At 38.3% G+C, this 53901-nt stretch carries 87 protein-coding genes, 1 tRNA gene and 2 pseudogenes; all 90 read left to right on the top strand.

Going from position 1 to position 53901, the window contains the following annotated elements; genetic code table 11:
• Positions 1-93 precede the first annotated feature (93 nt).
• The 90 genes and pseudogenes from DWY63_RS11605 (at position 94) to DWY63_RS11165 (ending at position 53791) form a co-directional block, all read left to right on the top strand.
• Positions 94-321, top strand: coding sequence for a hypothetical protein (locus DWY63_RS11605; RefSeq protein WP_117802200.1), 228 nt, complete (start codon positions 94-96; stop codon positions 319-321).
• A gap of 170 nt (positions 322-491) precedes the next feature.
• On the top strand, positions 492-1043 hold the full coding sequence (locus tag DWY63_RS11600) for a leucine-rich repeat domain-containing protein (RefSeq protein ID WP_158568359.1): 552 nt from the start codon (positions 492-494) through the stop codon (positions 1041-1043).
• Between the two features lie 75 nt (positions 1044-1118).
• Positions 1119-2042: an AAA family ATPase gene (locus DWY63_RS11595; RefSeq protein ID WP_117802198.1), complete on the top strand. Its 924-nt coding sequence runs from the start codon at positions 1119-1121 to the stop codon at positions 2040-2042.
• Positions 2043-2222: 180 nt separating this feature from the next.
• Complete coding sequence (locus tag DWY63_RS11590) at positions 2223-2642, top strand: hypothetical protein (RefSeq protein ID WP_117802197.1); 420 nt, start codon at positions 2223-2225, stop codon at positions 2640-2642.
• A 158-nt stretch (positions 2643-2800) separates the two neighbouring features.
• Positions 2801-2989: a hypothetical protein gene (locus tag DWY63_RS11585; protein WP_117802196.1), complete on the top strand. Its 189-nt coding sequence runs from the start codon at positions 2801-2803 to the stop codon at positions 2987-2989.
• Positions 2986-3384 (top strand): hypothetical protein, encoded by a 399-nt coding sequence (locus DWY63_RS11580; protein ID WP_117802195.1) that lies wholly within the window; start codon positions 2986-2988, stop codon positions 3382-3384. Before DWY63_RS11585 ends, DWY63_RS11580 begins: the two co-directional genes overlap by 4 nt.
• Before the next feature lie 395 nt (positions 3385-3779).
• Positions 3780-5021, top strand: a complete 1242-nt coding sequence (gene iscB, locus DWY63_RS11575) for an RNA-guided endonuclease IscB (RefSeq protein WP_117802194.1) — start codon at positions 3780-3782, stop codon at positions 5019-5021.
• A 55-nt stretch (positions 5022-5076) separates the two neighbouring features.
• The gene (locus DWY63_RS11570) at positions 5077-5850 is read left to right on the top strand and encodes a hypothetical protein (RefSeq protein ID WP_117802193.1); all 774 of its coding nucleotides are present in this window, start codon (positions 5077-5079) and stop codon (positions 5848-5850) included.
• Between the two features lie 143 nt (positions 5851-5993).
• Positions 5994-6066: transfer RNA gene (locus tag DWY63_RS11565), tRNA-Gln, on the top strand.
• 335 nt (positions 6067-6401) lie between these two features.
• A complete protein-coding gene (locus DWY63_RS11560; protein ID WP_117802192.1) occupies positions 6402-7211 on the top strand; it encodes a radical SAM protein in 810 nt (269 codons plus the stop codon).
• A gap of 6 nt (positions 7212-7217) precedes the next feature.
• Positions 7218-7469, top strand: a complete 252-nt coding sequence (locus DWY63_RS11555; protein ID WP_117802191.1) for a hypothetical protein — start codon at positions 7218-7220, stop codon at positions 7467-7469.
• A gap of 194 nt (positions 7470-7663) precedes the next feature.
• The gene (locus DWY63_RS11550) at positions 7664-7843 is read left to right on the top strand and encodes a hypothetical protein (protein WP_117802190.1); all 180 of its coding nucleotides are present in this window, start codon (positions 7664-7666) and stop codon (positions 7841-7843) included.
• Between the two features lie 22 nt (positions 7844-7865).
• Positions 7866-8183, top strand: a complete 318-nt coding sequence (locus tag DWY63_RS11545; RefSeq protein ID WP_117802189.1) for a hypothetical protein — start codon at positions 7866-7868, stop codon at positions 8181-8183.
• Positions 8184-8508: 325 nt separating this feature from the next.
• Positions 8509-8679 carry a hypothetical protein gene (locus DWY63_RS18010; RefSeq protein ID WP_158568358.1) on the top strand — a complete coding sequence of 57 codons (171 nt, stop codon included), beginning with the start codon at positions 8509-8511 and terminating at the stop codon, positions 8677-8679.
• A 59-nt stretch (positions 8680-8738) separates the two neighbouring features.
• Positions 8739-8903, top strand: a complete 165-nt coding sequence (locus tag DWY63_RS18005; RefSeq protein WP_158568357.1) for a hypothetical protein — start codon at positions 8739-8741, stop codon at positions 8901-8903.
• Between the two features lies 1 nt (position 8904).
• Complete coding sequence (locus DWY63_RS11540; protein ID WP_117802188.1) at positions 8905-9150, top strand: hypothetical protein; 246 nt, start codon at positions 8905-8907, stop codon at positions 9148-9150.
• Positions 9151-9172: 22 nt separating this feature from the next.
• The gene (locus DWY63_RS11535) at positions 9173-9457 is read left to right on the top strand and encodes a hypothetical protein (protein WP_117802187.1); all 285 of its coding nucleotides are present in this window, start codon (positions 9173-9175) and stop codon (positions 9455-9457) included.
• Positions 9458-9629: 172 nt separating this feature from the next.
• The gene (locus DWY63_RS11530; protein WP_117802186.1) at positions 9630-10175 is read left to right on the top strand and encodes an ImmA/IrrE family metallo-endopeptidase; all 546 of its coding nucleotides are present in this window, start codon (positions 9630-9632) and stop codon (positions 10173-10175) included.
• A 311-nt stretch (positions 10176-10486) separates the two neighbouring features.
• The gene (locus DWY63_RS11525; protein ID WP_117802185.1) at positions 10487-11707 is read left to right on the top strand and encodes a hypothetical protein; all 1221 of its coding nucleotides are present in this window, start codon (positions 10487-10489) and stop codon (positions 11705-11707) included.
• A 9-nt stretch (positions 11708-11716) separates the two neighbouring features.
• A complete protein-coding gene (locus DWY63_RS11520) occupies positions 11717-11986 on the top strand; it encodes a hypothetical protein (RefSeq protein ID WP_147343068.1) in 270 nt (89 codons plus the stop codon).
• 15 nt (positions 11987-12001) lie between these two features.
• The gene (locus tag DWY63_RS17875) at positions 12002-12241 is read left to right on the top strand and encodes a hypothetical protein (protein WP_147343067.1); all 240 of its coding nucleotides are present in this window, start codon (positions 12002-12004) and stop codon (positions 12239-12241) included.
• Between the two features lie 457 nt (positions 12242-12698).
• Positions 12699-13310 carry a hypothetical protein gene (locus DWY63_RS11505; RefSeq protein ID WP_117802181.1) on the top strand — a complete coding sequence of 204 codons (612 nt, stop codon included), beginning with the start codon at positions 12699-12701 and terminating at the stop codon, positions 13308-13310.
• Between the two features lie 41 nt (positions 13311-13351).
• A complete protein-coding gene (locus DWY63_RS11500; protein WP_117802180.1) occupies positions 13352-13603 on the top strand; it encodes a hypothetical protein in 252 nt (83 codons plus the stop codon).
• 59 nt (positions 13604-13662) lie between these two features.
• Complete coding sequence (locus tag DWY63_RS11495; RefSeq protein WP_117802179.1) at positions 13663-13851, top strand: hypothetical protein; 189 nt, start codon at positions 13663-13665, stop codon at positions 13849-13851.
• A 244-nt stretch (positions 13852-14095) separates the two neighbouring features.
• The gene (locus DWY63_RS11490) at positions 14096-14356 is read left to right on the top strand and encodes a helix-turn-helix domain-containing protein (protein ID WP_199607225.1); all 261 of its coding nucleotides are present in this window, start codon (positions 14096-14098) and stop codon (positions 14354-14356) included.
• The gene (locus DWY63_RS11485; protein ID WP_117802177.1) at positions 14350-14697 is read left to right on the top strand and encodes an ASCH domain-containing protein; all 348 of its coding nucleotides are present in this window, start codon (positions 14350-14352) and stop codon (positions 14695-14697) included. Before DWY63_RS11490 ends, DWY63_RS11485 begins: the two co-directional genes overlap by 7 nt.
• A pseudogene (locus DWY63_RS11480) lies at positions 14694-14909 on the top strand (single-stranded DNA-binding protein); the annotation flags it as partial. The gene DWY63_RS11485 and the pseudogene DWY63_RS11480, both read left to right, overlap by 4 nt.
• A gap of 39 nt (positions 14910-14948) precedes the next feature.
• The gene (locus DWY63_RS11475; RefSeq protein ID WP_117802176.1) at positions 14949-15296 is read left to right on the top strand and encodes a hypothetical protein; all 348 of its coding nucleotides are present in this window, start codon (positions 14949-14951) and stop codon (positions 15294-15296) included.
• 166 nt (positions 15297-15462) lie between these two features.
• A complete protein-coding gene (locus tag DWY63_RS11470; RefSeq protein WP_117802175.1) occupies positions 15463-16137 on the top strand; it encodes a hypothetical protein in 675 nt (224 codons plus the stop codon).
• A gap of 4 nt (positions 16138-16141) precedes the next feature.
• On the top strand, positions 16142-16378 hold the full coding sequence (locus DWY63_RS11465) for a hypothetical protein (protein WP_117802174.1): 237 nt from the start codon (positions 16142-16144) through the stop codon (positions 16376-16378).
• 232 nt (positions 16379-16610) lie between these two features.
• Complete coding sequence (locus DWY63_RS11460) at positions 16611-17405, top strand: hypothetical protein (RefSeq protein WP_117802173.1); 795 nt, start codon at positions 16611-16613, stop codon at positions 17403-17405.
• Positions 17406-17408: 3 nt separating this feature from the next.
• Positions 17409-17618 carry a hypothetical protein gene (locus tag DWY63_RS11455; RefSeq protein WP_117802172.1) on the top strand — a complete coding sequence of 70 codons (210 nt, stop codon included), beginning with the start codon at positions 17409-17411 and terminating at the stop codon, positions 17616-17618.
• 199 nt (positions 17619-17817) lie between these two features.
• The gene (locus DWY63_RS11450; protein ID WP_117802171.1) at positions 17818-18234 is read left to right on the top strand and encodes a hypothetical protein; all 417 of its coding nucleotides are present in this window, start codon (positions 17818-17820) and stop codon (positions 18232-18234) included.
• Positions 18235-18263: 29 nt separating this feature from the next.
• Positions 18264-18443: a hypothetical protein gene (locus tag DWY63_RS11445; protein ID WP_117802170.1), complete on the top strand. Its 180-nt coding sequence runs from the start codon at positions 18264-18266 to the stop codon at positions 18441-18443.
• 21 nt (positions 18444-18464) lie between these two features.
• Entirely contained in the window at positions 18465-18656 is a 192-nt protein-coding gene (locus tag DWY63_RS11440; RefSeq protein ID WP_117802169.1) for a hypothetical protein, read from the top strand.
• A gap of 236 nt (positions 18657-18892) precedes the next feature.
• Positions 18893-19171, top strand: coding sequence for a DUF5983 family protein (locus DWY63_RS11435; RefSeq protein ID WP_117802168.1), 279 nt, complete (start codon positions 18893-18895; stop codon positions 19169-19171).
• Positions 19172-19262: 91 nt separating this feature from the next.
• Complete coding sequence (locus DWY63_RS11430) at positions 19263-19739, top strand: JAB domain-containing protein (protein ID WP_117802167.1); 477 nt, start codon at positions 19263-19265, stop codon at positions 19737-19739.
• 26 nt (positions 19740-19765) lie between these two features.
• Positions 19766-19942 (top strand): hypothetical protein, encoded by a 177-nt coding sequence (locus tag DWY63_RS18000; protein ID WP_158568356.1) that lies wholly within the window; start codon positions 19766-19768, stop codon positions 19940-19942.
• A 208-nt stretch (positions 19943-20150) separates the two neighbouring features.
• A pseudogene (locus tag DWY63_RS18915) lies at positions 20151-20336 on the top strand (IS110 family transposase); the annotation flags it as partial.
• Positions 20337-20805: 469 nt separating this feature from the next.
• Complete coding sequence (locus DWY63_RS17995; RefSeq protein ID WP_158568355.1) at positions 20806-20982, top strand: hypothetical protein; 177 nt, start codon at positions 20806-20808, stop codon at positions 20980-20982.
• A gap of 206 nt (positions 20983-21188) precedes the next feature.
• Entirely contained in the window at positions 21189-21482 is a 294-nt protein-coding gene (locus tag DWY63_RS11415; protein WP_117802165.1) for a hypothetical protein, read from the top strand.
• The gene (locus DWY63_RS11410; RefSeq protein WP_117802164.1) at positions 21479-21667 is read left to right on the top strand and encodes a hypothetical protein; all 189 of its coding nucleotides are present in this window, start codon (positions 21479-21481) and stop codon (positions 21665-21667) included. The genes DWY63_RS11415 and DWY63_RS11410 overlap by 4 nt, the downstream gene beginning before the upstream one ends.
• Before the next feature lie 27 nt (positions 21668-21694).
• On the top strand, positions 21695-21916 hold the full coding sequence (locus DWY63_RS11405; protein WP_117802163.1) for a hypothetical protein: 222 nt from the start codon (positions 21695-21697) through the stop codon (positions 21914-21916).
• Between the two features lie 318 nt (positions 21917-22234).
• Positions 22235-22693 carry an ATP-binding cassette domain-containing protein gene (locus tag DWY63_RS11400; protein WP_117802162.1) on the top strand — a complete coding sequence of 153 codons (459 nt, stop codon included), beginning with the start codon at positions 22235-22237 and terminating at the stop codon, positions 22691-22693.
• Positions 22694-22865: 172 nt separating this feature from the next.
• The gene (recG, locus tag DWY63_RS11395; protein ID WP_158568354.1) at positions 22866-24809 is read left to right on the top strand and encodes an ATP-dependent DNA helicase RecG; all 1944 of its coding nucleotides are present in this window, start codon (positions 22866-22868) and stop codon (positions 24807-24809) included.
• Positions 24810-24813: 4 nt separating this feature from the next.
• On the top strand, positions 24814-25623 hold the full coding sequence (locus DWY63_RS11390) for a DNA adenine methylase (protein WP_117802160.1): 810 nt from the start codon (positions 24814-24816) through the stop codon (positions 25621-25623).
• A gap of 384 nt (positions 25624-26007) precedes the next feature.
• On the top strand, positions 26008-28398 hold the full coding sequence (gene secA, locus DWY63_RS11385) for a preprotein translocase subunit SecA (protein ID WP_243001884.1): 2391 nt from the start codon (positions 26008-26010) through the stop codon (positions 28396-28398).
• Positions 28399-29916: 1518 nt separating this feature from the next.
• Positions 29917-30537: a hypothetical protein gene (locus DWY63_RS11365; protein WP_117802155.1), complete on the top strand. Its 621-nt coding sequence runs from the start codon at positions 29917-29919 to the stop codon at positions 30535-30537.
• Positions 30538-30551: 14 nt separating this feature from the next.
• On the top strand, positions 30552-30851 hold the full coding sequence (locus tag DWY63_RS11360; RefSeq protein WP_117802154.1) for a hypothetical protein: 300 nt from the start codon (positions 30552-30554) through the stop codon (positions 30849-30851).
• A 31-nt stretch (positions 30852-30882) separates the two neighbouring features.
• Positions 30883-31251: a DUF3846 domain-containing protein gene (locus tag DWY63_RS11355; protein WP_117802153.1), complete on the top strand. Its 369-nt coding sequence runs from the start codon at positions 30883-30885 to the stop codon at positions 31249-31251.
• A 9-nt stretch (positions 31252-31260) separates the two neighbouring features.
• Positions 31261-31596 (top strand): hypothetical protein, encoded by a 336-nt coding sequence (locus DWY63_RS11350; protein WP_117802152.1) that lies wholly within the window; start codon positions 31261-31263, stop codon positions 31594-31596.
• A gap of 117 nt (positions 31597-31713) precedes the next feature.
• Positions 31714-32637, top strand: a complete 924-nt coding sequence (locus tag DWY63_RS11345; protein ID WP_117802151.1) for a hypothetical protein — start codon at positions 31714-31716, stop codon at positions 32635-32637.
• A 26-nt stretch (positions 32638-32663) separates the two neighbouring features.
• Positions 32664-32906 (top strand): hypothetical protein, encoded by a 243-nt coding sequence (locus DWY63_RS11340; RefSeq protein WP_117802150.1) that lies wholly within the window; start codon positions 32664-32666, stop codon positions 32904-32906.
• A gap of 33 nt (positions 32907-32939) precedes the next feature.
• Complete coding sequence (locus DWY63_RS11335; protein ID WP_117802149.1) at positions 32940-33122, top strand: hypothetical protein; 183 nt, start codon at positions 32940-32942, stop codon at positions 33120-33122.
• A gap of 107 nt (positions 33123-33229) precedes the next feature.
• On the top strand, positions 33230-33661 hold the full coding sequence (locus DWY63_RS11330; RefSeq protein ID WP_117802148.1) for a hypothetical protein: 432 nt from the start codon (positions 33230-33232) through the stop codon (positions 33659-33661).
• A gap of 43 nt (positions 33662-33704) precedes the next feature.
• A complete protein-coding gene (locus DWY63_RS11325) occupies positions 33705-34001 on the top strand; it encodes a hypothetical protein (protein ID WP_117802147.1) in 297 nt (98 codons plus the stop codon).
• 44 nt (positions 34002-34045) lie between these two features.
• Positions 34046-34354, top strand: a complete 309-nt coding sequence (locus tag DWY63_RS11320; protein WP_117802146.1) for a hypothetical protein — start codon at positions 34046-34048, stop codon at positions 34352-34354.
• Entirely contained in the window at positions 34354-34611 is a 258-nt protein-coding gene (locus tag DWY63_RS11315; RefSeq protein WP_117802145.1) for a hypothetical protein, read from the top strand. Before DWY63_RS11320 ends, DWY63_RS11315 begins: the two co-directional genes overlap by 1 nt.
• 38 nt (positions 34612-34649) lie before the next feature.
• On the top strand, positions 34650-34841 hold the full coding sequence (locus DWY63_RS11310) for a hypothetical protein (protein ID WP_117802144.1): 192 nt from the start codon (positions 34650-34652) through the stop codon (positions 34839-34841).
• Positions 34842-34853: 12 nt separating this feature from the next.
• Positions 34854-35177 carry a hypothetical protein gene (locus DWY63_RS11305; RefSeq protein WP_117802143.1) on the top strand — a complete coding sequence of 108 codons (324 nt, stop codon included), beginning with the start codon at positions 34854-34856 and terminating at the stop codon, positions 35175-35177.
• Between the two features lie 29 nt (positions 35178-35206).
• A complete protein-coding gene (locus DWY63_RS17990) occupies positions 35207-35365 on the top strand; it encodes a hypothetical protein (RefSeq protein WP_158568353.1) in 159 nt (52 codons plus the stop codon).
• 42 nt (positions 35366-35407) lie between these two features.
• A complete protein-coding gene (locus DWY63_RS17870) occupies positions 35408-35701 on the top strand; it encodes a hypothetical protein (protein ID WP_147343066.1) in 294 nt (97 codons plus the stop codon).
• A gap of 22 nt (positions 35702-35723) precedes the next feature.
• A complete protein-coding gene (locus DWY63_RS11300) occupies positions 35724-35933 on the top strand; it encodes a hypothetical protein (RefSeq protein ID WP_117802142.1) in 210 nt (69 codons plus the stop codon).
• A 41-nt stretch (positions 35934-35974) separates the two neighbouring features.
• Entirely contained in the window at positions 35975-36265 is a 291-nt protein-coding gene (locus DWY63_RS11295; protein ID WP_117802141.1) for a hypothetical protein, read from the top strand.
• A 29-nt stretch (positions 36266-36294) separates the two neighbouring features.
• Positions 36295-36660 (top strand): hypothetical protein, encoded by a 366-nt coding sequence (locus DWY63_RS11290; RefSeq protein WP_117802140.1) that lies wholly within the window; start codon positions 36295-36297, stop codon positions 36658-36660.
• A 150-nt stretch (positions 36661-36810) separates the two neighbouring features.
• Positions 36811-37254, top strand: coding sequence for a hypothetical protein (locus tag DWY63_RS11285; RefSeq protein WP_117802139.1), 444 nt, complete (start codon positions 36811-36813; stop codon positions 37252-37254).
• Between the two features lie 24 nt (positions 37255-37278).
• Complete coding sequence (locus DWY63_RS11280) at positions 37279-37557, top strand: hypothetical protein (protein WP_117802138.1); 279 nt, start codon at positions 37279-37281, stop codon at positions 37555-37557.
• 37 nt (positions 37558-37594) lie between these two features.
• On the top strand, positions 37595-37804 hold the full coding sequence (locus DWY63_RS11275) for a hypothetical protein (protein WP_117802137.1): 210 nt from the start codon (positions 37595-37597) through the stop codon (positions 37802-37804).
• A gap of 87 nt (positions 37805-37891) precedes the next feature.
• Positions 37892-38314, top strand: coding sequence for a hypothetical protein (locus tag DWY63_RS11270; protein ID WP_117802136.1), 423 nt, complete (start codon positions 37892-37894; stop codon positions 38312-38314).
• Entirely contained in the window at positions 38311-39252 is a 942-nt protein-coding gene (locus DWY63_RS11265) for a DUF1848 domain-containing protein (protein ID WP_117802135.1), read from the top strand. Before DWY63_RS11270 ends, DWY63_RS11265 begins: the two co-directional genes overlap by 4 nt.
• A gap of 232 nt (positions 39253-39484) precedes the next feature.
• On the top strand, positions 39485-39769 hold the full coding sequence (locus DWY63_RS11260; protein ID WP_117802134.1) for a hypothetical protein: 285 nt from the start codon (positions 39485-39487) through the stop codon (positions 39767-39769).
• A 258-nt stretch (positions 39770-40027) separates the two neighbouring features.
• Entirely contained in the window at positions 40028-40495 is a 468-nt protein-coding gene (locus DWY63_RS11255; protein ID WP_117802133.1) for a hypothetical protein, read from the top strand.
• Positions 40492-40992 carry a hypothetical protein gene (locus DWY63_RS11250; RefSeq protein ID WP_117802132.1) on the top strand — a complete coding sequence of 167 codons (501 nt, stop codon included), beginning with the start codon at positions 40492-40494 and terminating at the stop codon, positions 40990-40992. Before DWY63_RS11255 ends, DWY63_RS11250 begins: the two co-directional genes overlap by 4 nt.
• A 329-nt stretch (positions 40993-41321) precedes the next feature.
• A complete protein-coding gene (locus tag DWY63_RS11245) occupies positions 41322-42206 on the top strand; it encodes a DUF5688 family protein (RefSeq protein WP_117802131.1) in 885 nt (294 codons plus the stop codon).
• A 524-nt stretch (positions 42207-42730) separates the two neighbouring features.
• A complete protein-coding gene (locus DWY63_RS11240; protein WP_117802130.1) occupies positions 42731-44191 on the top strand; it encodes a DNA cytosine methyltransferase in 1461 nt (486 codons plus the stop codon).
• A gap of 37 nt (positions 44192-44228) precedes the next feature.
• Positions 44229-44423 (top strand): hypothetical protein, encoded by a 195-nt coding sequence (locus tag DWY63_RS11235; protein ID WP_117802129.1) that lies wholly within the window; start codon positions 44229-44231, stop codon positions 44421-44423.
• A 177-nt stretch (positions 44424-44600) separates the two neighbouring features.
• Positions 44601-46130: a DNA cytosine methyltransferase gene (locus DWY63_RS11230; protein WP_117802128.1), complete on the top strand. Its 1530-nt coding sequence runs from the start codon at positions 44601-44603 to the stop codon at positions 46128-46130.
• A gap of 32 nt (positions 46131-46162) precedes the next feature.
• Positions 46163-46465: a hypothetical protein gene (locus DWY63_RS11225; RefSeq protein ID WP_117802127.1), complete on the top strand. Its 303-nt coding sequence runs from the start codon at positions 46163-46165 to the stop codon at positions 46463-46465.
• 11 nt (positions 46466-46476) lie between these two features.
• Positions 46477-47139 carry a hypothetical protein gene (locus DWY63_RS11220; protein WP_117802126.1) on the top strand — a complete coding sequence of 221 codons (663 nt, stop codon included), beginning with the start codon at positions 46477-46479 and terminating at the stop codon, positions 47137-47139.
• Positions 47140-47249: 110 nt separating this feature from the next.
• Positions 47250-47570: a hypothetical protein gene (locus DWY63_RS11215; RefSeq protein ID WP_117802125.1), complete on the top strand. Its 321-nt coding sequence runs from the start codon at positions 47250-47252 to the stop codon at positions 47568-47570.
• Positions 47571-47625: 55 nt separating this feature from the next.
• On the top strand, positions 47626-48504 hold the full coding sequence (locus DWY63_RS11210) for a hypothetical protein (protein ID WP_117802124.1): 879 nt from the start codon (positions 47626-47628) through the stop codon (positions 48502-48504).
• A gap of 21 nt (positions 48505-48525) precedes the next feature.
• Positions 48526-48741, top strand: coding sequence for a hypothetical protein (locus tag DWY63_RS11205; RefSeq protein ID WP_117802123.1), 216 nt, complete (start codon positions 48526-48528; stop codon positions 48739-48741).
• Between the two features lie 200 nt (positions 48742-48941).
• Entirely contained in the window at positions 48942-49241 is a 300-nt protein-coding gene (locus tag DWY63_RS11200) for a hypothetical protein (RefSeq protein WP_117802122.1), read from the top strand.
• A 57-nt stretch (positions 49242-49298) separates the two neighbouring features.
• A complete protein-coding gene (locus tag DWY63_RS11195) occupies positions 49299-49676 on the top strand; it encodes a hypothetical protein (RefSeq protein ID WP_117802121.1) in 378 nt (125 codons plus the stop codon).
• A 160-nt stretch (positions 49677-49836) separates the two neighbouring features.
• Complete coding sequence (locus DWY63_RS11190) at positions 49837-50106, top strand: hypothetical protein (protein WP_117802120.1); 270 nt, start codon at positions 49837-49839, stop codon at positions 50104-50106.
• Positions 50103-50492, top strand: coding sequence for a hypothetical protein (locus DWY63_RS11185; RefSeq protein ID WP_117802119.1), 390 nt, complete (start codon positions 50103-50105; stop codon positions 50490-50492). Before DWY63_RS11190 ends, DWY63_RS11185 begins: the two co-directional genes overlap by 4 nt.
• A gap of 134 nt (positions 50493-50626) precedes the next feature.
• On the top strand, positions 50627-52135 hold the full coding sequence (locus tag DWY63_RS11180; protein WP_117802118.1) for a phosphodiester glycosidase family protein: 1509 nt from the start codon (positions 50627-50629) through the stop codon (positions 52133-52135).
• 159 nt (positions 52136-52294) lie between these two features.
• Positions 52295-53110, top strand: coding sequence for a hypothetical protein (locus DWY63_RS11175; protein ID WP_117802117.1), 816 nt, complete (start codon positions 52295-52297; stop codon positions 53108-53110).
• Between the two features lie 81 nt (positions 53111-53191).
• A complete protein-coding gene (locus DWY63_RS17985; RefSeq protein WP_158568351.1) occupies positions 53192-53347 on the top strand; it encodes a hypothetical protein in 156 nt (51 codons plus the stop codon).
• A 114-nt stretch (positions 53348-53461) separates the two neighbouring features.
• On the top strand, positions 53462-53791 hold the full coding sequence (locus tag DWY63_RS11165) for an SLOG family protein (protein WP_117802115.1): 330 nt from the start codon (positions 53462-53464) through the stop codon (positions 53789-53791).
• Positions 53792-53901: the final 110 nt, after the last annotated feature.

The following is a 53901-nucleotide window of genomic DNA, read 5'->3' as shown; positions in this document are numbered from 1 at the left end:
AGAGGGTTGATACTGTTTTTTTGTACGTGAAATACGATTTAACATTTTTTTCTAATACTATATGTGAAAAGATTTTATAAGGAGGGAAGAATTGTGCAAAGCATAACAATTGAGAATTCTTTGTATGTAGGTTCACAAAACGCCAGATTCTTCGTAAATGATGCCGTACGTCTGCAGCTTTCTGATGGTACAAGCATTTCTGGAATTATTTCGAATCTGAACAATTTCATTGTTGTGGTCGAAGATGAAAATGGAACCGAAACCTCAATCTATATTGGGGATATTGTGGGTTGCGCTTCGGAAGTGTCTAAAAAGAAGTAACGCCGCATACATCAAAAAATATTCAGAGAAAGGATTTGGGTATGAAAAAGGGAAAAATTGTGTTAGGATTATGTGGATTTTGCCTCCTTTTGAGCAGTTGCGGCAGCTCCCAAAATGCAACAGTAGGCAATAACACTGATCCGAACAACCATTCGGTATCTACAACTTCAATGAGCAGGGAAACGTCCGATATCCAGTATCTTAAAAAGGATCTGGAGAATGGAACAGTATCTATCTGGTATTTTGAGACATCAACCCCGCAGGATACCATCGCCATTCCGGAAGAAATTAACGGAAAGACAGTCAGTCAGATTGGTGAGCGGCTTTTTGAAGGAAATGAAGAAGTAAAGACGGTTATTTTACCGAAAACGGTTCGGGCAATTGGCAACAGCGCATTTAACTTTGCAACAACACTGGAAAAAGTTGAAATCTCAGGTCCAGTGGAGATATTAGAAAACAGCAGCTTCTATGGCTGCGATTCCTTGCAAGAGCTGAATTTCCCGGACGGATTAAAAAAGATTGGGGATCACGCAATCACAGCGTGTAGCTCTTTGACAGATCTTTATCTCCCGGGAACCGTAGAGGAAATTGATGAGGACAATTTTGCATTGTGCGGAGAGCCATTAAAGATTCACGTTCCGGCGGGATCGGAAACGGAAGCACGGTTACAGGAAATCATGAAAGGCAATGACGATTTGAATATACAAATTGTAGAAGAATAACCGTTTATCTTGGCGATAAGTTTGGAAATCTTTTACGTGAAATTGTCGAGAAAAATATAGAAAGGATTTATTGAAATGTCTGGTTTGGATAAAAATATGCTACTCGTAATCGAATGTTTGGCTAAAAACAGAATTCAAGATGCGAAAAAAGCAGCAATAGCATGTTGTGCGAATGACACAACGAAAAAAAATCAACGGCAGATTAATTACTGCAAAAACCTGCTGAACATCGGCAGCTTAGAGTTGACTACCTTGCCGGCTAATTTGCAAGGGCTTATCCATATTCAGGATGTGTCTGATTTTCCCGAAAATCGTTATTATGTAGGCACTGTTCAACGGCAGTTATACGATAAGATTTATGCGGGAACTCAGGTTGCATACAGATTAGCGGACTATGCTATTTCATACCGTAACGGCAGTTTGATTTACGGATTACCGGGAACTGGAAAGACGGAATTTGCAAAGTATGTTGCATATAAACTGCAAATTCCCTATATATACCTTAACTTTTCCAATTTAATTGAATCCTATCTTGGAAAAACTGCTAAGAATTTGCAGACGGTATTTCAATATTGCCAAAACGTCCCTTGTGTATTGATGCTGGATGAAATTGATTGTATCGGTCTTGAGCGCGGTCATGATACGGGAGCAGATGGGGAGCTTGGCCGAACAACGATTTCCTTAATGCAATGCTTAGATACACTTGCCGTAGGGCAAGTGGTAATTGCAGCAACAAATCGCTCAGACAGACTGGATAAGGCTCTGCTTCGAAGATTCCGTAATAAGGTGGAGTTTACCCCGTATGGACCGGATGAAGAGTTGCAGATGATCCAAAAGTTCATTAAAGATATTGATGCCTTAGAACTGGATACTGATCTGCAGAACTATGCAAAAGGGAACCATTCACAGGCGGAAACCGTAGATTACCTTACGGAAAAGCTTGGGTCACTCCTGCTTCAGGATATTTTGGAAGCAGAGAAGAAACGTGCTAATCAATAGGGGGGATTTTAGAATTAATACAAGAAATAATAAAACAGCAATGACTTTTGGGGGCAATCGTGATATGATACATATTGAGCTGTAACAGTACGAAACACCACGAAACACTACAAAACGAACTGTAACGGGAGAATATGATACAGACTAAATTGTTGAAGAAAGATAAACGAGGAAAAACGTATGGAGAATTTTGATCAGAAACCTATTTTCCGGTGCCTGATTTGCAATGGACACTTTGGAACTTTGGAGGAAAATGAATATGGACTTTGGGGACATATCATAGATCCAGAAGAAGCCGAACAGGCTGCCCGCGCCGCGGAGCAGAATGGTATGCAATCTGGTTCGAATACTGAGATGAGTCCTTTTTACTATGGCGGCACTACATTTTCAGAATGTTTTCGGGATTTTTTGGATACCGTTGAGGACTATAATTTTGTGCATGATCATCTGGATGACCCTTACGATGAGGACGACTATGATGATTATGATGAGGAGGAAGAAGATTTCTTCCCGGAGATCGTGGATCTGACAGCGGAAGAAATCGAAACTATGTTTGAACATGTTTTAGAAAGTTTCCGAAAAAAATATCCTGAAGAATAAGTTCTCCTTTTAAAAGAAAATAAATATTCGCAAAGCGTGGAATTTTAACAGAATTCCGCGCTTTTTTCGTACGTGAGAAATTTTTGAAAGTGGATTTACAATTCTATATAAGAGAGTGTAAATCAGCTCTCTAACGTTTGAAAAGGAGATGGAAGGTTATGGCACTTACACTTGGTGGAATTATTGGAGCTTGTGGACTTTTTTTCGGATTTTTGAGCTTGGTCTTGATGTGTCCAGGTCATCCAAGAGATCCGGAAGAGGATATGGAGCAGATGCGGTATCTTAGTGAGCAGATGCGGAAGAGGGCTGCCAGGAAAAAAAAGCAAAAAAACGGTATTTCAAGATGAGCAGTGAAAGAGTAATGCAAGAAATATGTACAGTAACAGCATTAGGCGAAAACGCGCTAACCAGTATATCCTATGCCAAAGTGGCATTGCAGATGGCGGAAACGCAAAATGGTTGCCACAAGATTGGTTTGGGATATTCTGGTAATAACGTACAATGTCATCTATGGATTAACACGGAGACATATTTGGCAAATGCTGAAGAATCAGTAACAAAGTTCTTCAGGTATCTCAAATGCTGTTTTTTACCTGAAATCGTGAAAGTGGGTACGAAATCATATTCTCGAAAGGAATGTCTGCAAGCTTTTTCAAAGGATACAGCAGAGCTAAGTAATTTAGAAATCCTGAGTACGAACATTTCAGAACTTTTGCAAATACTAATATCTCTTGGCGGATAGTTTCTTCATATAAAAAGAGGGATCTGAAAGCCTTGATTTTAGCGGGCTGAAGATTCCGAGAGATTATAAAATGTATAGGGACTAATTGTTAAGTAACCAAAAACATAGAAATATGCATTCAAATATAGATAAGAGTGGACACATGAAGTCTCTTATCTATAGCTTAACAATAGGTCTCAAGCCTAAGTGACTGCTACTGTCGAAAGACATGTTGCAGATAGGAACTATGTTAAGCAGTAAGGTAAAGACACACCTTTAGATGTAATCTTCAGTCTGAAGCTCTGTGAGTGCAAACCAGGAAACAATGCTAATGTCCTGCATTGATAACAGGGAACCACAGATCCTCTGCTTGACTTTGGCACGAAGAGAAATTCTCCGTAAGGAAGGTGTCAGAAATGACAAGTTATGCTTTTGTATTAGATGCGAATGGGAAACAATTAGCACCGGCAAAAGAACAAAAAGCATGGTTTCTTATCCGCAAGAAACGAGCAGCATTGGTTAGTAAATATCCAATGGTAATACAATTGAAGAAAGAAATTCCAGAAAATGAAATCTGTAAAGATGAGATTCGTTGTGGAATCGATGATGGTGGGCTTCATGTGGGTATTGCTCTGGTTCAGAAATGTAAAACGAAAAATAAAGTTGTTTTCAAAGGAACCATTGAGCAGCGCAATGATGTAAAGCATCTTATGGAAGTCAGGAGAAGCTATAGACACTATCATCGTTATCACAAAAGATATAGGCCGGCAAGATTCGACAATCGTAAATCGTCTAAAAGAAAAAAACGAATTGCTCCAAGTATCTTACAGAAACGACAAGCTATAATAAGAGTGATCCATTGGCTTAATAAGTGGATAAATATAACAAATTATTGGTTAGAAGATGTTTCTATTGATATTCGAGCATTGACAGATGGGTATAAACCTTATCGTTGGCAATATCAAAAATCTAATAGACTGGATGAAAATATCCGTAAAGCAGCTATTCTAAGAGATGGCGGCAAGTGTATGGAATGCGGAAAATTGAATTGCAGGTTAGAAGTTCATCATATTAAACCAAGAAGACGAAATGGTTCTGACACGTTAGATAATCTAATTACATTATGTAAAAGCTGCCATCAGAAAACGGAAGGCCAGGAAGAATTATATATGGATAGATATTTCTCTCTATTAAAATCTTCTGATCATAAAAACCTGAATTATGCACAACATGTAATGATTGGTAAAGAGTGGCTTAGAAAACAATTGTCCAGTTTGGGAGTATTATATCTGACAAACGGCGGAGATACAGCCAATAAACGCATTGACTGGAATATTGAGAAATCACACGCCAATGATGCTGTCTGTATTACGAATTTGCAGCCTGACACCTATGATATGAAAGAATGGACAGTGAAACCCATGCGTAGACAAAGCAAAGCGAAAACCGACAATGTTTTAGGAATTAAGCATAGAGATTTGGTTGAGTATACATTAAAAAATGGCGAAACTCACAGAGGATATGTAACAGCACTATACCCGGAACAAAAAGCGGTTAATTTTCAAAGCCCAACAAAACATTGTAAAAAAGTTAATGCGAGGAAGTGCAAATTACTATGGAAATATTCAAAAATCTATTGGTTTGAGAATGCGAGCTAAACACGTTTGTCTATACTTAGACGTAATTAGTTATATTATTTCAAGGAGGTTTTTTATGTTATTAACAATCAAAACGCCGTATACCTGTATGGAATTTCAGGTTACATCCATGCAGGCACGACAACTTATCGACGAAGCATATCAGATGGCTGTTTCAACTCTGAATGAGGAGGATTCAAATAACCCGTTATTTTGTCTCCCGTTTGATCTTCCGGACGTTTCGGAATTCGATGAAGCCCCAGACAATTCAGAATTCGTTATCGGTCCGGCAGCGAGTAAAAACATTGAAGCTTTACCAGCAGTAGAGGATCTTTTCCAGCAGGATGTACCTTTTAGCTCTGAGATTGAATATCCCGATCCACTTTCAGAGGACCCTGCTCCGGTGGAACCTATTTCAGATCCAGATTCGCTTACCTATCCATTATCAGATGTTTTGAAAAAATTCCAACCGGAAACCGCAAAAGAAAAAGCTCCGGCAGCATCAGAAGAAGGAATTGAAGCTGCTACAAAGTCAGATGAAGATACAAAAACTGCTCCCGTTTTTTATAAGGGCATGTTGCTCATCCGGTGTCCAAAATGCGGGAATACCTGGGGTGCATGTTACCATGAAGCGATAAAGCAATGCCATTGCAAGTGTGGGAATGCAATTCCGCTGAAAGATTTGAAAAAGGTCTTCTTAAAATGTACTTGCGGAATGGCATATAAATACATGACAAATATTGAAGAGGAGCAGTTCCGTTTTCCGTGTTATGGATGCAAAAAAGAAATCCAGCTCTTCCGGGACAAGGACGCTTATTATACCGCTGGAAGAGAAGACACTGCGGAGTGATGTTAAAAATAACAGCTTCAAATCGCCAAAAGCAATCATAAACAAATATAAAAGGCTCAACTTTTTTTCGTACGTGAAAACGAATCTAAAAATTTTTTATAATACTATGTAAAGAAGAACTTGTTGAGCCTTCTATCCATTACTGGGGTATGGCCAAGCGGTAAGGCACAGCACTTTGACTGCTGAACTGTGTCGGTTCGAATCCGACTGCCCCAGCTTTTCTCTCGCATCATAAATAGTCGCAATTTCGACTACTTTAGTCTTGGCTGATACTACAATATATGATGCAGAGAATACGTTTGATTCTGTCACAAATTCAGCATTAAGCAGAAGGAAATGTAGTATTTTCATATTAAATTCCAATCAATCAGTGTATGTTGGCGTATTTTTTGCAACATAACAGCCTTTTACGCAAGACTGCAGAACAAATATGCTGGCATAAATGCTGATACAAATGCGTTGCCATATAATATGGATGAAATTTATTTATCGAAAATGGTAATGGAATTGACTACATAGTCTTGACACATACAATAAAAAGGAGGCGACTTATGATTATTGATGTTACCTATGCATGCAATATGGGCTGTTCCCATTGCATGTCAGATTGTACTCCGGATGGGCTGCGTATGCCCATACAGACCTTTCGAAATTCCTTAAACTTCCTGCAGACCTATAAGATCCCAACATGGAATTTTTCCGGTGGAGAAATGTTTGAGCATCCGCAGATCATGGAAATTCTGGATGTTTTAGAGTTCAAATGGACCCAGCTGGCATTTAGATGTCCCATATGTTTTATCACGAATGGGCGTAAATTAGCCCGGGACAGAGAAGTATATGCAAGGTTGACGCAGTTTATCAAAAGATATGGGAATCGTTTGGTACTGATTCAGGTTACAGATGATCCGCGCTTCTATCCAGATCCACTGTCTAAACAGGAAAAATATTGGTTGAATAAGCTGGGAGCCATCATTGAGGCGGTCCCGGGAAACCCGCAGAATCCGCAGAAGTGCTTATACCCGCAAGGCCGCGCCCTTCAGAATTTTCCAAATGCTGACTGGAATGTTATAGGCCCTAAGTGTGCAAATTGCAGGCTTCTTACTTTGCAGAATGTAAACTCCATTTCTCAGATGGTAACCTGCCTGCTCCAGCACGGTAAGGTTTGCACGCCGGTGATTGCTCCGAATGGCGGTATCAAACTGGGTGAATCGGCATTATGTCCTGAAGTGTCTAACATATATAAAAGTGAAGCGGCAATCATTCAGGACATTAGACAATGCACTTGCCAGAAATGCGAAATTGCATGGGATAACTTAAAGAAAGTTCATCCTACTGCGTACTATCTTTGTGGAGGAAAATAGGATAATATGGGAAGTAAAATGGACATTTTTTCAAAGGTTTCAGATGACAAAATGCTGAAAATCTATCATGATATGCTGGAAAGCAACATGATTGGTTCGAAAAGTACAATGATTAGGGCATATGCTAAAGAATTAGCAAGCGTGTATCCTTTCGAGACGAATGCACAGGCAATTGATTTGGCTGAAAAGCTGTTTTTTGAAGAGACAGCCAAAAGATTTTATGGTAGCATGGTGTCAGATAGGGAAAGACATATTTAGATTCCGGAAAGTATAGGAGCTGCAATGGGAAAGGCAAAAAGAAAAATGCGGCCGCAGCCGCCTTGGTGGTGGACGCTTGACAATGATAATTGCTGGTTCTGCAAAAACCGGAATAATTGCGGCGGATGTAAATTGTTAAAGCAACAAAGATCAGAATCCAGAGAAAAGCGTAGAAAAAAGTACAAGGAGAATCGATGAATTTAAGTAAAAAGTTGGAAAAGGCTATTGATATTGCTGGTCGTATAATGAGTGCCGTCCTAAGTTCCGGCATCGACAGTGACGAAGACGGATCTATTTCAGAGGCAATAGAAGAGTTATCACTCTTAAAAAACAAATGTTCAAAAGCAAAAGGACATGCTAAAAACGAAATATAATAATTTCAAGGAGGAATTGCACATGTATTTGGTAAAAACAACTAACGGTGATAAAATTTTAAATTCTGCAGATGCAGTAAAAAGCATAAAGAAAGAGGATATTGAAAAAATATATTTCTTAACGGAAGTTAATTACGATTCTGTGATTTCCAATGCTGATATAAGAGACTGTATCTATTCCTATTTGAAGGGTAAACAACTGTCTAAAGAAACCGTCGTGGACTATGTGGCCAGCGTATTAGACGTTAAGAAAAACGAAGTTTCAAAAGTAATTACTGCAATGAAGCGGGAAAAGATTATCTACGTTGAGAGAGATTATGGCAGCATAGGCATTGACTAAATTTGCCTTCTAAAGGAAGTGATTTTCATCAAAAAGTGCGATAAAGTAAGAATTATTCAATGGTATATAGCGGATCGTATCTATACGGAGAAAAGTTTTAAAGAGATCTATGATCTGAAGCAGCTTGAGGAAATCGTCAGAACAGAAAAGAATATATGGGGACTACGTTCAAGATGTAATCAGTGCATTTCTTCCGATACAGACTATTCTAAAAGATGTTTGGGTTGCATCGAATCTTACACCGGCGGACGCTCCGAAAAATCCGTAGATAACTACAAATTTTGCTATAGCTATTGGAAAAGATTTGCAGAGAGAGGTGAATCTAATGAATAATAAACATGCATCAATAGAGCTGATTGATGAGATGGCGAAAGTCAAAGACGACTTCAAAATTTTGCCTAAAGACATAATTGAAAGTATGCTGGAAGATATGACTGCCGAAGAAAAGGACATGTTGCTGCGGCTGTATATCTTTGGAACAAATATTGATCAGTAAACCAGAGGCAATTCTTACGTTAAATGAGGGTGATCTAAATTAAACGAGCGATAATTTTTATGGAAGTTATTTGTGACCAGTGCGGCGGGGTTGTATCGAGATATTACAACACCAGCAAAGATGTGAGTACCCTAAAGAAAATGGTCAAAAATTGGGCATATGACGAAAAATATGGCAATCTTTGCCCGGAGTGTCTGAAAAAGTTAAGAAAGGAAGCACAGTAAAATGGAAAAGCTGAAATTATATACCGTCACAAAGCCTAGTTCTGATGGTACTTTCGTGACTGGAGACATTATCTGGCTTTCTGCGAATGGAGATCTGAATAGCTGCAAAGGAAAGGGTTGGCTCTCAAAGGCAGAATGGGACGCTTCTGGAACCAATGACTTTGAAGTCGAGCCTTGCAAGACACACTATTTAGATGTCTCACGATGGAGCGAAACGGTCAGAGAAGTAGAAAACATTTCTAAATAAGATTACAAATGGAGATAGACAAATGGAAAGGAATAAATTGTATACGGTTACAAAAGCCAGTTCTGATAATGTAATTAGACTTGGAGATTTGATTTGGTTATCTGAAGATGACGTTTTACATAGCATTATGTATATGGGAACATGTTTAAGGAAAAATTGGGATATTCCTGGTCAAAATGATTTCCAAGTAGAACCTTGTGAAAAGTTTTATCTTGGTGAGTACGATGGTTTACCTATGCCCATTAGAAATAAAAATTATATTGTGACTGATGAAAAAATAATAGAGAAAGCGCAAAAGCTATACTGATTAATGAAATGAAAGACGTAAAGAAATATTTTCAGTTTTTACCATCGGACATAATTGAAAATATTTTCAGTTTTTACCATCGGACATAATTGAAAATATTTTAAAAGATTTAACCTTGACTAAAAAAGAGGTATTGCTGGAATTGTATATACACGAAAAGGAAAAAGCAAAAATGACGGATTATATAAGAAATATGATCAATTCTTTGGCCGAAGATATTTTAGATATATATAAAATCGGTTTCCGAGTTGATGATATAAACGATTTGGTTCAGAAACTGGGCGGATCTATCCAAATGAAAAAAGATTTTTCCTATGCTTCACTCGAAAAAAATGGAGATGGTTTTAAAATAATTGTATCTTCATATCAAGATGAACAGAGAAAACGTTTTGCTATCGCGCAAGAATTAGGGCATCTTTTTCTGCATATGGGGTACAAAACAAATGCTGAAATTTGGGAAAAACAAGCTGATAAAGTTCCGTTTCAAGAAAAAGATCCAGAAAAGGTGCGGCAGGCAAATGAGTTTGCAGCTGCTCTTTTAATGCCGCGATATATTTTTTTCCTTACTTTGGAAGCAGCGTCGGACATTGCAGAATCTGGAAAAAGAACTATTCATATGCAGGCAGTGGCGGACTTCTTCAATGTGTCGCTGAGTGCGGCATATACTCGAGCAAAGATTTTGGGATTATCTGAAAGAGCTTATTATGAGATGTCGTAAAACCTCTGGCTTTAGCATGGTGATATAAGATATAACCATCGAATTTACGCAGTAATGAAACCGGAAAACTCAACAATAATAGAAGGGCAAGCAGGACTAACGCAAAAAGAAATCAAATTCAGAATAAAAATGGGCAGGAACGGCATCTCAACGATTATAATAGAATTCCACAAACGATCCGCAATTTTATGCGGGTCGTTTTGTTTTTTACCCTTTCTATAATTCTATATTTATCAGATCAATATAACGAAAGGAGCATACGAAAAAATAACGATCTGAAATATCAATTTGTCAATGAAAGGATAATAATCATGAGAGAAGTAGTTACTGAAAAAATTTTTAGTGGAGAAGAGGATCTTATTCAGATCTCCACAGAAGATCGGCTTTGGGATCTTGTTGAGAAGATGAAACGACTTGAAAAGTATATTCCATGTGTCATCAATGATGTCGCTGTAATTGGAATAGACAAGGAGCAGGAGCTGTTTTTGCAGGAGCAGTGTAGCAATATTGCTGTCAATCTGCATGGTTCCCCCCTGAAAGTCGGCAGCATCGACCCATATAAGCCTGAAAATGCTATCTGTATTCAAAAAGACGGCATGTTCCTTGCATATCCGGGTGAATACGGATATGAAATCCGTCCATTAATCTCTGTGGGATACATTTCTATCCTGAAACGACTTGAGATGGACTGCGGAGCAATGATGCGGTTTGATATCAAAGGTGGTGACCGTTTACCACTGCCAGTGCGTGAGAAAGGACAGATTTTGACAAGGGTAGCCCAGTTGAACTCGAAACTGTGCTATGTCATTACGCTGGATGGCTGCGTTCCCGGTGTCGTATCGGATCAGTACGTTCCATTGCCTTATATTGATCTTCTGAAAGCAATGAAAAAGGTTGTAACGAAAGAACATCCGGATCTGGAGTTTCACTCTGGAACGCTGTCTTTCGAATACCTGATTGCCAACTATTGGCTGAATGATCCGGTTATGGAGCAGTCATTAGCATTAACCATGAAAAATGCCGGATGTGACGTAAAATCCATAAGAGCTGGCATTCGTTTTTCTTCCTCGGACCTTGGGCTTTCCAGTGTATTCCTCAGTATGTTTCTGGAAATCAATGGCATCTCAATGCCGCTTGGTACGGGAATTCAGATGGAACACAAAGGAGATAAAGCCTCTGTTGAAGTCTTTGAGGAGAAATGCGGAGAACTCGGATCGGTTCTGCAGGCGAATGAAGACCGGATTGAAGAATTAGGCAATATGGACGTAAAAGACGTTCCAGGCGTTGTTGCGACCCTGGTTAAGAAAAATGCTTTTCTGCCGAAGAAAGCGGCGGAGAAAGTCTTAGAAGATCTGCGGCTGCAGATGACTTCCGGAACAGGAATTGATGTTTATCTGGCACTCAACCAGATTATTCAGGTGCATTCTACCATGCAAAAGGTAAGTGATGAACGTTTTCTCGCTATGTCAGAAGGCGTAGCAAAACTGATTCACACAGATTTTTCAAAGGTAACTGTACTTGAGGAAGAATAGGTGAATGTTATGAAAAAGAACAAATTGGCAGGAAAATTTTCACTCCTGCATCGCTTGAATACCGACACAGTGATTATCGGACTGCTCCCAGGCATCAATGTAAACGAATTAACCTCAACCGATTTACGATATCTGGCCGCCTTTTATCTTGGTGGCGCAGTATATCGAAATAGTATGGTTACAGGTAAAATTTTCAAGGATTACTGCGGACCATCTAAATATCCGATCGGGAACTATGCGAAAGTCTTGCAAGTCACTGCGAAAAAATATAGTCATTAAAAAGGAGATTTAGCTATGGCAAAGCCAGAATACGCTATTCGTGAAGTGAGTTTAGCAGAAGTGATACTTTTTCTTCTAAGTGCAATCATCCTTGCGGCTTATCACTTTGACTACAGAGTGGCTACATACATAATCTTTCTGGATTTTTTCAGTCGTTCAAGATTATCGTGGCATTACGCCAGCTTATGGAAACGAAAAGGCATCAGAAAATGTTTGGCAGCTTACCGGATGCCTATTATTATGATTCGCTCTTAATGCGAAAATATAACTGGATCTGGACCAATATTCTCATATCTCTTTTAGCGATTGCCGCTGCACCGTGTTTATTTTCTGCAGGTTTTCAGACAATGGTAAAAAGATTTTTGAGACTGCTGTTTTTCTTTCTGGAAAGACTGGATAGAATTTGATTTATGAAAATGGGGAAAATGAGCCTGCTCCAAGCAGGCTCTATCCTGATTGGAGGACAAAATGTCAGATTTAACGCATTTATTTACTATTGGGCAGCCTGTTCGATGCCGGCTGGATGAAAAGTTTTACAATTCCAGCAGGCTCACATATCGAGGAACAGTTAAGGAGACATATCCGGATCATATTATCGTGGATATTCCCGAGATTTCGAAACATTGCTGGTTCGAAAATGACTTCAATATGGACTGCGTGTATCCGGAATATAATTTTCAAGAATAACAAATATGATGAAAGGAAGTACCATATGGACTTAGAAAGAGTATTATACAAAAAAATGACCAAAGATGAGCTGATTGATAAGCTCATCGCTTATAAAAATATCGAATGCCATGATCGGGCAATTGCACATGAATTTCTTTGCATGCAAAAAGAAGATCCGTCACGAATGAATTTCGTTACGCATCGACTCACGGATATTGCTGATCCGAAGAGGGTAGCAGAAGAAATCCGCCGCGTAAAAGCTGAAAGAACGGCCTCTGCGCAACAGCCTATAAAGGACGAGCTTACCGACACGATCCCTGTTTATGTTACTCTCTATAAAAATATTCGGTTCAAAAAGCGTTTTGATGTTACCCTGGATCAGTTAGAGAGACTTAAAGAAGAGGATTCGGCAGAGAGCAAAGAGGTCCCTATTACACTCCTGGATGAAACACTGAATCTTATGGATGCGACGTTAGATGCACTTAACGCCACCAACGAAGCTGATCTGGGTTATGAACTCGAATATTCTTTTTCGTATGGTGATCCAGAACAGCCCTTAGATGGTTCTGAAACTGAGGAAGAGGTTCCGGTTGCAGAAGCAGATGATTCAGATGTAAACAGTGAGATGGAGTCCGTGCTGTTTGATTGGCATTAATCACTCTATGTTGTATTAGAAAGAAAGGAAAAAATATTAATATGGAAAATGATATTAAAACAATCCCTGTTCGCATTACTGTAGAAAAAACCATACGGTTTGAAAGATGTCTCGATGTTACTCCAGAACAACTGGAAGAAATTAGGGCTGGAGAAAGTCCATTAGTAAATTCACTGCTGGAGCATTTTGATCTGGAAGTGAAAGAATCTCTAGCGAAAGAATCTCTGGATCAGGAATTGGATTATTCTGTGGTAAACAGAGATACAGAACAGGTTTTGGTTGATTGGGAGTAATTATTTTCATGCGGCCCAAAATTTAGTAATGCAAAATATTAAAAGAAAGAGGTATAAAGATGTCTAATTCTAACAGAATCACAAGAGAATCCATAGATTCCATTATTGAGGAAATTATGGGAATTTCCGATTGCGATTGGCTTTCAGAAGATTCAAAGCCAAGAGAAATTGAAAGAATTTTAGTCGATGCCGGAATTGTTGAAGTAATTGAGGCGCCTGTTGAAGGTTCTGGAAAGTCCGCTGACTGAAATTTGAAAAGTACATATAATAATTTTTTACGAAAGGAGTTTTACCCAGAACGGATGTAAGAAGTGTTTATTGAAACATACGAATTTGCTGGATAAATCAAGGGAGGACTGACGCATGGTGGTGAATGCAAAATGTAATCTCTGTAAAGAACCTACGAAATACGTGGCAGGGTTCTTCGATGGACCAAGGGGCAGGCACGGATGCCTGTTTGATTGCAAAAATGAGCAGTGCGAGGTTTATCAAGTGAAGAGATTTACAGAGTCAGAGGCAGTCAAGGAAAGAATAAAGATTCAGAACTTGAACAGTCAGAAGGGAATGTATGCAGGCTATATTGCAGCACTGAGGAAAGATGCCAAAATAACAATGATGAAAATGTCGCAGATTGCTGGATGTAGTCCGGCAGAGTACAGTTCCTACGAACGCGAGAAGAAAGAGTTCGATCCGGAAATATACCGGAAATGTGAAAAATATCTGAAAGAGAAGGAAGGTGGAGAGCGATGCTGACGCTGCCAATAAAAAAGAAGTGGTTTGATATGATCGCCTCCGGAGAAAAGAAAGAGGAGTACAGAGAAATCAAGCCGTATTACGACAGCAGGTTTATGAATGCGTTCGGTTTTCTCCTGGTTGGAGGTCAGATGGTATATGGAGATGCAGCACCGAAAGAAATCCGGAAGCCGTGGCCGGTACCAATAGTATTTAGAAATGGCTATTCCGAAGAGTCTCCGGAAATCATCTGCAAATGCACATTACATTTTGGAAAAGGCAAGCCGGAATGGGGAGCTGAGCCGGGAAAGTTATACTACGTGTTAAAAATACAGGAAATCGAGAAAGGAGCAGGACAATGAACAAAGTAATTTTAATGGGTCGCCTCACACGTGATCCGGAAGTTAGATATACTCAGGGAGAGCAGGCTATGGCAGTAGCGAGATACACCCTGGCAGTTGACAGAAGAGGAAAAAACCAGGAAAACTCAGCAGACTTCATCCAGTGCGTTGCATTCGGCAAGGCGGGAGAGTTCGCTGAGAGATACCTGCATAAAGGGACGAAAACCATAATGCCGCAGAAATTCGATTTAAAAATACAATAGGAGGATTTAATGCGAGAAATTGATATTATCAAAGAAGATATTCGGTGCTGTGATGATTTTGATGTGTATCCAAACGATTCCATCAACATCACATATGAACTGTGGTTTGATGTGGACAAATATTTCGGAACACATACTCGTGAATCATCTAGTTGGATCAATTTCTATACTTTCTATCATAAGGACGGAAGGATCACAGCAATGTACGAAATAGACTACGATGACCACATGGAATCTTTTGATTGGGAATTGACAGCGGAAGAGGAATTCTTTTTCCGCAACATGATGAACAGATATTGTAACAAATTATATGGTTGCTCCGTACCGGCGTTATGGAGCGAGCGTGAAACAACATAAGTATTACCATGGATAAGGGACCAATTTGGTCCCTTATTTTATTTTCTGCAATATTCCATATTCTATCTCTATCAGAACCATTATTCAAGAAAGGAGTGTAACAATACCACGTTCTGAAAAACCATATGTCACTACTGGAAAATATTCATTTTAAAAGGAGACGGATATGAAAACATTATATTTTGAGGCTGCTGGCTGTTATATTCTGCACAACGATGTTGAGAGCGGAAGAATCAGAACTGCTTTTACAAACAGAGACGGAAAAAAGGTGTACATTGAATTGATATGTGGCTGCAAAAGTTTAGCAATAAAAAAAGAGGATAAATCTGGAAAAGATATGCGGGAAAAATGGATTATAAAATCCGAATATGGATATATGTTTTGTGATTCCTGCCATTATATCACAGATGATCCCAAAATCAATGATTGTATGGAATCCCGTCTGCCGTGTGAGCGGAATTTGTATATTGAAAAGGTGAAATATACCAAAGAAAATATTCTGAACTTTGTAAATACCTATTGCAATGCTGATTTTGAAGAGGTTGTCGTGTTACATAATCTTGCCGGATATCGTGTATTCTCTGACTGTCAGAAAAAAGGCACTTCTGCAGCATATCGTTATGGGGATGAATTCCCGTATGATGCCGAATTGACCCTGAAACGCAGAAAAAAAGTAGAAGAGATGAAGAAAGAGTTTTGCGAATTGTTTCACCAGCAACGCGATAATACCAGCTACTGGGTTGATGATCTCGGACAGTTAAATGTCAAAATCAACACCTATCAGACAGCATTGGATGCGGCAAACTGGACCAAGGGCAGACATTTCATTGTGGAGGTATAAAAAAATGAAAAAACGTAAAATAACCTATTGCTATTTGATGGAACGTAAATCTGACGGAAAGAAGTTTGTTACTTTTGGAAATTTCAGGGAAGCATGGAATAAACCTGCCAGCCTGTACGATTTTGTAACGAAAATGTATCCCTATCCACAAGAAACACCGTTCGGTTTGTGCGCACACATCTCAAACGGTTTACGTTGTGATCGGGAGCTTTTCAAAGTAATTCAGCAGGCCGCTCTTTGATCAAACAGATTGGAAAGGATTAAAATCATGATGACGAAAGAAGAATTTAGCCGAACAAACTGGAAAATGTCATATGAGCAATACCAAAAATGCTATTGCCCGGAATGCAGTAAAAAAGGTTGCCAGCACAGAAATGCTTACAGAAGAGTTCCATCGATTGATGGCGGCCTCACTCTCTGCCCTAAGCTGAGATCTGACAAATAATAAGATTTTCGAAAGAAATGAGGTAAATATGGGAATTAAATATCATCAGTATGGATGCGGCAATGATTATGGGGATGATCATTACCTTACAGATAATTGGAATCCAGATTATGACTATGGATCACAATACGTTGAAGTTTACTTCAATATCAATACTCCGTCATATATGCATGACAAAGATCCTTCCGCCTTTGGATTTGCATCGGATGAAGCGCGAGATGAGTGGTATGCTGCAGCAAGCAAAGTGATCGCATCCTTTGACATTCTGGAGGACAGCGGGTATAATGTTGAAAACAGCGCTGAAAAACGTGCTTACTTATATCCCCATCCACAGCAAATTAGTGGAGTCATTCTTAAAAATGATGTCAGGAAAGTAGCAGAAGCGATTGAACGTATGTCACCGTCTTCCATTCGCTGGGTGGATTTGTATGATACCGTATATGTGATTTCTGACGAAGCATATGAGAAGTATCTTATATTTAAGGATGAATCCCTTAAAAAAGATCTGTTTGAGGTTTGCCAAACACTGAGGATCACACGATTCTATGATGCAATCGAAATCAGCAGATCGCTTGCGATGAAGTATCGTTTGAAAAGACTGGGAATAAATGATGGCAGAAATTACGGATCTGGTCAAACAATAGACCATATCATGCGATTAATGCAGAAGATGTCTGAAGATGGGCTGCTCGTTATGACTTCTCCTAGTGGTGAAGAAACGTACGTCCGCAGCCTGAATAAAACAGAGCTTAAAAAGTGGATTCGTTCCCATATGATGCTGATCGAACAATACCGCTTTTTGTGGAGCAACCGGAAAGGATAACATATGAAAGATTGTGAAATTGCAAATATTCTGTATAATTTGAGTACAGATATGGACGCTGATGACTATGCTGACATCTATGATATAGAGGTTCAAGAGATTGAAAAAAGTATCTATAAGCTGAAAGAAAGCCATGATATTCTGTATCCTGTCTTAGTTTCGATCGCAGAAACGCATAAGGATATGTTCGATTTTTGTAAAGACCAAAATTAATCAAACACATATTATTTGATAAACCGCGCCGAATATTGGCGCGGTTTTCTTTATCCCAACGATTTAAAGATTACAAAACAGAAATATTATTTTAGCTCTCTTTGCTAATTCTATACACATCAGGACAATCTATAAGAAAGGAGAAGAAAAATACACGTTCTGAAATACATTATGTCAAAGAAAGGATATTAAAAGTAGCATGAATTTCACATCGACATCCGAAATCAAAGCACGGGTATATGAGCTGTATCTTACTGAAGATCAGGAACTTAACTCCAATTTTTTTGATTTTCATGTAAGAAATTTAAGATCTACATTGCTTAAAACATATGCGGAAATTCAAAAAGCAATCAATGGAGATGCCGTGGTACTCTTGAAAAACAGCATAGAAACCAGGCATGGTTCAGAGATTCAGGTAAATGGAATTCTGAGTTCATGGAAAGAAATTGGGGAAATTTACGCTGAAAATCGTAATGGACTTTATGACGGAAATTATAAGGAATTTCTGGAAGAATACAATGGTAAGGAAAATCTTACGGGATTATATCGGCTAATGGACCCAGTGTACACAGATTCTAAGTCCATTACTGGTGTTAAGCTGGATTTTATTTGGTAATACAGGATCATTGACCTGGAGGAAATTTTATGGCAAAAGTAATTAATATTAAATGGGAAACTGATGGATATGAAATCGATCTGCCAAACGAAGTCACTATTCCGGATTGCTTCATGGATTCGGATGCAGGTCCGGATGTAGATGCTATATCAGATTGGCTTTCTGATATGAGCGGCTGGCTTCATGACGGATTTGAGATTGTCGAATAAGGAAAATGGAGGAAACACAATATGGGAGCGTTTTCATGGCTGCGAGCCGAACGAACGACACAACGAAAAAATATTGCCGTTGGTGATATTTATAAAATTTTGATTCCTCAAGAATTTGGCGGCGGATTCATAAGGGATGAATATTGCGGTTCAGGAATCGTGTTTGGAGATGACTGGGATCATATGGCCGATTTATATGGAATTTTGGCCTAGCTGAAGACTATTATGTTTTTTCTGAGATCAGACCGATTTCAGTTGACGAATATTTAGCTTCTACAAAAACCTCTGTTGGATTAGCTATCAATCCTGACAAAACCATAAGCGATTTAAAAACTGAACTTTTAGAATGTGGCCTTTCACCGGAAGAACTTGATTGGCTTGAGCCTTAATTACAAATTTTCGGCAGCCATTCAAGTAACTCAAAATTTTCAGCAGAAGAGGACAATTATATGATCAAAAAATATTTGGAGTTATGCACAAGCCATCTTACGGAAGAAACTGTGAATAGTTTAAATACAGTCCAGCCTCCGTATAGTTATCAATACCCCTATGGCGTTTTTATTATCGTTCCGGATAGAAGCAGCGAAGAGGAGTTCGCGGATTTTTTCCAAGCCCTCCCAAATGATCTGCAAATTGTGCTGAAGTACGCGTACGAACATGATATCGAGTTGATCCTTTTGGATTCCGATGCGTGTGAAACAAGTGAGCTTCCTACATATGAGTGGTAATAGCAGACGCTGTGCGTAATCAAGCAAAATCAATTTATAAATTCTCGTGCTGGCAACAGCACGAGAAAATCAGATATTGGAGAAATAGCGGATGAAACGAATACAAGAATATCAGATGCTGCTTAATGCATCAAAAATTCCATACTTAGAAAAGAAAAAATCGTATTTATGTGAAAGCAATTGTAATTCGCCGGAAAACGTCGCAGAAATCATGGAGAAATGTTTTCAAATGAGCAATTTGCCAGAAGAACATGTATATGCTATTGCTCTAAACACGAGAAGTAGTATTATTGGTGTTTTTGAGATTAGCAGAGGTACTATTGCTGCAAGCTTGCTTTCAGCCAGAGAAATTTTGATTCGAATGCTTATCGTTGGAGCAACCCATTTTCTTATTTGCCACAATCATCCAAGCGGACACTTGCAACCATCAAAATATGATGTCGATAGTACGAAGAATATCGTAAACGCCGGAAGGACAATAGGGATTCTGTTAGTGGACCATCTTATTATTGGCGATGGACGATATGTGAGCCTGCTGGAAGAGTATGGAAAGGAACTATTTGGATAAAAATTTTCAAAAGGAGCGATATAATTATGTGGACCATAATGTGGACTGAAAATTCCCAGGACAGGTGGGATAGACTTGAGACAAAAGAAGAAGTAATGCAGCTATTGGACAGCTTAGATAAGAATTCGGGTGTATCTAAAGGCGATGTATGGATTTTTCCACCGCAAGCAGATGACCTCGCGCTTACAGGTAATGATTTTTAAACACTGAAAGGAAGGAATTTTTATGTTTGAAGTAATATACGATAGGATAAAACATGGAACGATTTCCGTGTTTCCAATGATACGTGGAGAGATCTCGGAAAGCGTATATATTGATAAGCTCCAAGAGACATTTCCTAGTCTAAGTGACAGTGATTGCTCAGAAATCCTTCAGCAGCATGCGTGTAAAATCGAAGAAATCATTTTTGTGTATTGGGATGTATACGGAAAGCCGGATGCCAAGAGCGGAATGCTAATTCTTAAAGCAGCACCACTCCCTGAAGATATCCTGACGTTAGGTATCGATGGAGTGAACCAAATCTGGCGTGATGCGAAGTTAAGAGCAGTTGGAAAGGCGAGGGCGAAGATCCTGATAGAAAATAGTATTGGAAATCGTAATATGAATGATTTAGAGCAAGGAAAATATGATGGATATAGAGATATATTTGATTTATTAGATGAGGTGAAACAAATGAAATTTAAGAAAGGTGATAAAGTATTTCACAAAAATTTAAAATTGTTTGGAATATTTGTAGATTATGCATGGGAAAACCCAAATGAGGAGGCAGATGTTGATTTTGAAATGGAAGATGGTTATATTGAACAGCGACATGTTTCAATAAATCAATTACAGAAGTATCCAAGTAACGAAGAGATTGGAAAGAGATTGGAAGGTATAACAGTGGACGAATTAAGAATTAAAATTGAGCAGCTTATTGAGGATTTAGAAAATGAAACGGTAAATCGCAATATGAATGATATGGAAGAAGGTAGATATAAAACTTTGTGTGAGGTATTGGATTTAATTGACGATTGAATATCTTTAATAAGCATATTGCTTCGGAAAAATATGAGGAGGCAACGAAATGAAAATACCATTACCCTGCAAATTTGGTGAGTTATCTGATTGCGACGGAAAATTGTTACCTCTTTGTGGCGTTCATTGGTTTGACTGGATGTCCGGAAGACAATATACATATTTTTTTGAAACAGGGGATCAATGGCATCCCTACACTTTTTATGAAACCCGTCAGGAACAGTAGCCTTTTTCTATGGAAATACCAGATGATCTTCTTTCTAACGATTTTAACGTGTATACAGATAAGGGGCCTTATATGGTCCCTTATTTTGTTTGGGGGAATATTTTCTTATACTAACAATATCAGATCAAATAATCAGGAAGGGAGGAGCAAAAAAGGATCTGAAATTCATTTTGTCTTTCAAAAAATTATAAAAGGAGCCAGAATATATGGAAACGTCCAATTATACAACTTATGACAAACCCTATCCTACAATCGGAGACTTAATTAAGGGCAAAGATTATGATTGTATTTCGTATAGGATTGCCTATCCCGGATGCGATGAGGAACATGGTACTTTTGCCGGCTATTTTTCAGCTAAAAACGGGGAAATCATTCCTTTGGATGGGGATATTTACGAACTTAATGAAGAAGTAATTGAGTCTGAAGAATGGACTATGCCGGAAGAAGAAATTCAAAACGGACTAACTATTGTGGTGATTGGAGGATTAATTAGAAAATGACCTATAAAGAAGCAAGCCGAGATGTTGTCATTTCTGGTGGACATGTTTACGATATTGGATTTTACGATGGAGACGAACGACAGTTCGTTGCGTTTGGTTCTCGGGATCTTGAACAATTATGGAATGATTTCTGTGACAAAAATAATCTTGAAAGGGATTGCATTGACTATATCGAACTGGTATAAAAACAGAAGAATGAAATGGAGGATATAATGTATACCTATCAGTTTAATTACAGCAGTAGCGTTGATGGATTTGGTACTATTCAGTTTTGCAGCTACACAAAAAAAGAAGCCACAGATTTGTTTGAATCGTGGCAGGCAGAAAACGGATACAATATTCCTGAATATACCGTACAGACCGTGTATAACAGGGCTGATGCGGAAGAATATGGGGCGGAATACTTCGTAAAACAACGTAATTATCCAGAATAATGAAATAAGGGGTTGCAACATCGGCAAATATTTGCTCTGTTACAGCCCCTTATTTCCACGTTTTTCTCGGTTCAAGTGAAGATACTTGGAGTCTTCTAGTGAACTCTAATAACTTCATTTTTATTATAGGATATTTTCTCTTAGACTACAAGTGTGAAATAAGGATTTTAGAAATTTTTAGAAACATTTCATAAATGTGATGTTATCATTTAGAAAAACATTGGATTTATGTTATACAAATAGAATATATTATAAAATCGTTATTATATATAAAAGTTTTACGCCAAACCAACAAAAACCATCCCTTAAAAATAGATAATGTCAATATTGCAAACCCTAAAGTATAATGACCTTTTTTCTGTAGTTTCTCAAAAACCTTTCTTATTTATTGGAACGATTATAGAAAATATTGATTTAACCGGAAATGCAGAACAAAATAAATTAAAAGATACCTTGGTTCAAAGTAAAGTGGCCGAATATTTAGAGCATTTTCCTGAAAAAGAACATACCAAAGTAGGAAACGATGGAGCAACACTTTCTGGTGGAGAAAAGCAAAAGATAGCTATTGCACGAGCATTATTAAAGAATGCTCCTATTGTAATTCTGGATGAAGCAACAACTGGTTTTGACACTGAATCACGTACATACTTGCATGAGATGATAACAAGCCAGATGAAAGAAAAAACCGTATTATTAATCACTCATCATTATGAAGAACTGGATGGATTCGATAAAATTTATCGTTTGGAAAATGGATATTTGTTTTATAAGAAATAATCATATAAATAAACTAAAAAAGCCAAAAAGAATGTCTTCAATACAGTTTGTAGGATATTCTTTTTTTATGTGTTTTTTTCCTACGTGAATCTGTTTCTCACTATTTTTCTTAATACTATCTATATAGCCTTCTATAAAATAGGCTAAATTTCCGGGAAAGGAGCAGAAGTTGGTGAATTTATCCGGTGTTGGTGAAAAAACAGAACGAAAATTAAAAAAGATAGGAATTTTAAAAGCAGAAGATTTTTTACAATATTATCCGAACCATTATGAATACTTTCCTTATCTTACCTATATTAAGGATCTTGCCCATTTGGAAGAAGGTACCGTTGTGAGCATTTGGGTACAGCTAAAGGTCAATGTGATGCGTTCCGGCAAAGTTACCCGTATCTGGGGGGAAGATTCCAGCGGAGACATCAATATCTCTTGGTTTCATCCGCCTTATACCGTTCGTCAGTTAAAAAGAGGGAGTAAGGCTGTATTACGCGGTCCAATTTCTTTTTTTCGTGATAAACCCTGTATGTTCCAGCCTTCTTTATATTCACCGGAAGAATATAAGGAATTATTAGGAAAAATGCTTCCTGTATATCCGTCTACATCTGGTATTTCGCAGAGATTACTTCGAAGCTGCGTCCGGGAAGCCCTTGAAATGGAGATTTCAGAGACATTGCCTGAAACAGTGCTTCAAAAATACAACTTATATTCCAGAGCAGATGCTTTAAGAGAAATCCATTTTCCAAAAAACGAATTTACGCAAAAGCAAGCTGTATACCGTTTGAAATTTGAAGAATTTTATCAGTTCAAGAAAGAGTTGGCGGAAAACTATGCTGCAGAAGAGCCAAACGCATGTCCGATGAAAAAATCAAGCCTGCTTAATAACGTTGTCATAAAGGGACTGCCCTACACATTGACGAATGCGCAGCAACAGGCATGGAAAAAGCTGGAAACAGAGCTGTGCGGAAAATATCGGGTAAACCAGCTGATTCAGGGAGATGTTGGCGCTGGTAAGACCATTGTTGGCTTTTTAGCTATGTTATTAGCAGTTGATAATGGCTATCAGGCTGTTTTAATGGCTCCAACAGAGGTTTTGGCAGAACAGCATTATGAAGATATGATGGGTTTCCTGAAAAATTATAATCTGCCTTATGCATGTGTCTTAGTTACAGGAACAACGAAACAGAAAAAAGCGATTTATCGAAGAATTGCGGATGGCACAGCTAATCTGATTATCGGAACCCATGCTGTAATTTCAGAGTCAGTCGCATATCAAAAGCTGGGAATTGTTATTATTGATGAACAGCACCGATTTGGTGTTTCACAGAGGACATCTTTACAGAATAAGGGGAAGAGGCCGCACGTTGTTACAATGAGTGCAACTCCAATTCCCCGTTCTCTTGGACTTATTTTATACGGAGATATGGATATTTCTATCATTAACGAGCGACCGGCTAATCGACTGCCTTTAAAAAATTGTGTAATCTCACGGAGTGATCGTTCCAAGGCATGGCGGATGATTTACCGCCAGATCCAGCAAGGAAGGCAGGCATATATTATATGTCCAATGGTAGAGCAGAACCCGCTGTTTCCAGTTGCTGATGTCCAGAGTTACGCCGAATTTCTTCGGAAGGAATATCCTCCAGATATTCAGATCGGCATCTTACACGGAAAGCTTTCTGCTAAGGAAAAAGCTTCCATTATGGAAAAATTCCAGAAGAATGAAATCCAGCTGTTGATAGCAACTACCGTTGTTGAGGTAGGCGTTAATGTTCCAAACGCTTCCGTGATCATGATTGAAGATGCAGATCGTTTCGGTATGGCACAGCTCCATCAGCTTCGCGGTCGGGTAGGCCGCGGAAAATGGCAAAGCTATTGCATTTTTGTGAATGGAAACAATGATCCTTGCGAACGCCTTGACATCATGAAAAGCACAAATGACGGGTTTGTTATTGCAGAAAAAGACATGGAACTGCGAGGGGTCGGGCTGCTTCTTGGCGAACGTCAGTCAGGAAAAACAAGTTTTGTCTTGGTGGATGTATATCATGATACGGAAATTCTGCGTTTGGCTGCAGAAGCAGTAGAAGAGAGTAACAAAAAAAGCAGCAGGAGGTCTAAATAAAACGATGAAATCTATTCTTCAGTATCCGGGAAGTAAATGGCGGATTGCAAAACAGATTGTTTCTCTTTTACCGCCGCACCATACATATTTGGAGCCTTATTTCGGAAGTGGAGCTGTTTTGTTTAATAAAAGCAGATCCGACATAGAAACTATCAACGATCTGGATGAAAATGTGGTAAATTTCTTTCAATGGTTAAAAAATGACCCAGAAAAGCTTGCTCATGAGCTGTGGTATATTCCTTATTCACATTCTGTTTATAACAATGCAGTACAAAATAAGGCTCAAAATTCTTTGGAACAGGCTGTGAATTATTGTATTATGCTTAATATGGGGCATGGATTCCGCACAGGCGGCCCCGTATCCGGCTGGAAGTCTGATATACATGGACGCGAAAGAGCCTATGCAGCCAAGAATTGGGCATCGTTGCCGTCCAGACTTGAAGAGGCGGCAGCCCGTTTACGCGGCGTACAAATCGAATGTATGCCGGCACTGGAGCTGATTCAAAAATACAGATATAAAGATGTCCTTCTTTATCTGGACCCGCCTTATGTTCTTTCCTCCCGTGCTGGTGGTCTGCAATATGCCAAAGAAATGTCAGATGCAGACCATGAGAAGTTGTTGGAAGTTATATTAGATCATCCGGGACCTGTAGTTCTTTCCGGGTATGATTCGGATTTATACCGCAATATGCTAAAAGATTGGCATCGTATCGAGTTGGAAGGCAGAACACAGAGTCATGCACGGCAGACAGAGGTCATATGGACAAACTATATTCCGCCGCAAGCAGAACAGTTGACGTTTGAGTTAGACTGAAAAGATATGAAGGTTCCTGACGTTTGGCAAAACACTCAATAACACGGACGTATTTTTACATTGACTTTTTCCTTTGCAACGAATATCATAATAATAACTCCTCTAACACGTTTAGAAGGAGAATCCGGTTTTCGCATTGCGATTACCGGTTTTTTATGCTTTCTTCATGTTTCGACCACATATTGGACACAACTATTATGTATAGTTATAGTTGTCCACAAGAAAAACAAACATTTTCTTTTTCATACCTTCCGGAGAGATTCCCTTATCTCTCCGGCTCCTTTTTTGTCTAAAAATTCTTGTACGTCAAAATCCATTCAATAAAATCTTTACAATACTTCAAGTAGAAGCTAAAATAAAAAACATTGAATGGAGAATATATATATGAAATTTTTTAAAACCCACAGCGATCATGAATTAAAAAGAATTAAAAAGACCGTAAAGCAGATTCTGGAGCTGCAGCCAGAATACGCACAGTTGTCGGATGAACAGTTAAAATCTAAAACAGAAGAATTTAAACAACGTCTGAAAGAAGAATCTCTGAATGATCTTCTGCCTGAAGCCTACGCAGCTATCCGGGAAGCGGATAAGCGGGTTCTGGGGATGGAACCATTTCCTGTTCAGATCATGGGCGGAATTATTATGTCCCAAGGACGAGTAGCCGAAATGTGTACTGGCGAAGGTAAGACACTTGTATGCACTCTTCCTGCTTATTTGAACGCATTAACCGGAAAAGGTGTGCATGTCGTGACGGTCAATGATTATCTGGCAAAACGAGATTCCGATCAGATGGGACAGGTGTATGAATGGATGGGACTGTCCTGTGGCTGTATTACGCAGGATATGGAAGCTCCTGATCGAAAGGTTCAGTATGCCAAAGATATTACCTATATCACAAATAATGAGCTGGGCTTTGACTATTTACGGGATAATATGGCTGTACGCAAATCTCAGATGGTTCAGCGCGGACTGCATTTTTGTATTATTGATGAGGTGGATTCGGTTCTGATTGATGAGGCACGTACTCCGCTGATCATTTCCGGTACAAAATTCTGCTCCAAAGGCAAATATCTTGCATTTGATCGTTTTGCAAAGATGCTTGAGCGTGGCGAGACAACGGAATTAAATAAAATTGATTATATTTCCGGAGAAATGGGAACAGATTCCGGAGATTATGTAGCAGATGAGAAAGATAACAATTTGTTCCTGACAGAAGCCGGAGTTGCCAAAATTGAAGAAATGTTCCATATTGGGAATCTTTCGGACCCAGAAAATCTCAGCATCCAGCACGGAATGGTGAATGCGCTGCGTGCCAATGCATTAATGCATAAAGACAAAGATTACGTAGTGCGTGATGATGAAGTCTTATTGGTTGATACCTTCACCGGACGTATTATGCCCGGCCGCCGCTTTTCAGACGGTCTGCATCAGGCGTTGGAAGCCAAGGAAGGGGTATCCATCCGACCGGAAAATAAGACGCTGGCAACGATCAGTTTCCAGAACTTTTTCAATAAATATGAGAGAAAATGCGGAATGACAGGAACCGGACAGACAGAAGAGCAGGAATTCCGTGATATTTATGGAATGGATGTTATCCATATTCCTACCAACCGCCCAATCATCCGAAAAGATCTTAATGATTCTGTATACAAAACCAAGGCGGAAAAATATGCTGCTATCGTAAAAAGAGTACGAAAAATCCACAAAAAAGGCCAGCCGATCTTAGTTGGAACCGAAACAATTGAAGTTTCCGAGATTTTGTCTGAGATGCTCCTGAAAAAAGGCATTGCTCATAATGTGCTGAATGCGAAAAATCCAGAAATGGAAGCTGCAATCGTGGCAAAAGCGGGACAATTTGGGGCAGTAACGATTGCTACCAATATGGCTGGCCGCGGTACTGACATAAAGCTGGACAGCAGATCCAAAGAAGCCGGCGGCCTGTATGTGATTGGCACAGAACGCTCTGAGAGCCGAAGAGTAGATAATCAGCTAAGAGGCCGTTCTGGACGACAGGGAGATCCGGGTGTTTCAAAATTTTTTATTTCTCTGGAAGATGACCTGCTGCGTTTATTTGGTTCCGAAAAATATATTTCCATCTTTGAGAACCTTGGAATTAAGGATGGCATGCCGATCGAACACCGTATGCTGTCCCGTTCCGTCGAAAAAGCGCAGAAAAAGGTAGAGGAGAACCATTTTGCTTCTCGAAAAAGTCTTCTTGAGTACGATCAGGTCAACAATGATCAGCGGGAGATTATATACAGAGAACGCCTGAAAGTCTTAAATGGCGAGGATATCCATTCCGATATTTTGTATATGATCGATTCCATTATTGATCGAAAAGTAATCGAATCCTATGAAGGAAATGAAATCTCGGCAAAATTGCTCAATGACAACTTATTACCAATCATTCCGCTGCCGACAATCGGCGATGCTGATACCAAGGAAGATGATTTTGTTAAAAGTCTGCATACGAGTGCCAAGGTATTATATCAGAAAAAAGAAGCTTTGATGGAGCAGGCATACCCGAATGAGCATATGATGAGGGAAATCGAACGAACGCTGTTGCTCAAAACGGTTGATAAATACTGGCAGCAGCAGATCGATGATATGGATCAACTCCGGCAAGGTATTCATATGGTTAGTTATGGGCAGAAAGATCCCAAATTAGAGTATCGTTTACAGGGATTTTCCATGTTTAATGCCATGAATGATAACATTCAGGAGGATACCGTTCAGCTTTTATACCAGGTTGCGCCTGTCATCCATGATAATTGATATACCCAAAGAGGTCCGAAAGGATCTCTTTTTTTTGCCCAATTTTATTTTTTTTTACAATACTATATATGAGAAAAAAATATCCAAAGCTGGGAGGCAACCTATGAAGAGAATCGTGTTAGCAATTACCCTATATATTTCTTGTATGGTGGTAGACTATCTTGTCCATTATCTGAACAACAGAAAAAAGTCATCAAGCCCAACAACCACTCAAAACTCTGAAAGCTATGTTGTAAGTTGTCCGGCATCTGTTAAATATGTATATATGACCATATTCGCTTTGGAAATCATACTGTTTGGTGTGTTTCTTTTTTTAAAGTAACTTCAAATTCCAATATCACAGCAGGACATTTTCGATTTGCGCTTATTTTTGCCGGGATCGGATTGTTTGTTGTAATCTGGACCTCCAGTTGGAAATTGGAGGTAAACAAGACTGAATTAAAAATTCATAAATTATTTCATAGAACCCAATCGGTATCTGTTTTTGATATAAAGAATGTAAGAATAGGGGAAAAGCAGGACGTTACCTTATATGACATGGATGACAAGAAAGTCCTTACCGTTGATGCATTATCTGATAACTATAATCGTTTTTTAAAAACCCTGGAATTTTATGGTAAGTATCCGGCTGCATGTAAATAGTGAACAAGGAGGTACATCATTTTGAGTCAATTTCGAAACTTCTAAAATAGATATTTATCAGGAATTTGGAAAATTATGGAACTTTTTATCAAAGCTGTTTGAAACATTTTTTCATGATTTTTCAACATGTGTTATCAAAATTATAGATTACATATATCCCCGATGGAACGCCTTTATATGGAATAGAACAGGAGAAGCTTGGCCTAAAGATTTATTTTCATTCTTTGTCGGCTGTGCTTTTTGCCTTGGCCTGATATTGCTCCTGCATTTTCTTCACTCAAAACATAAGGCACGGCATAAATTCGATAAAGCGTCTCAAAAGCCTAAGATTACATTCAAAATTCCGTTCTTGCCAATAAGTTCGATTATGACCGTGAAGAAATTCGAACGGCGGCGGGTTCACTGCACAGACTTTTCGGGTGTATATGTTTTGCATAATTGCAAAAACAAGAAAAACTATGTAGGACAGAGCCAGCGGGTGATGAAACGGGTAAATGATCATTTAACCGGACATGGCTGCCGAGATGTATATAGAGATTATAAGAATGGAGATAAATTCTACATTCATACGATTCCATTTAAAGGGAGTGGGTATCGTTCCCTGAATGCTCTCGAGCGCGATAATATAGCCAAATATTCTGGATATACACGCGGTTACAACAAAACTAAAGGAAATATTGGATAGCAGAGGCAGGAGAATATTCTTTTGCTTCTGCTCTTTCTGTGTCCGCCGCACACATGTTCTGATTTTCTGCTTTTCTGATCCGATTGTTTTCCTGCCCATTCACAATACTTATCATATCAGGCAAATTCATACGAAAGGAGAACTAAATAAGGAAATGTCTGAAAAACAATATGTCAATGGAGGTATTATTTATGGCCAGGAAAAAAGAATTTAAAGATGTTCGGCAGTTATTGGTCGAAAATCTCGAAAAAGCTTATGAACGCTGGGATTTGCTGTATAAGAATGGCGGCAGTGATCCCTTCTGGTGTGACGGGACTAACCTGAACTTGGTACGAAATCATATTTTGTACTATAGAGAACAGTGTGAAGAAGTTTTAGAGCCAAAAGACTATCCGGAAGCGTATCATAAAGAGCTTCCGCCAGTGGTCCCAGATGATTACATGGCAAAAAAAGGTGAAATTATGCAAGATGCCCAGAATCTTTACCTTACCCTTACAGATGCTGCTGGGAATGAGAACGATCCCGATGTAAAAAGCGCACTTGAAAAGGAACTCTGTGCTTTAAAAGTTTCTTTTAACTCGGGATCAAGAGAACTGGTTGCATTGCGTAATATTCTGCGCAGAAATGAGTATTTCCCAATTCTAAAACAGCATCCTGTTACGGATAAGATAGAGAAGACCATTACCGTTACAGGTCGCTGCTCCAGCCGTGAAAAGGCGGTCATAACAGCACCGAATGAGACGCAGAAACCTTTTTTTGAAAGCAAGGAAACACTTCCCGTGGGACAACTTTCTATTTTTGATTATATGTAAGGAGATTTTTTAAAATGGATTATCAAAAGAACACAGAACACATTGGCAGCAGTGATATCGGCATCTTAATTCTTTCCGGTTTTGAACGTGGAAAAGGATTTCAGTTTAAAAAACTTTTTTTCGGGGAAGATGGAACTTATTCAGCTTATATTGTCAATGGACAAACACACATTCCAGATCACTATGAACTCATCTGCGAATTCAACACATGGATGCGCATCTATGATGATGATCATTTTGTTCGAAAATTCTCTGCAGATGCAATTCGGGTATATCGTTCCGGGGATCGTGGATGCATTATTCAGCTGATTTAATTAAAGAAAGGAATGTAATGTGAGAGGATATTTGATTGATGTTATTGAAGGAAAAACGCACTCTGTAGATGTATTTGATCTGGAGGATTATCAAAAATTCATTCACTGCCAGACGATAGATATTGTATCTCGTACTATCGGTGACCGAGAGTATGAGATCATTTGCGATGATGAGGGTCTTTCCAAGCGTCCTGCACTGGTATCTGCTGTAAATAATGATGGCCAGCCAATGCTGGTGGGAAATCTCATTGTCATGGGAAATTCAGGCGGAGATGAAGATGTGCATGAAATCTCATTTGATGAAATTCAGCATCTGAAAAAGCATTTTATGCATGTTGTTACAAAAGGATCAGGTCCAATACACCATTATACGTTGCTTTGTGATGTAGAATTTATTTGAGGATATGAAATGACAATACTTCAGCGCGAACATTCTCCTGATGGAATACTTATTCACTTAGAGGATTGGTCCTGCGAATATAAGGCAGCAAAAAATGCAACGATCGCTTTATATCCCGTTGCACAAAATAATATTTGCAATAATGGCCGAACATATCCCAAAAAGGGAAAGTTGTTCCGCGTCAGCTTTGACTTTGAGAGCGCAGCAGAAGCGCAAAGTGCATTTTTCAGTATTATATCCGGGAAGAAAAATATTTTGGACTATCTCAATAAGTATTCATCGGAAACAATACGCAAAGAAGATTTCTTGAAAGCATTGAAAAAAGAGATAAAACCGGGGGCATAAGCTCCCGGCTTTTGTTTTTGGAAGAATTTTCTATTCTATCTGTATCAGAACAAATTATCAAAGAAAGGAGTAACTAAATATACGTTCTGAAAAACATTGTATCGAAAGGAAAATTATATGAAAATTTACAGAAATGGAAAAGAAATTGTCTTAACAGACGAAGAAATCATGGAGGCTCATGCTGAACATATCAAGAGTTTCATGAGAAACGAATTAATCACAGTCTATGGATTACCAGATGAAGAAGCAGAAGACTACGCTGAACTGGCGTATTCGCATTATACAAGTGGAAATGGCTATACCGAATACGATTGCATTGAATGGGCGGTTACCATTTATGATTTACCGAATTTAGAGCTTGAAGATTCCTATCTGCTCCTCTGGCCCAAAGGGACAAAAAAGTTCTTTTCGAGCTTAGATGATGCGGTTTTTGCGGCAGCCACCAAAGTGAGTTTCCCTTTCCCAGCTTATGAGCAGATTTGGATTCTTGCTTCTAACGACAAGGGAAAAGTAGTTCCTGTTAAAAAGTACAGATCTTCAGATTTGTTACTGGAAGATTTATGGAAATCTTTAACGGATGTCCCATTTGATCCGGATTCTGAAGACCGTCTTGTACTTGCTGAACCATGGTTTAACTTTCCTGCTGGAACTGATCAGGAAGAAATCTGGGCATGGTTTGATGAAAGATACAGCGGCGGAGTGGCAAAGCTCATGTTTCCGTCACTTTTCAATCCTTCCCAAAAGGAACCTTCCAAAACAGCTTCTTTATTGGATGCCGTTGAGAAGAAAGTTTTTTCAATGCATTCGACGAATCCGGATGCCTTTACCGATCCTGATACCATCTTGGCAGATTTATTTAGTAAGGTAGATATGCAGCTCACCGAAACATCTGAGGAACTTTTCAATATTTATCGGCGTTCAGGCGATAAACAGGCCGTAAAAGATCTGTTTCTATTCTTTACAGATATTTCTTTTGATGAATATCTGCAGAAATGCATTGAGGAAACGGCATCTCTGGCTGTAGCAGATCTTAAATCTTAAAAACGATTTCAAAGGAGAATAAGAGAATGAACGTAATTGACTTCCATGTTACCAAGATCTTATCCGAAAAATACGGAAAGGTATATGAACTGTATGGAATGACGCTGGAAAAAGCACAGTCTCATCCTAAAAGCTTATGGAGAGAATATCTGCTTAGTGACGGCGTACTGCAGGAGTACGAGTTTTGGGATTACGGCGGAACTCGTACAGAAAAGCGTGTCAGCACACTTGCAGATGCTTATTATCCCGGCTATGTTGGTCAGCACTAAAAGACTTTATAGTTTAATAGAGAAAGGATATCTATGAGCAAAAGAACGAATATTCCAGACAATAAGAGCATCCTGCAGCGAATGGAAGCGGAGCTGGCTCAATCCAGCGGAACAGAGTATCTGCTTACGGATGGCTGTGTTATTTCTGCTGATGTAGAAGCAGTTCGAAAATGGTTCCATGAATACAAATTAGTTTTTGAATCCTCAGAAGAATGACATAGACAAAATGTGATCAAAGCATGCCGAAAGGCAAGATGTCCGGCAGGTGGAGTGAATCTCTATGTCCTGCCGGATGTAAAATAAAACAGATAGGAGAAAATTATATGTTAATTTATGGCGTAAAAATTTCAGACATCAAAAAATATAATGAACAGAAGGCTGAAAGATTCTTCGAAATTCTTCAGAAAACGAATGCAAGCAATATTGCCGAAAAGTATTTTCTTGATAAAACAAAAAATGACGGTACCTTCGGCAATTTTCTTTCCAATTTTGATGATGGCTGCGGGAACTATGGAGCAGCCGCTTGCCTGAAAGAAATTATTGAAAATATTGAAGGCATTAATATCTCATGCGATACCGTAGATGGCGTGCAATACCTTGGATTATCCGTAGATACTCCATGGTATTACAATGAAAAGACAAGAAATATGGGTCAGAAAAAATACGAAGCGATCCTAATGAAATATATTTCTTGTGTCACGGACGAGAAATTAGAAATCAAATATTGGGCAGCAAACGACGATTGCGATTGGTGATTCTATAACCAATCGCGGACAGCATTTTTGAGGAGAAAATAATATGGTGAGAAAAATCAATAACAGATTATATAAAATCAATACATATGCTTCTGAAATGATTGTTGAAGTAGATGACAATTATGACGAAGAAGTACAAAAATTAAAGAAAGAGATTCAGCTTGATAGTCTCGGATGTAAATTAAATTTGCTTGTATATCTGGCAGAATTATCTGTACAGGGATATGCCATTTCAAGTGTAACAGAATTTAATTCAAACGGGACAAAACCTAGAGTTGCCTATGCTAATGACAAGAATTTCAAAAAGATCGTGAAATATTATTCCACAAAGGAAGCATAGGAAGCGGCGATTTTACTATTTTGACAAGAAAAGAGGATAATATTGTGGCAAAGAAATTAATTAAAGAAATTAGGCCATATGTAAAACTTTATAGAGATACTAATAATGGGATTGCTTGGATTGAAGATGGTTCCACTGGTCTTGGCATCAGTGTGCATCCCAACCTTGACAAAAGTGGTTCTGTGACCGGAATGAAAAAACTGGGATACTGGGATAAGTCAGATAGAATTGTGCTGAGTCATGGATGGAAATATAACATTGATAGATTTGTTTGCGATAAGAAAAACGATCTGGAGATGATTGTTGCGGATGAATGCATGTGTCGGGCCTGCCTGAAGAGAAGAGGTGCATAATGGAAACATTCTTTTTTCATCAGGATATCATTATCATTACAGCAAATGCCGCCGGCGAAAAATATTTAATCAAAGCAAAATCTATTCAGGATATTTTAGATGATTGGAATGGGGACTGTGAATTCGTTCCGTCAAACGATGCGTGTGTATTTTATACTGAGTGGAATGGGCGACCAATTAACCCTGCCGGGTATACTGATTTCGGTACACTAATCGAATATCTGAAAGGTTTGCAGAAACGAGAAAGCGGCGTTTAAAAAGAGAAGCCTATTATTAATTTCTGGAGGAATCTAGCATGAAAGAACTAATCAAAGCGGAAGAAGAAAAAACATTGTTTATCGGAAGACATGGTAATGAATGTATATATGTCGTAAGAGCTGTATCAAGAGAAGCAGCCATGCATCTCCTGAATGAAGTTACTGGTTTTGAGGGAGACGCCTGGGATCTTGATGTTGCAGATAATGAGAATGGAAAAATTATAGAATAGGGAGAAGATTTTATGTCAAAATTTACGGTTATGTATAAATCAACAAATTCTATGTATCTGAATGTAGAAGCTGACTCCTTAGAAGAAGCAAAAGAAACTGCGGAGAACACAGATGGCGGAGAATTTATAAATGCCGGATCAGGCGATTGGGAGTATGACTACACTGAGGATGAAAATGGAAATGTAATTGATACTGGAAATAACGATTTTTTACGCGAACAGCTTAAAGAATTACAAGCAGATTTGCTTGATATGTCTGATAAAGAGCTTGTTGAATGTAGAAGTTTACTGTTAGAACGGATTAATTGGTGTATGACGGCAATTCTTGAAAGCTGATGTAAACGATGAATTTGGAGGAAATTAAAATGAATGAAGAGCTGAAAAAATTTGCAGAAAAGTATAATTGGGAACTAGAAGTATGGCATGGGGAATATAGAGGAGTTTTATGTGGTGTACAAAACACAAACCCAGGGGAAGAACCACTCCCACTATATAGATTTCCAGGCGGAGTTTCTTTAGCATAGTGAGATAAAACAAGAGTTTCAACGGAAGGTTGTGAGAATAACATGACAGAAGAACAATATAATTTTAAACAAAAAATCAAAAAAGATTTAAACTATGATGTGGATTTTAATTCTTACCATATTACAAGAGGTCGCGGATGGTCAAAAGAAGACGGCTCTTGTGGATCTTGCATTGATGCTACTCCTACTGATAACAAAGGAATTTCTAATAAAGTAACGCTATTGCTTTGTTATCCGTTGAGAAAATACAACAGGAAAAAATATAGGTTGATTGAAATAGAAGATATAAGGTCAGGTAGTATATTTATAGAAATTGAAGAAGTAATGAAACGATGATTTCAGAAAATGGAGGAAAATCATGTTATACAATGTAAGTTTTATGCTCAACGGAGTTGATTGCGCAAATCTTGTTGATGCCGATGCTGATATGGAGACGGTAAAAGAATATTTTATTCATGAGCATCTGAATGGAGATAAAAATCGGTTTGTTGGAATTTCCGAAAATAACGAATCTTACAAACCAGGAAAACCTGTGCATAAAATGCCGAATAACTGGAAACGAAAATAAATTTAGAAATGTAGGTGATAGTATAAAAAGGAGCAGAAATCATGAGAGAATACAGAACTGAAAGTTATAAGAAAAAGCTCGCTGGCAATAAATTCTTTAGTTCAGATAGCGATCTAAAAAAATATGATGGTATGAGAGTTGAAAAGGTAATAAAGGAACTCACGGAAAAAGATTATGATAGGGAGCTGTTGGACGATACGGATAGAAATGAAGATGGTAAACGGAGATATGAAATAAATTGTATGTATGAAGTAAAACTTCAAAATGGCGAAATTATTAACGCATATGAAGATGAAATTAACCCAAATTATTGTGGCGATTATGAAGCATGATGAAGTCATAATTTCAGAAAGGAAAAACTATGCGAGAAAAAAATGTGCGAGAAATCAATCTTACAAAAGAAAATATTTGCTTCGCTAATAAGATTAGCGTTGAAGATAATGTGATTGCTGCCGAGTGTACCCTGTTGTTTGATGTTGATAAGTATTTTGGAACAACTATCAAAAAGGATAATACTTGGATTAGCTTTGATGTATGCTGGACTCCTAATGAATCAGTCCATGCTGAATACCGTCTGCGTTCCTTTGATGACTGCTGCAAACGTCTTGTTGATTGGCGTTTAACGGAGGAAGAGCAGGAAATCATCTTAGATAAAATGGAAGAATATTGTATGCAAGAAACCGGAAAGACTTTACAAGAATTATGGGACTCATACGAGGTCGAATAAAAAAAACCATGGCAATACAGAATGGTCGGGAATTCCCGGCCATTTTGTTTGTCCGCGCTTTTTACATTCTAAGAATATCAGATCAATTTAAAGAAAGGAGCATAATAATACATCGATCTGAAATTCAATTTGTCAAGGAGATGAAAAATCATGAAATACCGATGTTACGATTGGTATGGGACCGAAAAGGCAAATAACCTTTCCTCTTTAAAAGATGCCGTAAAAGAAGCATTGAGATTAGGTTGTGAAGTCTACGATGAAAACGGAGAAATCATATTTTCACAATGGGATGGATGGAACGGGGATTATCCTGATATTAAAAAGAAGGCTTTTCCTGTTGCAGATATGGAAATGGTTAAAAAAGCCCAAAATTTTCTAAAAAAAACCAGTACCTATGAAGATTGGTGTTCTTTCAAGAATAACCAATTTCATAAATGGATAGGTAAGGCAGAATGGCTGCATAGTGATCGATGGAGCGCTGCTTATGACTGGGTGTATGATGGAAAATTTGCCGATGTGGATATTCCAAATGATATTATTAATTGCCTCGTTGAAGAATGGGAGAAGTCAATGGGATTGAAAGTTGGCATATAAAAAAATTTGGAAATGGAGTAACATATGGATTACCAAAAACTTTTTTTGCAAAGATGGAAAGAGCTGGAAAATGAAATTGAGCTTGAAAAAGAAGATGGAGAAACAAGTTTTTTGGAAAAAGACATCTTTTTCAAATTCTTCACTTCACCTGAACTATTAGTTGGATATTATGTTTGGAGAGAAAGCGGAAACCTAGGGTATGCATATGAGCTGTTTATGGACGAATATGATGACTGGGTTGATGACTGCAAAGATATTGCGTTTAAAGCAAAAGCTGTTTTCGAAGAGCATATAAAACAATGATCATGTAAAAGGATGGTACGTCAATTGAAAAAATGTTATGGTATATGTTGGAATTGTGGCAGGCCATTTACACAGAGCAGAACTGACCAACTATTCTGCTCTGCCAAGTGTAGAAATAAATATCGCTACACACCTGTTCCACGTTGCAAAAACTGTACTGCTCCTGATTGTGCTATCAGAGATGAACAAAGAGCATATGCCCCTAAAGCTTGCCCTGAACGGAATCACTAGGAGCTACGGAGCATAAAAATTTTTATGGTCCCGGGTAATATTATCGCTTGCTTTTATTACTTATGAAAAGTATTAAAAATAACATTGGAATAGGAGATCAGCTATGACAGAGAAAGGGATTGAAGTTGTGATGAATGCATTGGCAGGAACCCCAACAGTGGTAACGGCCGATTTTGCCAATGAGATAAATCAGTTTATTGATAAGTTGGCGACTTTTTTAAATGCATGTGGTGAAAAGCCGATTTATATTTTATGTAACGACATAAATTTAAGCAAAGCATATAATGGTGGAAGAGAATTTTTTGATGCATTAGAATCAAAAATTAGTAATCCAAAGATAGTTAGGAGAATGCATTTTAATAACAACAATAAAGACAGACATTTTGAATATGGGGATGAATATAAAAGGAATTGTCTTATTTTTGATGACATTCCGGATGAAATAAGAAAGGCATATAATCCATTTGACAGTTGTGCTAGTGCACAGATACTCATAAAAAAAGAGCAGAAAGAAGTGATTAGATGATTTTGAGTGTAAGTAGAAGAACAGATATTCCGAATTATTATTCTGAATGGTTTTTTAATAGATTAAAAGAGGGATTTTTATATGTTCGTAATCCAATGAATTTTCATCAAATAAGTGAAATTAAAATATCGCCAGATGTGGTAGACTGTATTGTGTTTTGGACTAAAAATCCATTGCCGATGATGGAGAGATTAGACGAACTAGAAGCGTATAATTATTATTTTCAGTTCACACTTACAGGGTACGGAAATGATGTGGAGAGAAATTTGCCAAATAAAAAAACATCAGTCATTCCTATTTTTCAAGAATTATCAAATAGAATAGGTAAAGAAAAGGTGGTTTGGAGATATGATCCTATTTTTTTTAGTAATAGGTATAATGCCAAATATCATTTAAAAGCATTTAGAAGTATTGCAGAGGCATTAAGTGGATATACGGAAAAATGTGTAATCAGTTTTTTGGATATTTATCCTAAGAATAAGAAAAATATGGATAATTTGTTAAGTTATGATTTGAGCGATAGTGAATTACGGGGATTTGCAAAAGAATTAAGCAATATAGCAAAAGAAAATCATATCAAAATTGGAAGTTGTGCTGAAAAAATTGATTTGGATGAATATGGAATAATTCATAATTCCTGTATTGATAAGGAATTAATTGAAAAAATTATAGGTTGCAAATTAAAGATAAATAAAGACAAAAATCAGCGTATTGAATGTGGCTGTGTAGAAAGTGTTGAGGTAGGTACATATAATACATGTAAAAACGGATGTGTATATTGTTATGCGAATTATAGTGCAAAAAGTGTGGGATCTAATTTCCAAAAGTATGATCCTTTGTCACCACTTTTATGTGGTCATATAGAAAAAGATGATAAGATTAGTACTAGAAAGGTTGTGTCGTTAAAGGAAACACAGATAAGCATTTTTGACATTTGAATTTTTAGATAATATTTAAGTTGCGAGGGAAATAAAAATAGAAATTGTGATGGCTCTATTTTGGCTCTAATAATTTGGCATGAGAAAAATATCAGATAAAATCCAGAGAATACGAATACAAAATGGCACAAATGTGTACTGAAAACTACCTGGATTATCTAATCCACACCCGAAGTAGAACGGATCTTAAGAGAAAAAATACAAATTGAAAAGGAAAACGGAGGAAACTGCCATGAAAGCAGAAGTAAGAGCAAAATACATTACTAAATGGGATGACGGAAGGACGATTCTTGAGTCACCGTGCAAGGTAAATCTTATTACACACGAAATTTTGCATATTGGACGACGAAAAATCATCTGCAGCCCCTACCCAAATCGTGTTCTGGATGATTATGTAGAACACTTGGATGCTGAATATGTCCGTTTTGCAGACGGAACCTGCTGCAATGTTGTCGATTACCAGTCTACGTGGTCTTTCAAGGAACAATGTGGTATTGCACCGTTTTATAGGTCCTAAAAGGATATGGAAGGGTAAATGTTATGCTTAAAAATCTAAATTTGTTTCGTACAAAAAAGCAGTTAGAGAAACAGCGTTATAAAACGATACTCGTAGGAGAAAAAATCACAATGACATCGTATTCCCGCGAAGGATTCATATTTTTAAAGAGCCGTGAAAAAGCAAATAAATCCAATGGTTAATTCGATCGGTTAATACAATATTGGGAAATGTGTTAATCCAAAAGTGACAATTCAAAAAGAAAAGTGAGGAACGAAAATGAACATTCAAAGTATTTCGAAGGAAAACGCTAATGCAAACGTAACTTTAAGTGCATCAGAACTTGTTCTCATTTGCAATATGTTTCATGAGCAGCTTGCCAAAGAGAAAAGTAACGCCAAGTTTTTAGAATTATATGGTGATCTGATGTTGGCCAGAGATTTGTGTCAGTATGGACATGTTGACAACTTTTGTCTGGGCGGCATTGTAAAATGCCGTAACAGCATCGGAAATGGGGTAAATGGGGTATTGTCCGACGAAGATATTGATAAATTCAATAACTTTTTGGAAGATATGCCGACTGCATTAGATAACGCCGAATGGTTAAATGACTATGTGAGTGAAATCGAAAAAATTGCTGCTCAATTGACGATGAGCCAATCCGACGGTTACTCACATATTTTACGAATCTGCGATGCTATGAAAAGGGAGCTTACCGTATCTGCCGAAATGGAGGATGACTTATGATGCTACAAACCCTTAAAGGTTATAAAGTTGTATATAATATAAAGGGATACGACATAATAGCTGGCAATTCCCAGATTTTTCCAAAACGCCATATTGCCGAAATATATAAACGGAATTATGAATCACACCCATGGTTCCACGAAGAACTCATTATCCGGGAAGCAGACTATGAAGGTGTTCCATTGAGCGAGAGTATTATTATCAATGGGAGAGAACTCATTGACCGGGAACATTATTTTGGACTTGATGCGTGCGAAGTGGGATGCTATATTACAGAAGATCTTTTGGATGAGCTTCTTGGTATGCTGCCCCCTGCCTGCACGAGAAGTGATTGTTCTCAAATTGGAGAACCTGTCTCACATCGAATTGCAGAAAATGGTTTCGAAAAGCCCACCTATGCTACATTTAAGAAAGTCGAGGCTGGCATATGGGAGTATTGCGGGGATTGTTTTCGGGGTGAAAACGTATGTTCTGGCATAGAATTACCGTATTTGTAATATTGCGTTTCTTGCTTTCATATGCTATAATGTATATGGATAGATACTAAAAATGAAGTGCTATTTTCATAATAAGTAGCAAAAACCTCGGAGGTAGGCAAACTCCGGGGTTTTTATTTTACTCGAGGCGATATGATATAGACGGATATAACATAACATCTGATAATCACAAAAAAACACGGCAGCATAAATAATGCATCTGCCGTGTTTTTTTGTCTAAAAATATTTTTCGTACGTGAAAATTACAATTCCATTTTTTTTCAATTCTATAAATATCAGACGTACATGCACTAAAACGTTCTGAAATACACATTAAGAGGTAAAAAAATATGGAAAAGACCAGAAAACAACTTGTGGCAACCGTAGCAGCAATGTTAGGAGATCAGTATAAAGTTTCGATCTCCACACGACATTTTGAGGAATCCCTCAAAGAGTTCGACTCAACGTATTTCATTGAAATCGTAAAAAAGGCAGCGGGAGACAGCTTAGTCCCTGTTATTGCGCTTGATCCATTTGTAAAGGCGGTCAATCAGAATGAAATTTCCATGAATCGAGCTGCGTCTGTAATCATCAATACATTTTTTGAAGCTGAGTCCGAGGCTGACAAAACAGACTTTTCGTCTTGCCTCTCGAAAAAGTATATATTAGATCATGTTTTTTATCAGATGTTTCCATCTGCAGCATGCGAACATTTACCGTTTGCGGCACCGTCAAAAACCTTTTTTGACCTTACTGTATTATACATGCTAGACCTTGATGTTACAGCGTTTGGGGGAGGTATGTGTGTCGTCTCCAGTGCAATGATGAGCGAATTGGAAATTACTGCAGCAGAACTTGATAGTGCAGTGCGAAGAAATATCTCTGATTCTGATTTTAAACTTCAAAAACCGAAGCCAAAAACCATTCAACAAAATCCGATTTTGGCAAATTCTTATATAGTTTCCTGTGAAAAACACAGAAATGCTGTTTTGCTGTTCTCTGAGTATTTTCAGAAGCTGGCAAATTATTTACAGGATGATCTTTACGTTTTACAGTTAAGCATTTATCATGTTTTGGTTGTCCCGGCAGCAACGTTCACGGCATGCTCCGTTGATGAGATCGCTCCTATTTTGTACTCTGCTCTTCGAAAATTTGCTCCAAAAGCAACGGTTCTTGGAACTTCTATTTATAAGTTCGATCGGACGGAAGGGAACTTTTCTACTATCATCAAATAGTTAAGAGTTAGATCATCCAATAAAATGTGGCGGGCATAATGTATCAGCCGTGCTTTTGTCTATTTTTCAAAAAAATTTGCGCGCCTAACTTCATCACTGAAGCAACAAGAATGCGACGCGCAGTTTTCAAGGATTATTTTCCAGGAGTCTCATATTGATACGGTGATGTACAGAAATGCGTTGCAGATACATGTTCCGAGGACAGGAACCGATGTGGATGTCATTTTAGCCGCAGTGGAAGAGTATCTTATGATGCTTGCAAAAAAACGAATAAATACAAAATGTTTCAAAACAAAAAAATAGTCAACCTATGGAGCAAAGGATTCTAAGTACAAAAGTACCTACTCCCATTCGGGAACCCAGCTTTATTCTTCGTAGGTTGACTATTTTCAATATAACATATTCAAGTCCGAAATGCAATGAGTTGCAAATGTTTCTTGATGGATCTTGATTGATAGAAGCATGTTATTTTGCACGCAATTTCCAATATTATCTATATCAGATCAATTTAAGCAGAAAGGAGTATGTCAAATAACAGATCTGAAATACAATATGTCCATGGAGAAAAAATGAAAAAATTGCATTCATCAAATAGAGGATTAACCTTCTCTATAACACCAAACGAACAATATTATCCCGGCGGCCATTATATTTATGAAGTCCGCCCAACTTGCATTATCATTCGCCCTTCTAAGAGCGGCCTTAAAATTTCCAAAAAGAGATCTGGAGCCAACATAAATGCCCTATTTGATCTTAGGAGTAAAAAAGTACGCGATGCAGTTTCCAGATGCAGTCATATGGAAATGGAGGTTCTGCAGGACAAAATTATCGTACGCTGCATCCGCAGTATTAAGGACAAAATCGTTCCCATTGAACGTGTCCTTGCTGAACTCAGCGTATCCAAAGTAGTTTTAAAGGCTGCCGCTGGCATTGAAGGGCAAATCAGCATTGCGGAATATTTGGATTCCATCGGATTTTCTGACTGGAATACAACCGTTAATGAGGAAGTACGATCTGTATTTTCTGTTATGTCTTTATTTTCAGGAGCAGGCATGTTGGACTGGCCATTTCATCTGGACCCGGCCTTTGAAATCAACTACGCATGTGACTCTGATGCGGCTGCCTGTGAATCGTATCGACATAACATAGGAAATCATATTGTGTGCCGTGATGTCCGGGAAGTTTCGGGAAAGATCCCTCCACAGCACCTGATCATAGGCGGGCCTTCCTGTAAACCATTCTCTTCCAGTAATCGAAGGAGAAGAATGGAGAATCATGAAGATGTTGATCTTGTGGATGAATATATTCGCATCACACAGGAAAATTATCCGGAAATTTTTGTAATTGAAAACGTTCCGCAATTTATCACCTGTGAAAGCGGAAAATTTCTTTCCAAAGTGCTGCAAAAATTGAGCCATCGGTATACAATCACATCCAACATTGTACGAGACTGCGATATTGGCGGATATACCACCCGAAAAAGGGCGATCATTATCGGATCTCGTATCGGTAAAATTCAGCTTCCACAGCTCAAATTATACCCATTCCATACGGTCCGTGAAGCATTATCCAAAGTCACATCCAAATGGTATAACTACTTTGATGTAACTACAAGCCGTCCGGAAACAGAGAAGAGAATGGCTCTCGTCCGGCCCGGACATAATTTCAAAGACATTCCTGAATTTCGTGATAATAAAACTATGCATTCAGATCGCTACTATCGACTGGATTATGATTCTGTATCTCCTACCATTGTCAATTGGAGAAAGCTCCCCATTATTCATCCAACAGAAAACCGAACATTAACTGTAGCAGAAGCTTCTGCCTTAATGGGATTTGATCAGCGTTTCGAATTTCATGGAACGATCGGGGAACGTCAGCAGCAGTGTGGAAACGGATGTACCTACGCAATAGGTAGTCTGATCAAAAAGGTCACTAAAGAAGCCCTGCTCCGGTATCATTGCGATCCGATCCTTAGTGTGTAGTACATATTTGAATGTTAAATAGAAGGAGGAAAATTTTATGTTATGGACAGTATTATTTCAAAAGCTGAAACGTCAGCCGCCGAAAGCATCCCAGATATATGCACTTCTGGACAATCCCAAGACACATCGAACAGAAAAAGTATATCTGAAATTAAAGTATGATTCTCATGGATATCCTTATTTCGTTCCAAGAGACGAAAATATTGAACGCGGATATCGGAAAACGAAATAAACAACCCAGGGGGTGCGAGCAGCATCCCCTTTTCTTATTGCAAATACCGCCCCCAAAAAGACCTGCATTTTTTGTTTTTTACAGTCTTTCTAATTCTATCAGTATCAGATCAATAAACGAGGAAAGGAGTATACAAATCAGATCTGAAATACATTTTGTCAAAAAAGGAGAATTAACATGATCAACGGAGAATTAATCGTTGACAACTTTGCTGGCGGTGGCGGGGCAAGTACAGGCATTGAACTTGCTACTGGTTATAGCGTTGATATTGCTATAAATCACGATCCAGAGGCAATTCGAATGCACCAGACCAATCATCCAAACACAAAACACTATTGCGAAGATGTATGGATGGTAGATCCTGTTAAGGTTTGCAATGGACGTCCAATAGGGCTTGCCTGGTTTTCACCAGATTGTAAACATTTCAGCAAAGCAAAAGGCGGAAAGCCCAAGGATAAGAACATCCGTGGCTTGGCCTGGGTAGCCTGCAGATGGGCGGGATTAGTACGTCCGCGAGTTATTATGCTGGAGAATGTAGAGGAATTCAAAGGATGGGGGCCTCTTAACAGGCAGCATCATCCAATCAAAGCCAAACGCGGCACAACATTTCAGAAATTTGTTCATCAGCTCAATGATTTAGGATATGAGGTTCAATATCGAGAGCTGATTGCTGCTGATTATGGCGCACCTACAACCCGAAAGAGATTTTTTCTGATTGCTCGATGCGACGGAAAGCCTATTGTATGGCCCTCACCTACGCATGCGCCGGCTGATAGCCCAGAAGTCAAAAATGGGCATTTAAAGCCATATCTGGGAGCCTACACGCAAATCGACTTTCAGCGTCCTTGCCCAAGTATTTTTGATACGGCAGAAGAAATTAAGGAAAAATATGGCATCCGTGCGCAAAGACCGCTTTCTCCAAAAACGATGGAGCGGATTGCAAGAGGAATCCAAAAATATATCTTAGAGAACCCAGAACCTTTTCTTGTCCAATGCAACCACGGTGGAGATCGGAAAGCAGGGGATTTACACATCCCGCTCCCTACAATCACAGCGAAAAATGGGTATGGAATTGTGCGGCCGACGCTTGCTCCCTGCAAATCAGGAAAAACTTCTGCATTTTTGCACAAATATTATTCAGGAGGATATAAAGGAGCAGGAGAATGCATGAAAAATCCATTACCTACTGTTACTGCATGGGATCATAACAGCATTGTGGCTGCAACTCTTGTTCAGATGAATAATCACTGCGATGGAAAGGACATTCGGAATCCTCTTCCTACCATCACAGCCGGAGACGGACATTTCGGTGAAGTAAGAGCCTTTCTTTTGAAATTCTATGGAAATCGTAGCGAAGGAGACCTGAAAGAACCATTAAATGTCATAACTACCAAAGATAAATTCGGGCTTGTTACAATTTCAGGAACGGATTATCAAATCGTAGATATTGGGCTGAGAATGCTGGAACCACAGGAACTTTATGGATGCCAGGGCTTTCCAAGTGATTATATCATCGATCATGACTATACGGGAAAGACCTATCAGAGAGCAGAGCAGGTTAAAAGATGTGGCAATGCCGTTTGCCCACCCATACCAGCCGCCCTTGTAAAAGCGAATCTTCCTGAACTGTGCAAAGCAGAAAGGCAGCCCATTTGTCGCCCAGACAGAATCCAAACTGAGCGCAATGGACAGTTGAAATTTGCATAAATATTGTTTCCACACAAGGAAAGGAAAAACGTATGAATATGAATGAAATTAAAACTCCAGCATTAGATAAGTTGTTGGAAGTTCAGGATCAGATGGATTTATGCAGAAATTTTTTGGAGTATTTTCTGAAGAATTATTCTGCTTTTGAAAAGAAACGTCCAAGAGAAAGTGTTTTCGCAGATGTTTCAGGCGCAGGAGATTATATCAATGTTGATAAGCTGCTTGCCGATTTCTTCGAAATTGACCTGCCACAAGCAGAAAAAGAAAGAGAAGCATTATTGGATTCATTAAAAGAGCATTACAATGCTCAAAAAAATATCTCACCCATACAATAGGAGAAAAAATTATGAAATATACTATTTTGATGAGCTGCGGACACCAAGTCACCGTTGATTTGGGCGGAAAAAATTCGGAGCGTGAGCGAAAAATCAAGTATTTTGAGACACAGGGTCTGTGCAAGGAATGCTATAAAAAAGAGATGCAAGAGCTTAAAGCAAGTAAGCCATTTGTACTCAATGCCAGTGTGCTTCCTTATATCAGTGAAAAAAATGGAAGCATTTTATTAAGCTTATGGTTCGAGGGAAATACACGACCATACAAAGATAAAATCAAATTATTAGGCGGCTACAGATGGCGTGAAAAAACGTCTGCAACTGATTTTTATTCAGTAGAACGGCGGCCTTTATGTTGGAACAAAATTATAGAAGAAGACCAGCTTAAAGATGAGATTGCGAAAGCGATCTCCATTGGAGCCGAAAGTGTTATTCCCGAGCAGAATTTATTCTCTTTTGCCCATTACCAAATTGCTTTAGAAGCAAAAAAGGCATGGATCGAGACGCATAAGCAGTCTTCAGAAAGTTCAGATGTCCCGGACTTTTTAAAGGGGCATGAATGGAATCATAAGTTATATGGTAAGACCGGAAGTTATGCTATCTATCCAGACGGGGAGAAAATGACTCTTACGGACGAGCAGGCTGCAGAAGTCAAAAAATACTTAGAAAAAGAGTAGATAAGTTTGTTAGCCTCACAGACTAATGCCATTTTTGACGCCATATTTCATCAATTAACGCCATTGGCATTAATTGTGTCTTTAATCGCGTAAGCAGAAAGGATATTGCTATGAATGGATATATGAATTTAGTAACCGCTATCAACTGTGATTGCAAAAAATACCATGGAGTATTACATAAAAATGGCTGTATGGAATGCAGCGACTGCCTGTTTCCGTATTGTTCCATTTTTGCATCGATTGTTGATCAGGCACGTAAACTTGCAGATGAGCAGGGTAGCTCATGGAAAGAAGTTCTGAACAATACAGAGACTGAACGGATCAATACCGGAGAAAACTACCTTACATTTTATCTTTCGAAGGGATTTATTTCTTCTTCAGCCTTTGACGTTAAAGCGCCAAAAGCGGCGTGTTTAAGAAAAGAAGCATAAAAAACAAAGTGATTTATTGCCCAAATATAACCGCGCACTTATGGAAAATGGCTATATGATGACATTTCGGCAGCTAAAACAGTGCAATTTAATAGATATTCGCGCATTTTATGATACGGAAGAGTATGGCATTCGCGCAAAACATTCCTATGTTGAATTGTCCCGATCCATTCCTCATGAACAGTTGTTTTACTATGCAATTCCATGTTATAATGAAGGGGTTTACTGGTATAGTAAGGGAAAATATATCTATTGGAAATTACAGGAAGTAAATTCATCTGAACATTTCATCTCTGTTTATCTGAGATATTACTTTTTAAACGATGGGATTTGGAGCTGCGGACCATCTGGAACTGTAAAGTATGTTTTAAATTCAACATCGGGGATAGAAGGGTGCGAGATCATTTGCCAAAAGGAATATTCCAGTGAAGATCTTCTTTTCCTTCTTAACGATAAAATTGTCGGATGGAACAAGATTGAAGCAAATATATGGGATCAGGCCAAAAGAGAATATGCAACTCTGTTAAAAAATTCATGGAAAGAACAAAATATTGACGAGCATGAAGCAACTCTTATCCGGCCGTTCCTTGTGAATACCATATTTTTATCTATCCAACTGGTTAAAAATAAGGTTTCGTGTCCCAAATCTTCGGTCAAAAAAGGGGCCGTTTTACCCCAAACTGCTCCAGTAGGTACTTCAAATGCAGAGCGTCCTGTTCGCATTGTGGGTGATATTTCCATTAAGGCAGAGCATGCCCCCAGAAAGCCTTGTACAATGCGGAATTTTCACGTAGACGCTTGGAAGACCCGCGGACACATGCGGACATATAAGTCCGGAAAAACTGTATATATTAAAGAAACTACGCACCACCGGAAAGCACATAACGGTGATGCGCAAAATGTAAAAATGATTGTGAAATCATTAAAAGAATAGAAATTCAATAAGGAGGCAGCCATGAAAGATGTTTGCATTGCTTATGCCGATAAAAGCGGAAATGGCTTTTCTGTCAGTGAACCATGGATCGAAGACAATTTTAACACGTTGGAAGATTGCGAGCAGAAAGCCAATGACTTAAAAGAAGAAGGATATCAACATGTGATTCTTTTTTACAAAGGAGAAGAGGAGCTTGAAAGCTATTCCTGGGAATATGTGGAGCAGCATAAAATTTAATGTACCTCTGAAGTAATAGAACAAATAAATCTTTAATGTATTGAATATTTTTCACATAAAACATAACCTGTTTTATAGCACATGATAAAAATTAAAGTTTATTTTTATCGTGTGCTTTTTTTACAATTCTATTAATATCAGATTAATAATAGGAAAGGAGTATACAATACGAATTTAGCGTAGAAAGAGAGGTAATGAGCATGATACACGCTATATGTGATTTTTGTGGAAAAGACTGTGATAGAACGGCAACGCTGTTATCTATGACACCTTTTCAAAATTTTGCTAGGTATCATACAGATAATGAACCATATGGAAATAGAGAAAAAACTAGAAGTTTTGTAATCTGCTATGAATGTTGTAAAAAACATAATCTTCCTAATCCGTATGAAACATATTCAGGAATTACTAAGCAAGAGGGGCATTATGAGAAATGCCTTGATAATTATACAGATGTTGACCTTGTAGAAGATAAAAAATACGATAAGAGATTTGATTAAATAAGGATTTAACTGATGATAGCTCAAGGCGAAGATAATTAAAAGGAGACAAATAATATGCAAAAAAAATTTATAACAATTGCAAGAGAAAATAAAAATGCAGACTTTTATTTAGTATGTCATACAGCCTGTAATGAACTAGGAAACTTTCAATGGTTCTTAAAAGATGACCCCAACTCTGAACATGAAGTAAATCTTGAAAACCAAGTTTATGAATCATTTTCAACTGACTCAAATTGGATCAGAAAAAATGCAGAAAATAAGTGGCTAGGTTGTCATTGTCTATTAAAAGATGATGAATATAATGAATATACAGAAATGATTTGTCATCTATCAAGCGATATTTTAACCATGCTTCGCAATAATATTTTTGATATGATTAGTACATTTAATTCTCAAGGGAATTTTGACCATAATTATATTTTAGAAAATTAAATACGAATTTGATCCACTTTTTGTCCTTTCTCCGGGATATAACGAGGGATATTATCTGGATCTTTCTATCCGCGGAGCCTGGTCTATTACGTACAAAATAGACACGCTTCATTTAGGTACCATAAAAACGCTGGGTAATTCCGTAGAAGGAATCCGTCAGATGGCAACACTCTATGGAGAATGCCTTGTTTCGTTTCAGAAGATCATGCATGATAATATGGATTCGTTTACTCGAAAAGGCTTCGATCTGAAGTTCTATAACACAAAAAAGGAATATTCCGGCGGATTTTCCGGTTTAGAGAGTTCCGACATAGCCCGCCAGCGATTCCAGGAATATCATTCAAAATCGCCTGAAGAGCTTAATTATGGTATTATTCGGGACAATATGTCTCGTAGAGAAAAAATTGTTACAGAAAGGAGCAGCTTATGAAAATCAATTTTTCCATAAACTATAAAGGATACACTGCTGATATATCATACGAACCAGAAGATAAGATCTATGTAGGTGAGGTCCGCTGCATTTCTGATTCTTTGAATTTTCATGGAAGATCCATTCTTGAGGTCAACGCAATGTTTCACCAATCCATTGAGAATTATTTGGATCTCTGCAAACAGATTGGTAAAGATCCTGAAAGGGCTGCCGACTATGAGCTTGCATGCAGAATTTACACCTGCATTTCTGATAATACGGATTGTACGACAGAACCCGAAGCAGTAGAAGCGCTCAGAGAAGCCGTTTTAAAGAGTGGAAAAGCCGGTACTTCAGCTTTTGAGTTATTATGTGATCGTATTGAAGAATTGCTGGAAAACAAGTAAAAAGCACTATTCAGAAAGGTTCTGGGAACACTGCAGATGCATGTGTTTCCGGAACCTTTTTCAATTTTTCAAAAAATCCCATTGTGTTTTCAATACTATATTTGAACAACAAATACAATAGGAGGTATGAAAAATTGAGACACAAAAAACTTATTATTGGAACAGGTATTTGCCTTCTAGGCATTGCCTTATCTGCCGCATGGTTTATTCCATGCAAATTGGAAGCTACTTACGCTGGTAAAACACCTTATCAGTACGATGCAGTCTCTGCCAAAAGCTTTCATGCAAACACTGTAAGCCTGCTCGGAAGGAAAAATCCGGTAACAGACATTTCTATCAGCCCTAAAAAGCTGTCTAAGTCCATCCAACGCATTACTGTGACGTACGGAGATATGTCCGTATCTGTACCTGTAAAAGCTATTAAAGCCGATCATATCGCATGGAGTTATGCGGATGGACCGATCTACGAAGGAGATTCTTTCCACTCGGAAGACATATCTGCGAAGCTTATTTATGCGGATAATACCCAAAAGGAACTGGCCGTATCCGATTTTGAACTCACAAAGACTCCTGAAATTTTAACTGCAGATGATCATACTGTAACTGCAAAGACTATTCTGGGCGAGGAGCAGTATGAGATTCCACTGAACACGATCAGCAAATTGTCAATGGAAAGTAAAGAACTTCTCTATGAAGGGGATTATCCAAAATCTGATTTTTCTTATGAAGTCACGTATAGTGGCAACGAAAAGAAAGAATTGTCTGTAGATGATGTTGAAATTTCTGACACAATTTCATTGGCAGCAGGAAATAATGATATTTCTGTTACCTATCTTGGAAAAGAATATACATCAACAATCACTGCAAAGCAAAAAACAGCTGCTGTCGTCGCCGCCGAGACCTATAAGGCAGAATTAGATAATAGTGTATCTAATGTCACAACCGATAGTATTTTCGTTTCCGTTCAGCAAAAATACACGGAGAGCGGTGAATATTTCTTAACCCATATTATCGTCAACGATCCATCTAATCAAGTCAAAGGCGGACTATCAAATGACAGTTGGGGCAGCTATAGAGAATATCCGACTACATATGCCGGCCGTACAGGAGCAGCAGTCACAACAAACGGCAGTTATTTTTCATATGATAGTGGGCAACCTGTATGCGCTGGATGTTTTATTAAAGATGGAAAAATTTTTAAAGACGGTGTGACGAATGGGAAAGAAATCTGCCTGGACAACACTGGAAAGTTTTATACTCCATCGGCTGGAATTTCAGCTTCTACCCTCCTTGCATCCGGAGTCAAAGATATTTGGGGGACAGCTGATCCACTGCTAATCCAGGACGGTCAAAAAGTAGATTTGGCAAATCAGCAAAAAATAAATAATACTTACTATAACCGAACAGCAATCGGTATGGTTCAGCCAGGAGCGTATTATATGATTACTGCCGGAACGGCACAGTACAAAAATGGATTGTCTTTTGCTGAATTGCAGAGTATTTTCGCCAATCTTGGATGTACCTATGCAAGAAGCATGGACGGCGGCGGTAGCAGTTCCCTTGTCGTGAATGGAAAGTTATTAAACACACCTGCGCAATACGATGAACGTCCGGTTGTCGATTTTCTGAGCTTTTTGCCATAAATATTCATAGCTCTGGATTGGATGGGAAACTCTCCCATTTATAATGACATTTTTGTTTTCGGGCTAATTTTTCATACTATTTTCATCAGATCAAATAAACGATGAAAGGAGTACCGAAACCTATAAGATCTGAAATACATTTTGTCAAGGAGTATATTTATGAAACCTATTAAAATTTTGCGTCTAAACAGAAAGCATCTTTCACAAATGACCTATTATTTCACAAGTTTTCAGGATAATAGCTGTTCCCATGATGGACAGTCATCTATCTGCCGTATTCACAGTATGCAATATATTCCGGTAACCCCTAATATGCGTGACTACAATTTGCTTGATTCCCTTGGTGTCGCACCTGATCTGGAGCGGATTCTGGATTATGCAATGTTATATGGTGCCACTTACGTAGAACTTACTGGAAATGATGCGGATATTGATCCTTTGCTCCCCACGTTCAAATGGACTCTGGACAACGATATCTTGTATGCTATTTTGAAAGATGGCGAACAGATGGCAACTTATTTTGCTATCGGAATTGATTTTCCTTGCCATTGCATTGTCCCAGCTAACTTTGTACTTGGATCATCGGATTTTTCAGCATGCATTGAGGATACGTTACGTCGTATTGCTTCCTTATATCCTGAATCAACTACGGCAGAACTTTATGCCAACATGGGTGCTGTACCTGACGAAAAAATCCCGGAAGGAGAAGAGGATAACTGGGTTCCTGTAGATCTTGGATATTCGATTCCGGAAATTCTGAGGATTGAAAATTCGCCAAAGCCTCCACTTTACTTCAAGGTAAATCCTCATTATGAAGATACGCTGGCTTTTAAAATGCCCTATTTTGATATGGACTACCTTGAAAAACATGTTCGGCCCGAGTTTGATGAGATTTCAGAAATTATCCCAATTTCTCCAGAAGATTATCAAAAATCGATCAAATACGAAGATGTATGTACTTCCGCACGGAACTAAATCTATTTTACGACTATGCTCAAATGATATTTTTTATCAAGAAAGGATTATATTATGCTGAATTTTTTGAAAAAACTTTTTATGCGTAACCCAAAACACTACATCGTTTCCGGCCCATCTGTACCGGAGAAAGACTTTACAAACAAACGCAACGCGCGTAAATTTCTGTTTCAGAACAGTGAAAATGGCTACGATGCTATGATCGACTGCCTTGATACAGATCCTTGCTGCAAATAATCAAAAATCCCCATAGCCACAAAGGTTCTGACTTCATTTTGAAGATTCAGGACCTTTTTTATTTTATATTTACAATACTAAATATATAGAAATTATTTCAAGGAGAGCATCAACATGGCTAAAGCATGCACATTTATCGGAAACAGAGACTTATCATTAAATGAACAGTGGGCTTTGCGCCCCCGTCTGCAGCAGGCTATTCTGAATTATCTGAATGCAGGAGGCTATTTTTTTGCGTGTGGTGGCTCATATGGGTTTGACTTAGTTGCTGCGGAAGAAGTTCTGAATTTCAAACAATATTATCCCTATATCCAGATGATTCTGCTGCTCCCATATCCCCATTATACCTCAAGGTGGACGATGGAAGACCAGCAACGCTTACAACAGGTTATGCAATACAGTATTTATCGTTATTCTTATTCTGCTTATCGAAAAGGCATCTAAGTTAGCAACCACCAGTTCAACTGGTGGTTTATTATTAGCCCTCCAAAGGGCTATTGTTACTATTCGCCCCAAAGGGCGGTATCGCAAGCACTTTTGCTGGCCCGCTATAA

This window comes from Blautia sp. AF26-2, assembly GCF_003460955.1.
GTDB classification, from domain to species: domain Bacteria; phylum Bacillota; class Clostridia; order Lachnospirales; family Lachnospiraceae; genus Fusicatenibacter; species Fusicatenibacter saccharivorans.
Note: the sequence above shows the minus strand (reverse complement) of the source record. Positions and strands in the feature narration are given on the sequence as shown.

Coding starts and splice junctions, on each gene's coding strand:
- DWY63_RS11600 (WP_158568359.1), top strand. CDS start 492: ATGAGCAGGGAAACGTCCGATATCCAGTATCTTAAAAAGGATCTGGAG.
- DWY63_RS11595 (WP_117802198.1), top strand. CDS start 1,119: ATGTCTGGTTTGGATAAAAATATGCTACTCGTAATCGAATGTTTGGCT.
- DWY63_RS11590 (WP_117802197.1), top strand. CDS start 2,223: ATGGAGAATTTTGATCAGAAACCTATTTTCCGGTGCCTGATTTGCAAT.
- DWY63_RS11585 (WP_117802196.1), top strand. CDS start 2,801: ATGGCACTTACACTTGGTGGAATTATTGGAGCTTGTGGACTTTTTTTC.
- DWY63_RS11580 (WP_117802195.1), top strand. CDS start 2,986: ATGAGCAGTGAAAGAGTAATGCAAGAAATATGTACAGTAACAGCATTA.
- iscB (WP_117802194.1), top strand. CDS start 3,780: ATGACAAGTTATGCTTTTGTATTAGATGCGAATGGGAAACAATTAGCA.
- DWY63_RS11570 (WP_117802193.1), top strand. CDS start 5,077: ATGTTATTAACAATCAAAACGCCGTATACCTGTATGGAATTTCAGGTT.
- DWY63_RS11560 (WP_117802192.1), top strand. CDS start 6,402: ATGATTATTGATGTTACCTATGCATGCAATATGGGCTGTTCCCATTGC.
- DWY63_RS11555 (WP_117802191.1), top strand. CDS start 7,218: ATGGGAAGTAAAATGGACATTTTTTCAAAGGTTTCAGATGACAAAATG.
- DWY63_RS11550 (WP_117802190.1), top strand. CDS start 7,664: ATGAATTTAAGTAAAAAGTTGGAAAAGGCTATTGATATTGCTGGTCGT.
- DWY63_RS11545 (WP_117802189.1), top strand. CDS start 7,866: ATGTATTTGGTAAAAACAACTAACGGTGATAAAATTTTAAATTCTGCA.
- DWY63_RS18010 (WP_158568358.1), top strand. CDS start 8,509: ATGAATAATAAACATGCATCAATAGAGCTGATTGATGAGATGGCGAAA.
- DWY63_RS18005 (WP_158568357.1), top strand. CDS start 8,739: ATGGAAGTTATTTGTGACCAGTGCGGCGGGGTTGTATCGAGATATTAC.
- DWY63_RS11540 (WP_117802188.1), top strand. CDS start 8,905: ATGGAAAAGCTGAAATTATATACCGTCACAAAGCCTAGTTCTGATGGT.
- DWY63_RS11535 (WP_117802187.1), top strand. CDS start 9,173: ATGGAAAGGAATAAATTGTATACGGTTACAAAAGCCAGTTCTGATAAT.
- DWY63_RS11530 (WP_117802186.1), top strand. CDS start 9,630: ATGACGGATTATATAAGAAATATGATCAATTCTTTGGCCGAAGATATT.
- DWY63_RS11525 (WP_117802185.1), top strand. CDS start 10,487: ATGAGAGAAGTAGTTACTGAAAAAATTTTTAGTGGAGAAGAGGATCTT.
- DWY63_RS11520 (WP_147343068.1), top strand. CDS start 11,717: ATGAAAAAGAACAAATTGGCAGGAAAATTTTCACTCCTGCATCGCTTG.
- DWY63_RS17875 (WP_147343067.1), top strand. CDS start 12,002: ATGGCAAAGCCAGAATACGCTATTCGTGAAGTGAGTTTAGCAGAAGTG.
- DWY63_RS11505 (WP_117802181.1), top strand. CDS start 12,699: ATGGACTTAGAAAGAGTATTATACAAAAAAATGACCAAAGATGAGCTG.
- DWY63_RS11500 (WP_117802180.1), top strand. CDS start 13,352: ATGGAAAATGATATTAAAACAATCCCTGTTCGCATTACTGTAGAAAAA.
- DWY63_RS11495 (WP_117802179.1), top strand. CDS start 13,663: ATGTCTAATTCTAACAGAATCACAAGAGAATCCATAGATTCCATTATT.
- DWY63_RS11485 (WP_117802177.1), top strand. CDS start 14,350: ATGCTGACGCTGCCAATAAAAAAGAAGTGGTTTGATATGATCGCCTCC.
- DWY63_RS11475 (WP_117802176.1), top strand. CDS start 14,949: ATGCGAGAAATTGATATTATCAAAGAAGATATTCGGTGCTGTGATGAT.
- DWY63_RS11470 (WP_117802175.1), top strand. CDS start 15,463: ATGAAAACATTATATTTTGAGGCTGCTGGCTGTTATATTCTGCACAAC.
- DWY63_RS11465 (WP_117802174.1), top strand. CDS start 16,142: ATGAAAAAACGTAAAATAACCTATTGCTATTTGATGGAACGTAAATCT.
- DWY63_RS11460 (WP_117802173.1), top strand. CDS start 16,611: ATGGGAATTAAATATCATCAGTATGGATGCGGCAATGATTATGGGGAT.
- DWY63_RS11455 (WP_117802172.1), top strand. CDS start 17,409: ATGAAAGATTGTGAAATTGCAAATATTCTGTATAATTTGAGTACAGAT.
- DWY63_RS11450 (WP_117802171.1), top strand. CDS start 17,818: ATGAATTTCACATCGACATCCGAAATCAAAGCACGGGTATATGAGCTG.
- DWY63_RS11445 (WP_117802170.1), top strand. CDS start 18,264: ATGGCAAAAGTAATTAATATTAAATGGGAAACTGATGGATATGAAATC.
- DWY63_RS11440 (WP_117802169.1), top strand. CDS start 18,465: ATGGGAGCGTTTTCATGGCTGCGAGCCGAACGAACGACACAACGAAAA.
- DWY63_RS11435 (WP_117802168.1), top strand. CDS start 18,893: ATGATCAAAAAATATTTGGAGTTATGCACAAGCCATCTTACGGAAGAA.
- DWY63_RS11430 (WP_117802167.1), top strand. CDS start 19,263: ATGAAACGAATACAAGAATATCAGATGCTGCTTAATGCATCAAAAATT.
- DWY63_RS18000 (WP_158568356.1), top strand. CDS start 19,766: ATGTGGACCATAATGTGGACTGAAAATTCCCAGGACAGGTGGGATAGA.
- DWY63_RS17995 (WP_158568355.1), top strand. CDS start 20,806: ATGAAAATACCATTACCCTGCAAATTTGGTGAGTTATCTGATTGCGAC.
- DWY63_RS11415 (WP_117802165.1), top strand. CDS start 21,189: ATGGAAACGTCCAATTATACAACTTATGACAAACCCTATCCTACAATC.
- DWY63_RS11410 (WP_117802164.1), top strand. CDS start 21,479: ATGACCTATAAAGAAGCAAGCCGAGATGTTGTCATTTCTGGTGGACAT.
- DWY63_RS11405 (WP_117802163.1), top strand. CDS start 21,695: ATGTATACCTATCAGTTTAATTACAGCAGTAGCGTTGATGGATTTGGT.
- DWY63_RS11400 (WP_117802162.1), top strand. CDS start 22,235: ATGTCAATATTGCAAACCCTAAAGTATAATGACCTTTTTTCTGTAGTT.
- DWY63_RS11390 (WP_117802160.1), top strand. CDS start 24,814: ATGAAATCTATTCTTCAGTATCCGGGAAGTAAATGGCGGATTGCAAAA.
- secA (WP_243001884.1), top strand. CDS start 26,008: ATGAAATTTTTTAAAACCCACAGCGATCATGAATTAAAAAGAATTAAA.
- DWY63_RS11365 (WP_117802155.1), top strand. CDS start 29,917: ATGGCCAGGAAAAAAGAATTTAAAGATGTTCGGCAGTTATTGGTCGAA.
- DWY63_RS11360 (WP_117802154.1), top strand. CDS start 30,552: ATGGATTATCAAAAGAACACAGAACACATTGGCAGCAGTGATATCGGC.
- DWY63_RS11350 (WP_117802152.1), top strand. CDS start 31,261: ATGACAATACTTCAGCGCGAACATTCTCCTGATGGAATACTTATTCAC.
- DWY63_RS11345 (WP_117802151.1), top strand. CDS start 31,714: ATGAAAATTTACAGAAATGGAAAAGAAATTGTCTTAACAGACGAAGAA.
- DWY63_RS11340 (WP_117802150.1), top strand. CDS start 32,664: ATGAACGTAATTGACTTCCATGTTACCAAGATCTTATCCGAAAAATAC.
- DWY63_RS11335 (WP_117802149.1), top strand. CDS start 32,940: ATGAGCAAAAGAACGAATATTCCAGACAATAAGAGCATCCTGCAGCGA.
- DWY63_RS11330 (WP_117802148.1), top strand. CDS start 33,230: ATGTTAATTTATGGCGTAAAAATTTCAGACATCAAAAAATATAATGAA.
- DWY63_RS11325 (WP_117802147.1), top strand. CDS start 33,705: ATGGTGAGAAAAATCAATAACAGATTATATAAAATCAATACATATGCT.
- DWY63_RS11315 (WP_117802145.1), top strand. CDS start 34,354: ATGGAAACATTCTTTTTTCATCAGGATATCATTATCATTACAGCAAAT.
- DWY63_RS11310 (WP_117802144.1), top strand. CDS start 34,650: ATGAAAGAACTAATCAAAGCGGAAGAAGAAAAAACATTGTTTATCGGA.
- DWY63_RS11305 (WP_117802143.1), top strand. CDS start 34,854: ATGTCAAAATTTACGGTTATGTATAAATCAACAAATTCTATGTATCTG.
- DWY63_RS17990 (WP_158568353.1), top strand. CDS start 35,207: ATGAATGAAGAGCTGAAAAAATTTGCAGAAAAGTATAATTGGGAACTA.
- DWY63_RS17870 (WP_147343066.1), top strand. CDS start 35,408: ATGACAGAAGAACAATATAATTTTAAACAAAAAATCAAAAAAGATTTA.
- DWY63_RS11300 (WP_117802142.1), top strand. CDS start 35,724: ATGTTATACAATGTAAGTTTTATGCTCAACGGAGTTGATTGCGCAAAT.
- DWY63_RS11295 (WP_117802141.1), top strand. CDS start 35,975: ATGAGAGAATACAGAACTGAAAGTTATAAGAAAAAGCTCGCTGGCAAT.
- DWY63_RS11290 (WP_117802140.1), top strand. CDS start 36,295: ATGCGAGAAAAAAATGTGCGAGAAATCAATCTTACAAAAGAAAATATT.
- DWY63_RS11285 (WP_117802139.1), top strand. CDS start 36,811: ATGAAATACCGATGTTACGATTGGTATGGGACCGAAAAGGCAAATAAC.
- DWY63_RS11280 (WP_117802138.1), top strand. CDS start 37,279: ATGGATTACCAAAAACTTTTTTTGCAAAGATGGAAAGAGCTGGAAAAT.
- DWY63_RS11275 (WP_117802137.1), top strand. CDS start 37,595: ATGGTATATGTTGGAATTGTGGCAGGCCATTTACACAGAGCAGAACTG.
- DWY63_RS11270 (WP_117802136.1), top strand. CDS start 37,892: ATGACAGAGAAAGGGATTGAAGTTGTGATGAATGCATTGGCAGGAACC.
- DWY63_RS11265 (WP_117802135.1), top strand. CDS start 38,311: ATGATTTTGAGTGTAAGTAGAAGAACAGATATTCCGAATTATTATTCT.
- DWY63_RS11260 (WP_117802134.1), top strand. CDS start 39,485: ATGAAAGCAGAAGTAAGAGCAAAATACATTACTAAATGGGATGACGGA.
- DWY63_RS11255 (WP_117802133.1), top strand. CDS start 40,028: ATGAACATTCAAAGTATTTCGAAGGAAAACGCTAATGCAAACGTAACT.
- DWY63_RS11250 (WP_117802132.1), top strand. CDS start 40,492: ATGATGCTACAAACCCTTAAAGGTTATAAAGTTGTATATAATATAAAG.
- DWY63_RS11245 (WP_117802131.1), top strand. CDS start 41,322: ATGGAAAAGACCAGAAAACAACTTGTGGCAACCGTAGCAGCAATGTTA.
- DWY63_RS11240 (WP_117802130.1), top strand. CDS start 42,731: ATGTCAAATAACAGATCTGAAATACAATATGTCCATGGAGAAAAAATG.
- DWY63_RS11235 (WP_117802129.1), top strand. CDS start 44,229: ATGTTATGGACAGTATTATTTCAAAAGCTGAAACGTCAGCCGCCGAAA.
- DWY63_RS11230 (WP_117802128.1), top strand. CDS start 44,601: ATGATCAACGGAGAATTAATCGTTGACAACTTTGCTGGCGGTGGCGGG.
- DWY63_RS11225 (WP_117802127.1), top strand. CDS start 46,163: ATGAATATGAATGAAATTAAAACTCCAGCATTAGATAAGTTGTTGGAA.
- DWY63_RS11220 (WP_117802126.1), top strand. CDS start 46,477: ATGAAATATACTATTTTGATGAGCTGCGGACACCAAGTCACCGTTGAT.
- DWY63_RS11215 (WP_117802125.1), top strand. CDS start 47,250: ATGAATGGATATATGAATTTAGTAACCGCTATCAACTGTGATTGCAAA.
- DWY63_RS11210 (WP_117802124.1), top strand. CDS start 47,626: ATGATGACATTTCGGCAGCTAAAACAGTGCAATTTAATAGATATTCGC.
- DWY63_RS11205 (WP_117802123.1), top strand. CDS start 48,526: ATGAAAGATGTTTGCATTGCTTATGCCGATAAAAGCGGAAATGGCTTT.
- DWY63_RS11200 (WP_117802122.1), top strand. CDS start 48,942: ATGATACACGCTATATGTGATTTTTGTGGAAAAGACTGTGATAGAACG.
- DWY63_RS11195 (WP_117802121.1), top strand. CDS start 49,299: ATGCAAAAAAAATTTATAACAATTGCAAGAGAAAATAAAAATGCAGAC.
- DWY63_RS11190 (WP_117802120.1), top strand. CDS start 49,837: ATGGCAACACTCTATGGAGAATGCCTTGTTTCGTTTCAGAAGATCATG.
- DWY63_RS11185 (WP_117802119.1), top strand. CDS start 50,103: ATGAAAATCAATTTTTCCATAAACTATAAAGGATACACTGCTGATATA.
- DWY63_RS11175 (WP_117802117.1), top strand. CDS start 52,295: ATGAAACCTATTAAAATTTTGCGTCTAAACAGAAAGCATCTTTCACAA.
- DWY63_RS17985 (WP_158568351.1), top strand. CDS start 53,192: ATGCGTAACCCAAAACACTACATCGTTTCCGGCCCATCTGTACCGGAG.
- DWY63_RS11165 (WP_117802115.1), top strand. CDS start 53,462: ATGGCTAAAGCATGCACATTTATCGGAAACAGAGACTTATCATTAAAT.